The organism is Corallococcus sp. AB045 (assembly GCF_003668895.1).
Taxonomy (GTDB): domain Bacteria; phylum Myxococcota; class Myxococcia; order Myxococcales; family Myxococcaceae; genus Corallococcus; species Corallococcus coralloides.
In genome coordinates, this window is the sequence record NZ_RAWN01000074.1 from 1 (window position 1) to 41,483 (window position 41,483).

Below are 41,483 nucleotides of genomic sequence, written 5' to 3' on the forward strand. Positions count from 1 at the left end.
GCCAGCAGCTCCGCGTCCGTCACCTTCGGCGCCGTCACCCCGGTGATGGCGCCGAAGGTGACGGACGCGGAGCTGCTGGCCGTCTGGGAGAAGTGGAAGGCGGCCCGCTCCCGCAACGACCTGGCCGCGGCGGGAGCCGCCCAGAAGGAGCTGCTCACGCTGCGCGAGGAGGTGCTCGCCTCCGACCTGGAACCCCTGAGCATGGGCTTCGTGCGCGAGGCCGGGGTCCGCCGTCGCGCCGGGGACCTGAAGGGCGCGCTCGCGCTCCTGGACGTGGCCGTGGCCCTGTCGCCCGGGCTGCCCGCCGCGCGCTTCGCCCGGGCGGAGACGTACGTGGTGGAGGATCCGCTGAACGTGCCGCGCGGGCTGGGCGAGTGGAAGACCGCCCTCGTGACGCTGCTCGGAGACGCCCGCTACCGCCGGCCCGCGCTCACGGACCTGGGCGTGCTGGTGCTCGCGGCGTGGGCGGCCACGGCGGTGGCGGTGGTCGCGGTGCTCTTCCTTCGGCGGATCCGCTACGCGCTTCACGACTTCCACCACCTGTTCCCCCGGGCGGTGACGCACTGGCAGTCCGGGCTCCTGGGCGTGATGCTCCTGGCGCTGCCCGCGGTGCTGGGCGCGGGCCTGGTGCCGGTGCTGCTCCTGCTCTTCGCCTCGGTCGCGCTGTACGTGGGCCGCGCCGAGCGCTGGGTGGCCGCCGTGCTGCTGATGGGCCTGGGCGTGATGCCGCTCGCCGCGGGGACGCTGACGCGCTTCACCGTGTTCGCCGGCACGCCCGCGGAGGACGTCTATCTCCTGGAGCGCGGGGGCCTGTCCGCGGAGGGCGCGGCGGCCCGCGTGCGCGCTCGCGCGGAGGCACGCACCGCCCGCTTCCAGGAGCTGGGTGCGCTCGCCTGGTACGAAGCGCGCCGGGGCCTGCTGGAAGAGGCGCGGGCGGACTTCAAGGCCGCCTCCGCCCTCAAGTCAGGCGACGCGCGGATGCTCACGCGCTTCGGCAACGCGCTGATGGGTCTGGGCGACGTGGACGGCGCGGTGCTCCTCTACACGCAGGCGTCCAAGGCGGATCCGTCCATGGCGGCGCCGCACTACAACCTGGGGCAGGTGTACCGGCGCCGGGCCCGGCTCCTGCCGGATGATCAGCTGGGCAAGGAGCTGGACCGCTCCACCTCCGCCATCGCCCAGGCGCAGGCCCTGGACAACTCGCTCCTGCGCCGGGATCCGCCGCCGGAGGACCGCCCCCTGCTCAACCTCCTGCTGCTGGCGCCAACGGTGCCGGAGCGCGACTGGATGGGCCTGGCGGACGGCACCCAGGAGGGCGCCCGCGTGGAGGACCAGGTGGGCCGGTGGCTGTCACCCATCCTGCCGGCGGGCCCGGTGGGCTGGGGGCTGACCGCGGCGCTCGCGGCGCTCGTCGCCGTCTTCGGGGAAGCCTCCTGGCGCATGAAGGCCTCGCGCGGCTGTGAGCGGTGCGGAAACGCCGTCTGCCTCCGCTGCGACAAGGACCTGTCCGTGGGCGGCGCGATGTGCGGCCAGTGCGTCCACGTCTACGCGCGCAAGAGCCAGGTGCCCAAGGAGTTCCGCTCGCGCAAGCAGGGCGAGGTGGACCGCCACCATGCCTGGACCAAGCGCGTGACGTACGCGCTGGGCAGCCTGGTGTCCGGCGCGGGCCACGTGGGCACGGGCCTGCCGGTGCGGGGCGCCCTCTATGCCTTCCTGTTCAGCTTCGCCGTGGCCGCGCTGGTGCTCCACCGGGGCCTCGTCCGCACGCCTTACGGCGACGCGCCGCTGTACCTCAAGCTCGTGCCCGCGGGCACGGTCCTCTTCTTCGTCTACCTGCTGACCCTGCGCGGCCTGCGCCGCCATCAGCGGGGGGAGGCCTGAGCCATGGCCCTCAAGGGCACCCTCAAGGACTTCGGCATCGGTGACATCCTGCAGCTGATTGGCCAGCAGCAGAAGACGGGCACGCTCCACCTGCGCAACAAGGACCAGGAGGTGCGCGTCGGCTTCCAGGACGGCCACATCATCAAGGCCGAAAGCCTCACCCGGAAGCGCAAGGAGCTCATCGGCGCCATGCTGGTGCGCGCCGAGATCATCACGGAGACGCAACTGGAGGCCGCGCTGGAGGTCCAGAAGCGCACCCTCAAGCGGCTGGGCGACGTGCTGGTGCAGAGCCACGCCCTCACCGCGGAGCGCTTCCAGCAGATGGCGCAGCTCCAGGTGACGGAGACGCTCTACCGCCTCTTCACCTGGAAGGCGGGCACCTACGAATTCATCCAGGAGCCCGTGGAGCCCGGCCCCGAAGGCATCACCCCGCTGCGCGCGGAGACGGTGCTGATGGAGGGCTTCCGGATGGTGGACGAGTGGCCCGTCATCCGGAAGCGCATCCACCGCGACGACATGACCTTCGAGCGCGTCAAGGCGCTCCCGCCGCCCCGCGCCCACGCAGACGAGGGCGGAGAGCTGGGCGTCATCGGTCCGTCGGAGCGCCACGTCTACGAGGAGATCGCCGTGGGGCGCGACCTGCGCCGCATGGTGGACCTCTGCGGCCTGGGCGAGTTCGAGACCTGCAAGGCGCTCTACAACCTGGTCAAGGGCGACTACGTGCGCGCCATCGACCCGGAGGGCCGCGCGCCCGTGCCGGAGGACACCCGCTTCCTCGCCCGGGTGGCTGGCCCCCTGGGCCGCATCGCGGTGACCATGGCGGTCATCGCGGGCCTGGCCTTCATCGCGTCCCGCTGGGTCGGGGGCAGCGGGCACGAGCCCGGCGCCTCCCGGTTGGGGGATCCCGCGGCCCAGCGTCAGATTGCCCACGCGCAGCGCGTCCGCATCGAGGCCGCGCTGGAGGTGTTCCAGTTGGAGAAGGGAACCCTCCCCGAACGGTTGGATGCTTTGGTGGATGCCGGATTGTTGGGTCCGGAGGAACTGCGCTACCCGTGGCGGGAGGAGTACTATTACCGCCGCACGGCCGCCCGGCAGTTCATCCTCCTACCGCCCGTGCGCTAGCCCGCGGGCAGGCTCGCCGTCGAGAGATGGCGGGCGAGGGGGGAGGGGCGGCGTTAAATTGAGGGCGAGCGATCACTGAACGAGGAATGACGCGCATTGCGAAATCCCGCCACGCTGGAAGTGCCCGCAGCTCGCGCTGAAACCACCCCCACCTCCGCCAAGGTGGACGTCCGTGACAACGAGACGACCCAGGCCCTTTGCGGAAACCAGAACGAAAACCTCAAGCTGATGGAGCGGCGCCTGGGGGTCCGGGTGGGGCAGCGCGGTACGGAGCTGCTTCTCTCGGGGCCCGCGGACGCGGTCGCCTTCGCCGTGCGTCTGGTGGAGAACCTGGAGGAGATGATCCGCGCCGGGCGCACCGTCTACCGGGAGGACGTGGAGCAGGCCATCAAGGTCCTGGGCCGCGGCTCGGAGTCGCTGCAGGAGGTCATGCTCGGCACCGTCCTCAAGAGCTCCGGCAACCGGCAGATCGCCCCCAAGAGCATCGCGCAGAAGCGCTACGTGGACGCCATCCGCGCCCACGACATCGTCTTCGGCGTGGGCCCCGCCGGCACCGGCAAGACGTACCTCGCCATGGCCATGGCGGTCGCTTTCCTCCAGGAGCGCAAGGTCAAGCGCATCATCCTGGCGCGCCCCGCCGTGGAGGCCGGTGAGAAGCTCGGCTTCCTCCCCGGCGACCTGGCGGAGAAGGTGAACCCGTACCTGCGCCCGCTCTACGACGCGCTGCACGACATGATGGCCGTGGAGCGCGCCCAGCACCTGGTGGAGCAGGGCGTCGTGGAGGTCGCGCCGCTCGCGTTCATGCGCGGCCGCACCCTCAACGACGCCTTCGTCATCCTCGACGAGGCGCAGAACACCACCGTGGAGCAGATGAAGATGTTCCTCACCCGCCTGGGCTACAACAGCAAGGCGGTCATCACTGGCGACGTGACCCAGGTGGACCTGCCCACGGGCAAGCTGTCCGGCCTGAACCACGCGCGCTCCGTGCTGCGGAACATCGAAGGCATCCACTTCTCGGAGTTCTCCGACGTGGACGTCGTGCGCCACCCCCTGGTGCAGGAGGTCATCCGCGCCTACGAGCGCTCCGAGGCCGCCCAGAAGGAGGCCCAGGCCGCCGCCCCTCCGGCGGAAGGCTCGGAGTCCTGAAGTCGTGACGCCGCACCCACCACCCCCGCTCCCAGCCTTGCGCCGGGACGGGGGTGGAGTCGTTGGGTGGCCTACACTGCTGCCTGTTGGCTTACCCGCAAATTTCGCAGAGCGAACTGGCGTCCAGGCGGCGGCTGTCCCACCCTCACGAATTTTCCCCGTCGCTGCTTCCTTCTAGGGAGCCTGACGTCTTCGCAGGGTAGGAGTTCCCCCATGGCCGATCCCGAATCACCAACCCCCGGGCCCAGTCCGCTGGACGCGCTCGCGGTCCGCCTGGGGCTCGGGCGGCGTGGGGAGTGGGGCCGGCGCGTCGTGCAGGCCCTCTTGCTGCTCGTCGTCTCCGTGGGAGCGGGCTTCGTCATCTCCCCGGGGCTCTACAGCCAGCAGATTCCGGCGCTCACCGAGGAGAACCTGGGCAAGCCCTTCCGGGCCAACTCGCCCGCCGGCTTCAAGGCCGCGCGCGACTACGACATCGTCCACCAGTCGATGACGGAGCAGCGCCGCCGCGAGGCCCGGAGCGCCGTGCGCCCGGTGTACGACCTCAACCCGGCGGTGGTGGGCAACCTGCGCACGTCCGTGCGCGCGGCCTTTGCCTCCGCGCGCGAGCACCTGGAGGAGGAGAAGGACGCCCGCGCCGAGGAGACTCCGCAGGAGGAGGGCCAGGCCAGGCGCCGCCGCCCCGCGCCGCTCACCCCGGAGGCCCTGGAGCGCCAGCGCCGCGACCGCGAGGAGATGCAGGCCCGGTTCCAGGAGCAGCTCATCGGCCAGCGGGACGCGGGGCTGGAGTCGGAGGACTTCCAGGCGCTCGTCGCCAACGGCTTCTCGGAGGAGGCGGAGACCGCCACCCTGGTGCTGCTCGACCGGGCCTACCGCGCGGACGGCAGCCAGGTGTACGTGGCCGGCTCGCGGGATGAGCTGGTGCGTGAGGCGCCCCAGGGCCTCACCGTGCGCGACGTGCAGCACAAGAACGAGGAGACGCTGCCCGCGGGCGCCGCCCAGGTGGTGGACATGCGGGAGGCGCACCAGGAGCAGGACCGGTTCGCCTCCGTGCCCGGCAACGTGATGCCGGAGGCCCCGGCGGTGCAGCGCCGCGCGGTGCTGAGAATCGCCAAGCGGCTCGTGCGCCCCAGCCTGACCATCAACATCGCGGAGACGGACCTTCGCCGCCGGCTCGCGGGCGACGCGGTGAAGGACGCCGTCATCGCCATCAAGAAGGGCCAGCGCGTCATCGGCGACGGCGAGCTCGTCAACGAAACGCACCTCGTCATGCTGCGTGGGATGCGCGCGCAGACGGACCGCCTGGACCTGCTCCAGTTGCAGGTGGGTGGCACGGGCCTGGTGGCCCTGCTGGTGGTGGCCTTCTACGGCTTCTGCCGCGCGGCCTTCCGCCGCTTCCGCCCCACGCGCAAGGACGGCGTGCTGCTGGGCCTGTTGCTGGTGGGCCTCTTGGGCCTGCTCCAGGTCTGGGTGTCCATCGCGGACGCGGTGCAGGACCGCTACACGGCGCTGCCCATCGAAGCGTTCTATTACGCCTTCCCGGTGGCGGCGGGCGCCATGCTGGTGCGCTTCATCCTCACGCAGGAGCTGGCGCTGTTCTTCGCCATGGTCATCGCGTGCCTCGCGGGCGTGATGCTGGGCAACTCGCTGGCGTTCGGCATCTACACGCTGGTGGGCTCGCTGGTGGCGGCGGACCGCATCGTCAAGGCGAAGGACCGCGTGGGCATCTTCCGCGCGGGCCTCGTCACCGGCGTGGCCAACCTCATCGCGGTGCTCTTCCTGTTCCTCGTGGAGGGCAAGGGCCTGGCCGGGGACACGCTCATCACCGCGGTGTGCGCGTTCTTCGGCACCGCGCTCGCCGTGCCGGTCATGGTGATGGCGCTGACGCCGCTCATCGAGGCCACGTTCGGCTACGCGTCGGACATCAAGCTTTTGGAGCTGGCGAACCTGAACCACCCGGCGCTCAAGGAGCTCATCGTCCAGGCGCCCGGCACGTACCACCACTCCATCATCATCGGCACGCTGGTGGAGAACGCGGCGGAGACGATTGGCGCGAACCCCCTGCTGGCTCGCTCGTGCGCGTACTACCACGACATCGGAAAGGGCCGGAACCCGCTCTACTTCGGGGAGAACCAGAAGGGGGAGAACCGGCATGACGGGCTGGCGCCCGCGATGAGCGCGGTCATCATCAAGCGCCACGTGACGGAGGGCCTGGAGATGGCCCGGCAGTACCGCCTGCCCAAGCTGGTGGCGGACGCGATTCCCCAGCACCACGGCACGCGCACGGTGGGCTTCTTCTTCCACAAGGCCCTGAAGGAGCAGGAGGGCAAGGAAGGCGCGCCCCCCATCGACGAGAGCATCTACCGCTACCCGGGCCCCAAGCCGCAGTTCCGCGAGGCGGCGCTGGTGATGATCGCCGACGCGGTGGAAGCCTCCACGCGCTCCATGCCGGACCCCACCAGCGCGAAGCTCCAGGCGCAGGTGCAGAAGATCATCAACATCATCTTCTCCGAGGGCCAGCTCGACGAGTGCGACCTGACGCTCAAGGACCTGAACCTCATCGCCCAGTCCTTCCTGCACACGCTGGAGGGCATCTACCACACGCGCCCCGTCTACCCGGCGGGCGCCATGGGTGGGGGCAAGGGCGGAGGCGCGCCGCTGATGATGGCGCCCGCGCCCGCCAAGACGGAAGCGAAGGACACGAAGGTGCGAACGGCGGGCATGTCATGAGCCGCAAGGTGGAGGGCGTGAAGCTGCGCAAGGGCAAGGTGATTCCGCGCGACGACGGCAAGCGCATCGAGGAGTTCGTCGGCGTGGCCAGCACGCAGACGGAGTCCGCGTCCGTGGCGCGCATGCGGGCGCCGCCGGGCTGGAGCGAACCTGCGCAGATGCCGGAGTTCGATGAGGTGGTGCTCGTCCTCACGGGTGAGCTCACCCTGGTGGTGGACGGCAAGCGCGAGCGCATTGGCGCGGGCGAGGTGGGCCTGGTGCCGCGCGGCAAGCGCGTGGTGTACCGCAACGATTCGCAGGGCGCGTGTGACTACTGGTCCATCTGCGCCCCGGCGTTCCGCGTGGAGCTGGCGCACATCGAGAAGCCGGCGCCCAAGGCGAAGGCCGCGGACAACCACGTGACGGTGCAGGTGGCGCACGGCCAGGGAGCGGACTACGAGCGCCTGCTCACCACCTGGTCCCGCGACTACCTGAAGCGCCTGGGCCTCACCGACTGCGAGCTGTCGCTGTCGCTCGTGGGGGACCGGGCCATCCGCCGGCTCAACCGCACGTGGAGGCAGAAGGACAAGGCCACGGACGTGCTGTCCTTCCCCGCGGGCGACCTGCCCAAGGGCACCCCGGGCCCCCGCCCGCTGGGCGACGTGGTCATCTCCCTGGACACCGCGAAGCGGCAGGCGAAGGAGTACGGCCGCACGCTGGAGTCGGAGATGGGCCGCTACCTCGCGCATGGCCTCCTGCACCTGTTGGGGCACGACCATGAGAAGCCTCGCGACGCGAAGCGCATGGCGGCCCTGGAGGAGCAGCTCCTGGGTGAGCGAGGCATGGTGGCGGACTCGCTGACCATCGACTCGCGCGCCCGCCGCGCGAAGCTCATCTGAAATCCCCGCCGGGGGGCTTGCGGCCCCCCGTGCCTCGTGTTGGATGGAACGATGCCCCGCCTGTCGTCGCTCATCGTCGCAAGCCTGTTGGGTCTCCTGCTGTCCGCGTCCCCCGCGCGCGCCGCGTCGGTGCCGCCGTGGGGCACGGGCGAGAGCCGGGGCGAGGACCTGTCCATCTGGCTGGTGACCTTCAGCCCCGGCGACGACGTCTTCTCGTGGTGGGGCCACGGCTCGCTGGTGGTGGAGGACCGCGCCCGCAACATGCAGCGGCTCTACAACTACGGGATGTACTCGTTCGACGACCAGACGGTGGTGCGCTTCGCCAAGGGCCGCCTGGAGTTCTGGGTCGGTGAGTCGAGCGTCAACGGCACCTTCCGCTTCTACAAGTCGCTGGGGCGCGACGTGCGTGTGCAGGAGCTCAACCTCACGCCGCAGCAGCGCGTGACGGTGGCGAAGAAGCTGGCGGACAACGTGCTGCCGGAGAACCGCGACTATCTCTACGAGCACTACAGCGACAACTGCGTCACGCGGCTGCGCGACATGATCGATGTGGCCGTGGGCGGCCGGCTGTCCGAAGCGGAGAAGGCCCCGGCCCGCATGACCCTGCGCGAGCACACGCGGCGCTACACGGCGGTGAGCCCGCCCGTGAGCTTCCTGCTCGACTTCATGATGAATGACTCCATCGACAAGCCCATCACCCGCCGCGAGGAGGCCTTCCTCCCGGACGAGCTGGAGCAGCAGGTGGCGGAGCTGAAGGTGCCGGGCCCGGACGGGCAGCCGGTGTCGCTGGTGGAGAAGCAGTGGGACTACTACGCGTCACCCTCGCGCCCCCGGCCTCCCGCGCAGCCCCCGAACTTCGGTCCGTGGATTCTCGCGCTGGGTGTGCTCCTGGGCGGCGCCGCGCTGGGCCTGGCCGCGTGGGAGAAGAAGGGCAGCCGCGCGGCGCGCATCCTCCTGGGCCTGGAGAACGTGGTGGTGGGGCTGGTGCTGGGCATCCCCGGACTGGCGCTCGTCATCATGTGGGTGGGCACGAACCACGTCGTCACGCACCACAACGAGAACCTCTTCCTCGCGAACCCGCTGACGCTCCTGGCCGTGCCGTACGGCCTGCGCCTCACCTGGAACAGCGCGAAGGCGCGCGCGCGGCTCAAGTGGGTGTGGAGCCTGCTCGTGGCCACGGGCGCGCTGGGGCTGGTGCTCAAGGTGCTGCCCTGGTTCGACCAGGACAACTGGCGCGCCATCGCGCTCATCCTGCCCATCTCCCTGGGCATGGCCGGCGCGTTCTGGCTGGACCGGCTCCGGGCGCTCGTGCCAGGAACGGCGCGCACGCCGCCCCGTCAGGATGCGCAGGTGTCCTCGCTCAAGGCCTCCTGAAACACCCCGGCTTTCCCAACTGTTTCGCAACGAAGGAGACGACGAACACCATGGCGAACGATTCGATGGAGAAGATCCACGCCCTGAAGGAGCGCCTCAACGCGCTCCGGGGGCATCTTTGACCTCGACCGCAAGCGGTCCCGCATTGCGCTGATCGAGCGTGACTCCACGCAGCCCGACTTCTGGAACGACAACACCAAGGCCCAGGGCCTGCTGAAGGAGAAGTCCACGCTGGAGGCCAGCGTGGGCGCCTTCGACAAGACGCTGCGCGGGCTGGACGACGCGCAGACGCTGCTGGAGCTGGCGGCGGAGATGAACGACGAGGCGAGCGCGCAGGAGGCGGAAGGCACGCTCGCGTCGCTGGAGGGCGAGGTCGCGAAGCTGGAGCTGGCGCGGATGCTCTCCGGCCCGCAGGACCGCAGCAACTGCTTCATGGACATCAACCCGGGCGCGGGCGGCACGGACTCCATGGACTGGGCCGCCATGCTCCTGCGCATGTACACGCGCTACGGTGAGACGAAGGGCTGGAAGGTCGAGATCAGCGACGCGTTGCCGGGCGAAGAGGCGGGCTTCAAGAACGTCTCGCTGCGCATCGAGGGCGAGAACGCCTACGGCTACCTCAAGGCGGAAGTGGGCGTGCACCGGCTCGTGCGCATCAGCCCCTTCGACGCCAACGCGCGCCGGCAGACGGCCTTTGCCTCCGTGGACGTGTACCCGGAGGTCGACGACAGCATCCAGATTGACCTGCCGGAGAAGGACTACGAGTTGAAGTTCATCCGCGGCAGTGGCGCGGGTGGCCAGAAGGTCAACAAGACGTCGTCCACGGCGCAGCTGCGGCACCTGCCCACGGGCATCATGATCACCTGCCAGACGGAGCGCTCGCAGTCGGCCAACAAGGACATGGCCTTCCAGATCTTGCGCGGCCGCCTGTACGAGCTGGAGATGAAGAAGCGCGACGCCGAGCGCGACGCGGCGGAGGCGGCCAAGAAGGACATCTCCTTCGGCTCGCAGATCCGCAGCTACGTGCTGGCGCCGTACCGCATGGTCAAGGACCTGCGCACCGGCGTGGAGACGGGCAACGTGGACAAGGTCCTGGACGGCGACCTGGACGAGTTCGTCACCGCGCAGCTCCTGGGCGTGAAGAACCCCAACCGCAACGCCGCCGCGGACTAAGGGCTCGCAAGCCCCGTCCGGCTGCATCCCACCCCTCCCGGGCCTTGAGTCCGGGAGGGGTTTTCCATGTCCGGGAACTTTTTTCCGGGGCCGGTGTCAGGGGGCGGGGCAGGGCGGTGCGGTAGGATGGAGTAGGCCCTACACGGGGAGGCGCGGGTGGCACCGGGCGGAGTGCTCGACGTCGGACAGCAGGCCCTGGCCCCCAAGGCCCTGGCCGACCCGCGCCGCGAGGAACAGGCGCTGCTCGTCCGGCTGCGGCGCGGCGACCCGGAGGCCTTCGAGTCGCTGGTGCACCAGCACCAGGACCGCCTCTACGACTTCTGCTTCCGCATGGTGGGCGACCGCGAGGAGGCCCACGACCTGGTGCAGGAGATCTTCGTCAGCGTGCACCAGCACGTCCGGCGCTTCCGCGAGGACGCGCGCCTGTCCACGTGGCTGTTCCGCATCTCCAAGAACCACTGCCTCAACCGGCTGAAGTACCTCCAGCGCCGGGGGCGGGGCCGCTCGGACGTCTTCGACGAGGCGAGCGCCGCCGCCATCGCGGAGGGCGGGGGAGCCCCGCCGCAGCCGGACGCCGCCCTGGACGCGGCGCGTGAGCGGGCCCGGGTGCAGCGGGCCATTTCCCAACTGGACCCCGATGCGCGCATGCTGGTGGCGCTGCGAGACATCGAGGGCCTGAGCTACGACGAGATTGTCGACATCACCGAGCTGCCCGAGGGAACCGTGAAGAGCCGGCTCCACCGGGCACGCGAGAAGCTGGCGGACCTGCTGGGGCGCTTCGAACCATGAGCGGCGGCGGGTGGAGGTCAACGGACGTGGAACCGCGATTGGATCACCGGGAGGCGAGGGCGCTGTTCCTGGCGCTCGCCGATGAACAGCTGGCCGCCCCCCAGGAGCAGGCGGTCCGCAGCCACCTGGACGGCTGCGAGGAGTGCCGCCAGGGGTGGGACCGGTACGCCCGCACGGTGGAGCGCGTGCGCACGGTGGAGCGGGAGAAGGCCCCCCCCGCGCTCGCGTCGCTCGTGGCCGCCCGCGTGCGCCGCCAGCGCCGTTTCGGCCTGCGCGGCCTGCACCTGGCGCATGCCCAGCACCGCTTCCCAGTGGAGATCCTCATCCCGCTGCTGCTGGCCGCGGCGGTGGGCGCATTTCTCTTGATGTCTTCCTGACGGTCATTTCCGGGGCCGTCACCCCCTGGGATGCGTTGCGTACCGGGGGAGGCTTGGCTACGGTGCCGCGCCTTTCATACGAGCGCGTCATGGCCGACACCGAGAACAAGACCCCCCCAGGTGAGAAGAGCGGCGAAGCGGTGGACTCCAGCTCCAAGGAGCAGGAGATCTACCAGCAGCGGTTGGACAAGGCCGCGAAGTGGCGCGAGGCCGGCTTCAACCCCTACGGCAACGGCTACGCGCCCAAGGACGTGGCGCAGCGGCTCCACGACGACCACGGCCAGAAGACCGCCGAGGACCTGGACAAGGAAGCCCCCCAGGCGGACGTCGCCGGCCGCATCGTGGCCATGCGCTCGTTCGGCAAGGCCGCGTTCATCAAGCTGCGCGACCGCTCCGGCGAAATCCAGGTGCACGTGAAGAAGGACGCGCTGGGGGACCTCTACGAGGTCTTCAAGCAGTGCGACCTGGGTGACTTCGTCGCGGCGCAGGGCACCGTCTTCAAGAGCAAGACGGGCGAGCTGTCCATCGCGGCCACGAAGTTCATCCCGCTCACCAAGTCCCTGCGCCCCATGCCGGAGAAGTGGCACGGCCTCACGGACGTGGAGGTCCGCTACCGCCAGCGCTACCTGGATCTCGTCTCCAATCCGGACGTGAAGCAGGTCTTCCTGAAGCGCAGCAAGCTGGTGAAGTTCATCCGGAACTTCCTCGACGGGCGCGACTTCGTCGAGGTCGAGACCCCGATGATGCACCCGCTGGTGACGGGCGCGGCGGCGCGGCCGTTCGTCACGCACCACAACACGTACGACGTCGACCTCTACATGCGCATCGCGCCCGAGCTCTACCTGAAGCGGCTCGTGGTGGGCGGCATGGAGCGCGTCTACGAAATCAACCGCAACTTCCGCAACGAGGGCATCAGCACCCGGCACAACCCGGAGTTCACGATGCTGGAGTTCTATCAGGCGTACGCCACGTACGAGGACCTGATGGACCTCACGGAGGAGATGCTCGCGGAGGCCTCCCGCCACGTCACCGGCGACTCCAAGGTGAAGTACGGCGAGCACACCATCGACTTCGGCAAGGGCTGGAAGCGCATCCCCATGCCGGAGGCCGTCCGGGAAGCCGTCCCCAGCCTGTCCGACAAGGACATGGTGGACGCGGACCGCCTGCGTCACGAGCTGCTCAAGACGGTCCACTCGGAGGCGGAGCGCCGCGCCGTGGACGCCATGAACCACGGTGAGCTGGTGGGCGCCCTCTTCGAGGCCCACGTCGAGCACACGCTCATCCATCCCACCTTCATCACCCAGTATCCCACCGCCGTCTCGCCGCTCGCCCGCCGCAACGACCAGAACCCGGAAATCACGGATCGGTTCGAGCTCTTCGTCGCGGGCCGGGAAATCGCCAACGCCTTCTCCGAGCTGAACGACCCCCTGGACCAGAAGGGCCGCTTCCAGGCCCAGCTGGACGCGAAGCAGCGGGGCCAGCAGGAGACCATGGACTACGACGAGGACTACATCCGCGCCCTGGAACACGGCATGCCGCCCACGGCCGGTGAAGGCATCGGGATTGATCGCGTCGCCATGTTGTTCACGGACGCCGCCAGCATTCGCGACGTGATTCTCTTCCCCCTCCTCAAGCCGCTGGCGAAGTAGCCACGAGGCCTCGTGCACCCCGCCGAACGGCAGACCGACTATCGCTGGCCCCTCCTGTGGGCCGGCGCCCTCGTGGCACTCGTGGGAGCCATCCTCCTGGGGGTGGCCATCTCCGAGTCCGAGGCGTGGGCCGAGGTGGCCGGCGCCCTGGGCCTCTCCTTCGTGGGGTGGGGCGGGCTCGTCCAGTCCTTCGACGCCGGGGCGCTCGCCCTGGGCGCCCAGAAGGCCTCGGCCGTGGCCGGCCCCAAGGCGCTGGTGGCCGGGACGCTCGTCTGGCTGGCCGGCTGGGGCCTCATCGCCGCCGGCATCCGCCGCGCGCCGGCCTCCGGTGAGGGGCCGAGCCCCGCCGCGGGTGCGCCCCTGTACCCGCGCCTGGCGCGCTACCGGGACTTCTATTGGAGCACGCTGGGCGCCTACGGCGGCGGCATCCTCCTGGCGGAGCTGGTGCTCCTGCTCCTCCAGACCGTCCTCTCCAGCGGCGTGCCGTCGGACCTGGGCGGCGCGGCGCGCGAGGCGGGCGGGGGGCTTTCGCTGCCACCCACCATCGCCTTCGCCATCGCGTTCATCGTGAGCATGGGCGTGGCGTTCGCGTCCGGCTTCGTGGGCGCGTCCCGGGCGCAGCGGCTGTCGTTCCCGGAAGCCACCATCGGCGTGTTCTACCTGGGCCTGCCGGTGCCCATCCTCCTGTCGCTGATGGAGCGCGTGCCGTCCCTGCAACTGGCGCTGGGCTACCGGCTGCGGGAGGTGACGTACGTCGCGGGGCTCATCGGCCGGCCGGAGCTGGCGTACTGGCTCGTCTTCGCCGCGCTGGTGCTGGCGCTCGTGCTGGGCATCAACACGGGCTTCATCGCGGCGGGCAGCGGCCGGGTGGACCTGCGGCTGGGCTTCGAGCTCTTCGTCGCGCGCCGGCACGTGGCGGTGTTCCGCCCGTCGCTGCTGTTGGGCGCGCTCGCGGTGCTGATGTTCGGCATCATCCCGCCGCTCATCGTCTACTTCATCATCCGCGGGGCGGAGGCCGCCGTGGAGCGCACGCGCGTGAAGTCCCTGGGCCTGGCGGATCCGCTCGCCGCCGCGTCCGCGCAGCACCGGATGAAGCTGCACGAGCAGTCGCCCACCATGATGATGACCGCCCTGTCGGTGGGCGGCGTGGGCGTGGGCGTGATGGCGCTCATCATCGTGCTCAGCGTGATGAGCGGCTTCGAGGCCGACCTCCAGCAGAAGATTCTGGGCACCAACGCGCACGCGGTGGTGTCGCGCTACGCAGGCGATTTGCCGGACTACGACAAGGTGATGCAGCAGGTGAAGCGCGTGCCCGGCGTGGTGGGCCAGACGCCCTTCATCATCAACCAGGTGATGATCGCCTCGGAGGGCAACGTCGACGGCGTCATCATCAAGGGCATCGACCCGAACACGGTCGGCTCGGTGACGGACCTGCCGCAGAACATCCTGCCCGGCGGCGACCTGGGCCACCTGGAGCAGCCCGGGAAGATCCTCCCCAGCAGCGCGGTGGAGGACGCGGATGGCGGGAAGGACGCCGAGGAGGAGGACCCCATCATCGGCAAGCCCTCCAAGCCCGCGAAGCCCACGGTGCTGCCGGGCATCATCATCGGCCGGGAGCTGGCGGCGTCGCTGCGCGTGGTGGTGGGGGACCGGGTGAATGTCGTGTCGCCCCTGGGCACGGAGCTGGGGCCGTCCGGGCCCATCCCCAAGAGCCGCGCGTTCCGGGTGGCGGGCGTCTTCTACTCGGGCATGTACGAGTACGACTCCAAGTTCGTCTACATCCTGCTCAAGGAAGCGCAGGACTTCTTCGCGGTGAAGGGCGCCACGGGCATCGAATTGAAGGTGGCGGACATCGACGACGCGCGCCGCATCGCCAACCAGGTGGTGCGCGTGCTGGGCGGCTACCCCTACCGCGCGCGTGACTGGGGCGAGATGAACAAGAACCTCTTCTCCGCGCTGCGCCTGGAGAAGCTGGTGATGGGCATCATCCTGTCCATCATCATCATCGTCGCCGCGGGCCTCATCGTCGCCACGGTCATCATGCTGGTGCTGGAGAAGCGGAAGGAGATATCCGTCCTCAAGGCGCTGGGTGTCCCGGACGGCGGCATCGTGAAGATATTCCTCGCCGAAGGGCTCCAGATTGGCGTGGCCGGCGGCGTGCTGGGCCTGTTCTCCGGCCTCGCGTGGTGCCTCTTCATCGAGAAGGTCGGCATCAAGCTGGATCCGGAGGTCTATTACATCCCCGCGCTGCCGGTGCGCATCGAACCGGTGCAGACGGCGCTGGCGGTGATCATCGCGGTGCTCGTCACCTACCTGGCGTCCATCTACCCGGCCCTCAAGGCGAGCAGCGTGGAACCGGTAGAAGGTCTGAAGGCGGAGTAGCCATGGCGCTGTTGTCCATCCGCAACGTCTTCAAGAGCTACTTCCTGCACGGCAAGCGCATTGACGTGCTGCGCGACGTGTCGTTGGACATCAACGCCGGCGAGCTCGTCTCCATGATTGGCGCGTCCGGCGCGGGAAAGAGCACCTTCCTGCACGTGCTGGGCACGTTGGACGCCCCCGCCGCCGGTGAAGTTCTCTTCGACGGTAAGTCCGTCTTCTCCATGAACGACGCGGAGATCGCCGAGTTCCGCAACCGCACCATCGGCTTCGTCTTCCAGAGCCACTACCTGTTGCCGGAGTTCACCGCGCTGGAGAACGTGGCCATGCCCGCGCTCATCCAGCGCAGGGACCGCGGCCCCTCGTACGCCTACGCCCGTGAGCTCCTGGAGCGCGTGGGCCTGGGCAGCCGCGTGGACCACCGCCCCGGCGAGCTGTCCGGCGGCGAGGCCCAGCGCGTGGCCCTGGCGCGCGCGCTGGTGCTCAAGCCCGCCGTGCTGCTCGCGGACGAACCCACGGGCAACCTGGATCCCACGACAGGCGAGGGCATCCACCAGCTCCTCCGGGACGTCAACCGGGACCTGGGCATCACCGCCGTCGTCGTCACGCACAACGAGACGCTTGCTCGCTCCATGCCCCGCCGTCTGAGACTGGCCGGCGGGCAGGTGTCGGAGGCCTGATGGCCGCTCGCTTTTGGATTGAGGGGCCCTCCCCCCATCCCGTACATTGCCCCGCCTTTTCCTGGCCGGACTGCACTTGAGGCTCACCGTTCTGCGCAAGTCATTGCTCCCGCTGCTGGCGGTCGCCCTGTGGGCGTTCGGGCCCGTTTCTGCCTACGCCCAGGTGGACGTGGACGCGGGCTCGCCCGCCGTCGTCCCCCCGTCGACTCCCGCCGCCACGCCCGTGTCGCCTCCAGATGGAGGCTCGCCCTCGGGCGCGGACGCGCCGCTGGCCACCTCGCCGGACGACGAGGACACGAACGTCTCCTCGTCGGATCGCGTGGTGGAGATCCGCATCGAAGGCAACCGCCGCGTGGAGTCGGAGGCCGTCCGCCGCGCCCTGCGCACGAAGGTCGGTGACCCGCTCACCCGCTCCGCGGAGGACCTCCGCGCCATCTGGGCCCTGGGCTACTTCACGGACGTGCAGCTGCTCGCGCAGCGCATGGCCAACGGCATCGCGTACGTGGTGCGCGTGTCGGAGCGCCCCACCATCCGCGCCGTGCAGCTCCAGGGCAACGAGGAGCTCAACGCGGAGGACCTGAAGGAACAGCTGGAGCTCAAGGCCGGCGCCATCCTCGACATCGAGGCCGTGCGCGCCACGCAGAAGAAGATCCAGGAGAAGTACGTCGAGAAGGGCTACTTCCTGGCGGAGGTGACGTACCGGCTGGATCCGGTGGAGGGCGGCGCCGCGGTCAACGTCGTCTACGTCATCAACGAGCACTCGAAGGTGATGGTGAAGCAGATCATCCTTCAGGGCGCGGAGAAGGTGTCCCCGGAGGAGCTCAAGGCGACGATGATTACGAAGGAGGGCGGCTTCCTGTCCTTCTTCACCGGCGAGGGCACCTACCGCGAGGAGGCCTTCCAGCGCGACCTCGCCGTCATCCAGATCGCCTACTACGACCGCGGCTTCATCAACGTGCGCGTGGACAAGCCCACCGTGCAGCTGTCCGCGGACAAGCGCGACATCTACATCACCCTGCACATCACCGAGGGTGAGTCGTACGACATCGGGAAGATCGACTTCGCGGGCGACCTGGAGCGGCCGCCGGAAGAGCTGCTGAGGCTGATGAAGTCGCGCCCCAAGGAGCGCTTCAACCGCGGCCAGCTCTCCACGGACATCTCCGCCATCTCCGACGTGTACTTCGACAAGGGGTACGCGTACGCCAACATCAACCCCGTCACCTCCGTGAACGCGGAAGACCGGACGGTGGACCTCACCTTCGACATCCAGAAGGGCCCGCTCGTCAACATCGAGCGCATCGACGTCGTCGGCAACACGAAGACGCGCGACAAGGTCATCCGCCGCGAGCTGCGCGTCTACGAAGGCGAGCTCTACAACGGCACCGGCGTGAAGCGCAGCCGCGAGCGCGTCACCGCCCTGGGCTTCTTCGAGACCGTCGAAATCACCCAGCACCCGGGCAGCTCCGACAACGCCATCGTGTTGCAGGTGGAGGTGAAGGAGAAGGCCACCGGCACCTTCCAGGTGGGCTTGGGCTTCTCCAACGTGGAGAACTTCATCTTCACGGCCCAGGTGTCGCAGAACAACTTCCTCGGCTGGGGCCAGAGCGTGTCCGCGTCCGCCCAGATTTCGGGCCTGCGCTCCCTCGTCCAGCTGTCGTTCTACGACCCGTACTTCCTGGACACGAACTACCTCTTGTCCGCGGAGTTCTTCCGCGTGCAGGCGGACTACGAAGGCTTCATCCGCAACTCCACGGGCGGCACCGTCTCCCTGGGCCGCCAGCTGGTGGACGACGTGCTCGCCACCGTCGGTTACTCGCGTGAGTACGTGGACGTGCAGGCGGGGCAGGGCATTGGCGCGGTGCTGCTCGCCAACCAGTTCCAGTCCGGCGTCACCAGCGCGCTGCGCCTGTCCGTGTCCTTCGACCGGCGCGACAACCGCCTCTTCCCGTCGCGCGGCTTCATCCACTACGGCTCGGTGGAGACGGCGCCCTCGTTCCTGGGCGGCACGTTCCTCTTCAACCGCTACACGGCCTACTCGCGCCTGTACTTCCCCCTGCCGCTGGGCCTGGTCTTCAAGACGAACGCCACGCTGGGCTACGTGCAGCAGCTGGACTCCAGCAAGCCGCTGCCCATCAGCGAGCTCTACTACGTGGGCGGCATCAACACGATCCGCGGCTACTACCTGCGCAGCATCAGCCCCACGCTGCTGGTGCCGCGCGCGGACAACCCGGACGCCAACGTCACCGAGTTCCGGGTGGGCGGCAACAAGCAGCTCATCTTCAACTTCGAGCTGGAGTTCCCCATCTTCGAGAAGGCCGGCCTGCGCGGCGTGCTCTTCTACGACGCCGGCAATGCCTTCGGCTCAAACGAGAGGTTCTTCGAGGACCGGCAGGACAAGCTCCCGCTGGGCCTCTTCCACTCGGCGGGCTTCGGCTTCCGCTGGTTCTCGCCCATCGGACCCCTGCGCTTCGAGTGGGGAATCCCGCTGACCAAGCGGCCGTCGGACGACCCCATCCTGTTCGAGTTCACGATCGGTAACTTCTTCTGATAGGCATTGACCCCAAGGCCTTCCCGGTACGTCCTCCTCCGCCCCACCCGGGCGGAAGTGAACAGGCCGGGATGGCGGACGTCGGAGCCTGCAGCACCCTTTCCGAGGAGCCTTGACCCATGTCGCTTCGAAGCACCCTGGCGGCCGCCGCCGCTGTCCTGTCGCTCGCCCTCCCGGTTGCCGCTTCGGCCGCCGAGCTCAAGGTGGCCTACGTCGACCTGCAGCGCGTGCTGCTGGAGGTGGATGACGGCAAGGCCGCCAAGGCCCGTCTCCAGAAGTGGCTGGAGGACCGCCAGAAGGAGATCGACAAGGAGCAGGAGGCGCTCCGCAAGGAGAAGGAGACCCTGGACAAGCAGGCCAGCGCCATGAGCGAGGCCACGCGCACCCAGAAGGCCACCGAGCTCCAGAAGAAGGTGATGGAGCTGGCGCAGAAGTACGAGCGCAGCCGCGCCGAGGCCGCCAACAAGGAGCGCCAGGAGATGGAGCCCATCGTCAACCGCATCGACCAGGTCATCGCGTCCATCGCGGAGCGGGACGGCCTGGGCATGGTGCTGGACAAGCGCGACTCCGGCATCGTCTTCGCGCTGTCCCAGTACGACATCTCCAACGAGGTCGTGCGCAGCTACAACAACAGCGCCTCCAAGAAGCCCGCGCCGGTGGCCAAGGACGCCCCGGTCAAGAAGTAGGCGTTGGACACCCCCGTGCCATCCGCACCCAACGCGCACCGGCTGGGGGACATCGCCACCCACGTCCGGGGTGAGCTCCTCGGCGACCCCGGACTGCTCGTCCATGGCCTGAACGGCCTGGAGGAGGCAGTCCCGGGGGAGGTGTCGTTCTACGGCAACCCCCGCTACCGCAAGCAGTTCGAGGCCACCCGCGCCTCGGCGGTGCTGGTGGGGACGGATGCGCCCGCTCGCGACGGCGTGGCCCTGGTGCGGGTGCCCAACCCGCACCTGGCCTACGCGAAGCTCCTCGCCCTGTTCCACCCGGCCACGCGGCCCGCCGCGGGCATCCACCCGGCCGCCCACGTGCACCCGGAGGCCACGGTGCACCCGGAGGCCACCGTGAAGGCCGGGGCGGTGGTGGAGAAGGGCGCCCACGTCGGCGCCCGCACGGTGCTACACCCTGGCGCCTACGTCGGTGAAGGCGCGCGTGTCGGCGACGACTGCGTGCTCTACCCGCACGCCACGGTGCGTGAGGGGTGCGTGGTGGGCTCGCGCGTCATCCTCCACGCCTCGTCGGTGGTGGGCGCGGACGGCTTCGGCTTCGCCTTCGACGCGGAGGGCGAGGACGGCCCGCGCCACTTCAAGATTCCCCAGGTGGGCATCGTCCGCATCGAGGACGACGTGGAAGTCGGGGCCTGCACCTGCATCGACCGCGCGACGGTGGGTGAAACGGTGGTGGGCCGCGGGACGAAGCTCGACAACCTGGTGCAGATCGCCCACAACGTGCGCGTGGGCCCGCTGTCGCTCATCTGCGCGCAGGCGGGTGTTTCGGGTTCGGCGGAGGTGGGCACCGGCGTGGTGCTCGCGGGGCAGGTGGGCGTGGTGGGCCACATCCGCGTGGGAGACCTGGCCAAGGTCGGCGCGCAGTCCGGCGTCGCCCATGACGTTCCAGACGGGCAGGTCGTCAGTGGCAGCCCCGCCATCCCCCACAAGGACTGGCTGCGCGCCAGCGCCGCGTCGGGGCAGCTGGCGGATCTGCTCAAGGAAGTGCGCGCCCTTCGCAAGAGGGTGGAGCTGTTGGAGAAGGAGAAGGGCGGATGATGGACATTGGCGAGATCCAGGCGCTGCTGCCGCACCGCTACCCGTTCCTCCTGGTGGACCGGGTGGTGGAAATCGTGCCGGGCCAGAAGCTCACGGCCTACAAGAACGTCACCATCAACGAGCCCTTCTTCAACGGCCACTTCCCGGGGCACCCGGTGATGCCGGGCGTGCTCATCCTGGAGGCGCTCGCCCAGGCGACGGCCATCCTTGCGTATAAGACGGAAGCCATGGACCCGACGCGGCTCGTCACGTACTTGATGGGCGTGGACAACGCGCGCTTCCGCAAGCCGGTGGTGCCCGGAGACCGGCTCCAACTGGACATTGAAGTCATCCGCCACAAGGGCGCCATCTGGAAGACGAAGGGTGTGGCGTCGGTGGATGGCGCCAAGGTGGCGGAAGGGGAGTTCCTCGCCACCGTGGTGGACAAGAACAAGGCAGCCAAGGGCGACGAGAGCGCGGCGCCGTAGGGCGCGTCATTCGCGCTGCTGAGGAGAGAAGGACATGGCGCAGGTTCATCCCACCGCGGTCGTCCATCCGGGAGCCCGGCTCCACGACACCGTGGAGGTGGGGCCGTTCTCGGTCATCGGGCCCCAGGTCGTCATTGGCGCGGGCACCCGCATCGGGCCGCACGTCGTCATCGAGGGCCGCACCACCCTGGGAGAGCGCAACCACCTCTTCCAGTTCTGTTCCGTGGGCGCGGCGCCCCAGGACCTGAAGTACGCGGGCGAGGACACGGAGCTCGTCATTGGCGACGAGAATCAAATCCGTGAGTTCGTCACGGTGAACCTGGGCACGGTGGCCGGCGGCGGCGCCACGCGCCTCGGCCACCGCAACCTGCTGCTCGCCAACAGCCACATCGCGCACGACTGCGTCGTGGGCAATGAGGTCCTCCTGGCCAACGGGGCCGCGCTCGCGGGCCACGTGGTGGTGGAGGACTCGGTGAAGATTTCGGGCCTCGTGGCGGTGCACCAGTTCACCCGGCTGGGGCGCTACGCGTTCATCTCCGGCGGCTCCATGGTCACCATGGACGTGCCCCCGTACTGCACCGTGCAGGGGGACCGGGCCACGCTGGTGGGCCTCAACACCGTGGGCCTGGAGCGCGGCGGCTTCACCGAGGAGCAGATTGGCCGCGTGAAGGAGGCCTACCGCATCCTCTTCCGCTCCAAGCTGGGGCTCCAGGATGCGCTCGCGCAGCTGCGCGGGGAGCTCTCCGGACACCCGGAAGTGGAGCACCTGGTGCGGTTCGTGGAGACGAGCAAGCGCGGCGTCACGCGCTAGGCCCTTTCACGAGGGAACGGAGGGGAGTGGGTGGAGCGCATCGGGCTCATCGCCGGTAACGGCCAGCTTCCCTTCCTCTTCGCGCGGGCCGCCCGTGCGCGCGGCCTGGAGGTGGTGGTGGCCGCGCACCGGGGAGAGACGGACCCGGCGCTGGAGCAGGAGGTCGGCCACTTCGCCTGGGTGCGCGTGGGGCAGGTGGGCCGCATCCAGAAGGTCTTCCGCCAGGCGGGTGTCTCCCGGGCGGCCATGGCGGGCGGCATCGGCCGCGTGCGAGCGCTCACGGAGGCCCGGCCGGACCTGGGCGCGGTGCGCATCATCTCCCGCCTGCGCAGCTTCCGGGACGACGCGCTCCTGCGCGCGGTGGCCGCGGACTTCGAGTCACAGGGCATCACCATCATCGCGCCCACGGACTTCCTGGGCGAGGTGCTGTGCCCCGAAGGGCACCTGGCCGGCCCCGCGCTGAAGCCCGCGCAGGAGAAGGACGTGGCCCTCGGCAGGGAGGTGGCGGTGCTCCTGGGGCAGGCGGACGTGGGCCAGACGGTGGTGGTGCGGGACGGCCACGTGCTGGCGCTGGAGGCCGTGGAGGGCACCGACGAGACCATCCGCCGGGGCGCGAAGCTGGGCGGCCCGGGCGCGGTGGTGGTGAAGCGCTGCAAGCCGGAGCAGGACCTGCGCTTCGACTTGCCCGCCGTGGGGCCCCGCACGCTGGAGGTCATGGAGGAAGTAGGCGCCCGGGTGCTGGCGCTGGAGGTAGGGCGCACGGTGCTGTTGGACGCACCCGCCCTCTTCGCGGGGGCCACCGCGCGAGGCATCACCCTGGTGGGCGTGCGGTAGGCTCGCCGGGAATCCGTTCCCCCGGGCTGGAGTTGCCTCCCCACCTCCTCCCGCGACGCCGAGGTTGACGCCGCATGTCCGTCCGACTCGTACCTCTCGTGGCCCTGCTGGGTCTGCCGCTCACTGCCTCCGCGGAGGCCATCCGGGTATCGCTGGAGGGCAAGGCGGCGCTGGGTGAAGGCGTGCCCGCGCTGCTCATCCACATCGAGGAGCCCATCGACGGCTTCGAGGTGAAGCTCAAGCGCAGCGACGGCAAGACGGTGGAGCTCAAGGGGGGCGGCAAGCCGGGTCTCACCCGCCGCGTCGCCCTGGAGCAGCCGGAAGGGAAGTTCCACTACGAGGGCGAGCTCACCGTGCGGTTCCCGGGCGGGGCGGAGCCGGGAAGCATGCCTCTCTCGTTCGACACGGAGCTCAACGGCCCGCTGAAGATGGAGGTGCGCCCGGAGGACGTGGACGTGTCCGGCCGCAAGCTGCGCTTCACGTTGTCGCGCCCGGCCGCGAAGACGGAAGTCACGGTGAAGATGGACACCGGCAAGACGGCCTTCGCGGGCGACGTGGACTTCAAGGGCGCGCCCGCGGGCACGCCGTTGGAAGTGAAGTGGCTGCCGGCGGAGGGCAAGGTGATGCACATCCGCCTGAGGGCCTACGACACCTCCGACTTCTACACGGGCGTGGACCTCTACCCGTGGCAGGTGGACATCCCGCATGAGGAGGTGACCTTCGCCTCCGGCCGCTCGGACGTTCCGCCGGCGGAGAAGGGCAAGCTGGACGCCAGCTACAAGAGCATCACGGAGGCGTTGAATAAGTATGGCCGCTGGGCGTCGCTGCGCCTGTACGTGCTCGGGCACACCGACACGGTGGGCAGCACGAGCGACAACCGCGAGCTTTCGCTCAAGCGGGCGAAGAGCATCGCGTCCTACTTCCGCCAACGGGGCCTGAAGGTACCAGTGTTCTACGAGGGCTTTGGTGAGCAGTCCCCGGCGGTGCCCACGCCGGACGAGACGGCGGAGGCTGCCAACCGCCGCGCCGAATACATCATCGCGGTGGAGGACCCGTCCCTGACGAACGCGCCCTTCGCCCCTCGCTGGCGCAAGCCTTGAGGTGTCACATGGTGGAACTTCCTCGCATCCGTTGGGCGCTCGCCGTCGCGGGCCTGGGCTTGCTGGGGACGGTGGGCTGCGCGCACTCGGTCCCCCTCGAGCAGCGCGTGCAGGCCGAGGACGAGAAGTGCACGCTCCTCCAGGCGCTGATGCGCCAGCCCGCGCCCGCGAAGGCCATCCAGAAGTTCGTCGCCGAGGGCAAGGAGGAGAGGGCCCCCGTGGTCGTCTACGTGCGCCACCCGGAGGAGGCCTCGCTGGAGCGCTTCTTCACCGGCGACACCCAGTGCGCGAACGAATCGTTCAAGGTCGTGCAGGAGAACGTGGTGGACGCCGTGGTGGTGTACCTGCAGGAGGTCCAGGGCGGCTACGCGTACGACGCGCAGCGCTCCAGCCCGGACCGCCTCACCATGGACGGCCGTCCCCAGGGCACCGTGCGCAAGGACGGCACCGTGTGGGTGGCGGGCGCGGACGCTATTTGAGCAGGTCCTTCGCCCCGTCCGCGATGAACTGCACCGCGATGGCGGCCAGGATGAGCCCTGACACGCGCTCCAGGATGGCGACGCCGGACTGACGCAGCACCCGCTGCACCAGGCTGGACGCGTTGAGGATGAAGTAGGTCGCGGTGAAGGTCAGCACCACCGCCGCGACCACCGGCAGCGCGGACACGAAGGACGTCCCGGAGCGCGCCATCAGCACCATGGCGGTGGCGATGGCGCCCGGCCCCGCGAGCAGCGGAATGGCCAGCGGGACGATGGCCACGTCCTCCTTCACCACGCCCTCTTCTTCTTCCGTGGGGCTGGTGCGCGTGGAGGAGGGGCGGGCGCGCAACATGTCCAGGGAGGTAATCAGGAGCAGGATGCCGCCCGCCACGCGGAAGGCGCCCAGCGACACGGCGAACACCTGGAAGATGACGCGGCCGAAGACGGCGAAGAACAGCATCATCCCGCACGCCACCAGACAGGCGCGCAGGGCGGTGCTGCGGATCTGCTGCTTGGTGTCCCCCGCCGTCATCGCCAGGAACAGCGGCACGACGCCAATCGGGTCCACCACGAAGAAGATGGCGGACAGCGACACGAGGAAGGTGGACACCATACCGGACGTCGACATGGTGCTTTAGACCGTGAAGCGCAGCTTCCAGACCATGCCCAGCGCTTCGACGAAGATCTTCTTGTTCATCTTCGAGTGCCCCACGCGCCGGTCCTCGAACACGATGGGGACCTCGCGCACGGTGAAGCCCTTGCGCAGGGTGCGGTAGGTCAGCTCAATCTGGAAGGCGTACCCGGTGCTGCGCACCTCATCCAGGTTGATGCTCTCCAGCACGCGGCGGTTGAAGCACTTGAAGCCGCCGGTGAGGTCGCGCACGTCCACGCCCAGGATGCTGCGCGCGTAGAGCGAACCGCCTCGGCTGATGATCTTCCGGCCCACGCCCCAGTTCACCGTGCCGCCGCCATCCACGTAGCGCGAGCCCAGCACCAGGTCCGCGCCGCCTTCCGCAGCGTCCAGGAAGGTGGGCAGGTAGCGCGGGTCGTGGCTGAAGTCCGCGTCCATCTCCAGGATGTACGTGTAGCCCTCGGCCAGGGCCCACCGGAAGGCGGCCAGGTACGCGCGGCCCAGGCCCTCCTTCTTCTCGCGGTGGAGCACGCGCACGCGCGGGTTCTTCGCGGCCAGCTCGTCCGCGAGCTGCCCCGTCCCGTCGGGCGAGTTGTCGTCGACGACGAGGATGTCCACACGGGGGTCCGCCGCCAGCACCGCCTGGGTGATGGGGCCGATGTTGTCCCGCTCGTTGTAGGTGGGGATGCAGACCAGCGCACGGTTCATGACCCGGCGGACATACCCCAAACCCGGCGCTGGAACAGCAGAACCGACGCCAACCCGGTCGGTTCTCCGGCTCAGGCGACAGGGCGCGGGGGCAGCAGCTCCAGCACCGTCTGGGCCGCGCGGTGGGCGGCCCCCACCTCGCCCAGGCGCCCGCGCACCTCGGCCAGGCCCTGGACCATGGCGTCGCGGGGCTCGCCCGGCAGCCACACGCGCCGCACCTCGGAGGCGATGTTCTCCGGCGTCATCTCCCCCTGGAGCAGCTCCGGCACCACGCGCCGGCCCGCCAGCAGGTTGATGAGCGACACGAAGGCCACCTTCAGCATCAGCCGGCCCACCCAGTACGTCACCAGCGACACGCGGTACACGACGACGAGCGGCCGCTCCATCAGCCCCGCCTCCAGCACCGCCGTGCCGGAGGCCACCACCGCGGCGTCGCTCGCGCCCACGACCTCCGGGGCGCGCCCGTCCACCAGCACCGGCGTCACGCCGCTGCCCTCGAAGCGGGAGAGGATCTCCTCCTTCGCGATGGTGGGCGCCACCGGCACCACCACCTGGAGCCCCGGCCGCTCGGAGACGAGCTGCTTTGCGGCCCCGACGAGGGTGGGCAGGATGCGGCGGATCTCACTCATCCGGCTGCCGGGCAGCAGCGCGAGCGTGGGAGCGTCCTCGGGCAGGCCCAGGCGCTGGCGGAACTCGCGGGCGCTGGCGGACTTGGGCATCTGCTCCAGGACAGGACTGCCCACGTAGCGTGCGGGCACCCCGGCCTCCCGGTAGAAGTCCTCCTCGAAGGGAAGGATGCAGAGCATCCGGTCCACCAGCCGCTGGATGGTGCGCACGCGGCCCCGGCGCCAGGCCCAGATCATCGGGGACACGTAGTAGGCCACCGGGATGCCTAGGGCCTTGAGCTTCTTGGCCAGGCGCAGGTTGAAGTCCGGGATGTCCACCAGGATGGCGCAGTCGGGGCGGCGCTCCTCGGCGGCCTGGGCCAGGTCCTTCATGATCCGCAGGATGCGGGGGATGCGGGGGAGCACCTCGGTGATGCCCATGACGGACACTTCCCGGGCGTCGTGGATGAGCTCCACCCCCCGAGCGGCCAGCCGGGCGCCTCCCATGCCGAAGAAGGTGAGGTCGGGGCGCAGGGCCTGGAGGGCGGCGACGAGCTCCGAGGCGTGGGTGTCGCCGGAGGCCTCGCCGGCCACGACGAGGATGCGGGGGGAGGATGGCTGCGTCATGGGAGGCAAGACCCTCATCGTAGCTGATGCGCGGAGGGAGGGAGGTTGTAGACTGCGGCCCCCTTGAAGACGCTTCTGCTCGCTGAGAGCCACCCCCCGACCCTGGAGCACCTGACGGGCTTGCTCTCGCAGGCCGGGTACACCGTTCGGGCGGTGAATGACGCCGTGATGGCGTTGGAGCACTTCTCGGCGGACAACCCGGACGTGGTGGTGCTGGGCGTGGACCTGCCGCGCGTGGAGGGGCAGCACGTCGTGCACCTCATCCGAGGGCACAGCCAGGGCGGGCGCGTGCCCATCGTGGCCATCGACAAGGGGCACCTGGGCCGCGCGAAGGGCGTGAGCTCGGTGCTGGACCTGAAGGTCAACGCGTACATCCCGGATCCGCTCAAGCCGGGGGAGCTGGTGCCCCGCCTGGAGGCGCTGGTGAAGGCCGCCCAGGCCATCCCGCTCACGGGCCTGGCCGCCACGCTGTCGAGGCCCGCGGTGGCGGCGGGGGACCTGAAGTCCTTCCCGCTGCCGGCGCTGCAGCACTCGCTCTACCGGCTGCGCCGTGACGGCGTGCTGGTGGTGGCCCTCAAGGGGCTGTCGCGCCGGGTGTACTTCCTGCGCGGCGGGCCGGTGAACTTCGACTCCTCCGCGAAGGAGGACGCGCTGCCGCGTTTCCTGCGCGAGCGGCGGGTCCTCACGGAGGCGCAGGAGCAGCCAGTGGTGGAGTCACTCGCCTCCGGGCTGCGCATCGGCGCGGCGCTGGCGGACGTGGGCGTGGAGGCGGTGGGCGAGGACCTGCTGGCGCTCCTGCGCGACTTCACCAGGGACCGGCTCGGACGCGTGCTGGCCATGCGCGAGGGCCGTTACGCGTTCTACGCGGGCGACGAGTTCTCCTCCGAAGTGGCCTCCGTGGATCAGCCCGCGCTGGCCCCGCTGCTGGAGGCCGCGCGCCGGCGGATGCCCCTGCGGGTGGTGGCGAACGCGCTCAAGGCGCACCTGAACGAGTACCCGGTGCGCTCGGCGGACTTCGGCCGGGACCTCCAGTCGATGGCGCTGGACACGGAGGACCTGAAGCTGGCGATGCAGGTGAATGGCCGCATCGTGCTCAAGGACCTGCTCGCGCACGGACGCGCGGAGCTGCGGGCGGCGTACACGCTGCTGTGGTTCCTCAAGCTGACGGGCGGGGTGACGTTCTCCGCGACGCCGGTGGCGACGGGGACGGACGTGTTGAGCGCGGCGGTGGTGCCGGACGTCATCGCGCCGCGCAAGCGCAAGAGCCTGCCCGCGGAGACGGCGGCGGCGCTCCGCGAGGAAGCGGTGCGCATCATCACGCGCAGCTACTTCGGCGGGCTGGGCCTGGACCTCGCGGCGGACAAGGAGGCGGTGGAGCGCGCGTATCACGAGACGGCGATGCGCTTTCATCCGGACACCTACGCGGAGTTCGACCTCTCCGACCTGCGCGACCTGTTGGAGCAGGTGCAGGAGAAGCTGTCCGCGGCGTACCGCGTGCTGAGCGTGGACGAGAAGCGCCGCGCCTATCTCCAGTACTTCCTCAGCCGGCAGGAAGTGGTGGGCCGCGCGACCGCCATCAACGTGGACGCGGAGCTCGCGCTGCGCCGGGGCGAGTCCGCGATGAAGCGGGGCGACTACAAGGCGGCCATCCAGGGCTTCGAGGAAGCGGTGTCACTCAACGGCGGCGAGCCCGAGTACTACTCGTACCTCGCCTGGGCGAAGTACCGGGGCTCGCCCGGGCCGCTGATGCAGCGGGCGCTCGCGGCGCGCAAGGTGCTCAAGCAGGCGCTGACGTTGGATCCGTACCTGGAGCGGGCGCAGATCATCGCGGCCATCATCGAAATCGACCTGGACGACGCGCCGCTCGCGCGCAAGAAGCTGATGAAGGTGCTGGAGCTGAATCCGTATTCGGTGCTCGCGAGGGCGGCGTTGCAGAAGGTGGTGAAGTAGTCATGCATCACGCGCTCTGGCGGCTGCTCCGGTACGCGAAGCCGCACGCGGGAACCCTCGTCCTGGCCTTCGTGTGCATGGCGGTGTTGGGTCTCGCGACGGGCGCGTACGCGTACCTGCTGGGCCCGGCGCTGCGCTTCCTGTTGTCGGGAGGCGAAGAGGGCTTCGCGAGCGCGCACCGGGTGCCGTGGCTCGCGAACCTGCCGCGAGAGGCCGCGCTCTGGGGCTTCCCGGTGTTCGTGCTGGCGGTGGGCGCGGTGAAGGGCGTTGGGTACCTGGGCCAGTTCTACTTCATGGGCCTGTTCGCGCAGCGCGTGGTGAAGGACCTGCGGCGCGACCTGTTCCTGCGGCTCACGGCGCTGTCGCCGTCGCAGCTGTCGAAGGAGCGGACGGGAGATCTGCTCAGCCGCTTCTCCTCGGACGTGATGGCGGTGGAGCTGGCCGCCATGTACACGGTGGGCTCGTACCTGCGAGACACCATCCAGGTGCTGGTGCTCGCGGGCGTGGCGCTGGCGATGAGCCCGATGCTCGGAGGGCTGATGCTGGCGGTGATTCCGCTGGCGGCGCTGCCCGCCTCGAAGCTCACGCGCAAGGTGCTGAAGGGAACGCGAGAAGGGCAGTCCCACCTGGGGCAGCTCGCGGGCCAGCTGCATGAAGGGCTGGGGGGGCTGCGCACCATCCAGGCCTTCAACGGTCAGCAGGCGGAGCTGGCGCGCTTCGAGTCCTACGCGAAGGCCCACGAGGAAGCGGTGGTGGGCGCGGCCTGGGCGCGCGGAGGCGTGCCGGGGGTGATGGAGGTGCTCGCCGCGGCGGCGCTCGCGGGAGCGTTGGGGTACGCGGCGGCGACGCGGGCGATGGAGCCGGAGGCGCTCCTGTCGCTGCTCACGGCGGTCATCCTCGTGTACCAGCCGGTAAAGGACCTGGGCCGGGTGACGCAGTTCGCGGTGCAGGCGGGAGCGGCGGGGGAGCGCCTCTTCGCGCTGCTCGACCTGAAGCACCCCGTGGAGGACGCCGCCGGTGCGGTGCCTACGCCCGCGCTGCATGAGTCGCTGCGCATGGAGGACGTGCGCTTCTTCTACGGCGAGCGTCGCGCGCTGGACGGGCTGACCCTGGACCTGAAGGTGGGCCAGGTGGCGGCGCTGGTGGGAGGCAGTGGAGGCGGCAAGAGCACGGTGACGTCGCTGCTGCTGCGCTTCGAGCGTCCCCAGCAGGGGCGCATCCTGCTGGATGGCGTGGACGCGGACACGTACACGGCGGCGAGCGTCCGGAGTCAGTTCGCGCTGGTGACGCAGGAGCCATTGCTCTTCCACGGCACCGTGCTGGAGAACCTGCGGCACGCGAGGCCCGAAGCGACGAAGGAGGAAGTGGAGGCCGCGGCGAGGGTGGCGAACGCGGACACCTTCATCCAGGGCCTGCCGCAGGGCTACGACACGCGCATCGGCGAGCGAGGCGTGACCTTGAGCGGAGGGCAGCGCCAGCGCCTGTGCATCGCGAGGGCGGTCCTGTCCAAGGCCCCGGTGCTGGTGCTGGACGAAGCGACCAGCAGCCTGGATCCGGAGAACGAGCGCGAGGTGCAGGCCGCGCTGGCGAAGGTGCTCCCCGGCCGGACGGCGCTGGTCATCGCGCACCGGCTGTCCACGGTGACGAACGCGGACGTCATCCACGTGGTGGAGGCGGGCCGGATCGTGGAGAGCGGGAGCCACGCGGACCTGGTCCAGAAGGAAGGCCGTTACGCCGCCATGTGGCGCCTGCAGACGTCAGGCCCCATCGAGCGGGGAGCGGCGTGAGCAAGGCCGGCACGGCCAGGCGTCCCCTCTCCCTGGCGATCCGCGCCGTGTTCGGTTTGCTGTTCCTGCTCATGGGCGTCGCGGGCTTCTTCGCCTTCGCGGCGGGCTTCGCGGACTACCCCGTCGTCGAGCCCGCCCCGAACGCGAAGCCGTGGATCCGAGGCGCGTACCACGTGCACACCACGCGCTCGGACGGGAACGGGACGCCCGCGAAGGTCGCCCGGGCGGCGAAGGCCGCGGGCCTCGACTTCGTGGTGCTCACCGACCACAACGACTTCAAGCCGCCCGCCGCGACCTGGGTGGACGGCGTGCTGCTCATCCCCGGGGTGGAAATTTCGACCAACGCGGGCCACCTGACCGCGTTCGGCATGCAACGGCCCATCGAAGGCGTGACGCCCTGGGGGCCCCCGGAACAGGCGGTGGCCGCGGTGGAGGCCGCTGGAGGCACGGCGGTCCTCGCGCATCCGGTCCAGACGAAGAACCCCTGGAAGGACGAAGCAACGGCGCACCAGGTCCCAGGCTTCGAGCTGTACTCAGCGGACACCTTCTTCCGGCAGGCGCTGCGAAGCCCGGTGAGCCGGCTCCTGCCGGCGGTGGGCGCCTCCCTGGTGAACCCGGTGCACGGAGTGATGCTGCTCGCGGTCCCGGAGCCACGCCCGACGGAGCGCTTCCTGGAGCTGGCGCGAGAGCGCAAGCGCATCGCCCTGTGTGGCCATGACGCGCACGGGGTGCCCGCGTACGAGGACATCTTCAACGCGCTCGACATGGAGCTCCCGCCGGACGTGCTCAAGGGCCCCCTGTCCCAGAACGCGCGCGAAGCCGCGACCCAGGTCACGCAGGCCCTGGCGAGCGGCCAGGCCCTCTGCGTCTTCCGAGCGCTCGGAGCGCCGGAGGGCTTCACCCTGGAAGGCTTCGACGCGAACACGAGAGAAGCCCCCGTGGGCACGGTGCTGACGGTCCGCCTCCCGGAACACACCCCAGGCACGCTGGAGGTCCGGGTGTGGGGTGACGGCCGCCTGCAACCCGACGGGCAGCACATTGAGCTGACCGGTCCCGGCGCCGTCCAGGTGGAGGTCTGGGCCCACGCGCCCGGACGTTTCTTCGGCCACGAGTGGCGGCCCTGGCTGGTCCCCAGCCCGGTGCGAGTGGTGCCGAGACCGCCGGGCATCTGATAGAGCGCGGGACGTCGCCCATGCGCCTGCTCTACGTCGTCGCCACCTACGTCCTCTTCGCGCTGCTGTTCCCGGTGCTCTGCGTGTACCGGAAGACGCGTCACGGGCTGAAGCAGCGGCTGGGCTTCTACGGGCCAGGCGACCTGCCAAAGGGAGAGGGCCCGCTGCTGTGGTTGCACGGAGCCAGCGCGGGAGACCTGCTGGCCCTGGCCCCCATGTTCGGCCCCCTGCGCCAGCGCTTCCCCGGCTGCCGCATCGTGCTCTCGACGATGACGGACAGCGGCCACGCGATGGCAAGAGACCGCCTGGCGAAGCAGATCGACGGAGTCGTGTATGTGCCCTACGACCTCTGGGGCGCGACACGAAGGGCGGTGCGAGCCCTCCAGCCGGACCTCCTCGTCCTCGAGTACACGGAGGTCTGGCCCAACCTGATCCGCGCCGCGAAGCAGTCTGGAGCGAGCGTGGTGATGACCAACGGGCGCTTCTCCCCCGCGAACGTGGGGAGGTATCGGACGCTCTTCGGCCTCATCGAGAACCCGCTGAAGGACATGGACCTGCTGCTGATGCGGCAGGACGAGGAGTCCGAAAGAGCAAAGGCCCTGGGCGCACCGGCCGAGCGGGTCCTCACCACCGGGAACACCAAGTTCGACGCCCTCGCGGCGGGGCCAGCCCCCGAGGACGAAGCCCTGCGAACCGCCCTCGGCCTGGCTCCAGCGGATCCGGTGTGGCTCGCGGGAAGCACGCACGAGGGCGAGGAAGAAATCCTGTTGCAGGTGTATCAGCGTCTACGGGAACGCTGGCCCACGCTGAGCCTGGTCATCGCGCCGCGCTACCTGAACCGGGCGGAGCGGATCCAGACCCTCGCAAGGGAGCGGAACCTGACCGTGGGCCTGCGCTCGCAGGGCAACCCGGAGCGAGCGCCGGTGGTGGTGATGGACTCGATGGGAGAGCTGTCGCGAGCCTACCGCCTGGCGACGGTGGTGTTCGTGGGAGGCTCGTTCACGAAGCGGGGCGGCCAGAACATCCTGGAGCCAGCGGGGCAGGGCAGGCCGGTGTTGTTCGGCCCGCACATGGACAACTTCCGCGACAGCGTCGCGGTGCTGCAAGGCAACGGAGGCATTCAAGTGGCGGATGGAGAAGCCCTGCACGCCGCGCTGGAGGACCTCCTCGCCCATCCCGAACGTCGGCAGCAACTGGGAGCCCAGGCCGAAGCCACGGTGCGTCGAATCTCCGGAGCCAGTGAGCGCAACGCGGAGGCCATGGCCGCGCTAAGGAGGGCTCCTCGATGACCCTTATCGTCCATCCACACTTCCACAAGCGCTACACGGGAGTGACGCGGCACGTGGAGTCCGTCGTACCAGCGCTGGCCCAGGGCGACGAGACACGGGTCATCGGCTCTGGCCTGACGGAAGCCCTGCCGCGCATCACCTGGGGAGAGCTGATCCGCCGCTCGCACCAGGAGCCCATCGTCTGGCACGCGCACCGGAACAACGAGCTGCTGGCGGGGATGCTCCTGAAGGCGTTGGGAGGAAGGGTCCAACTCGTCTTCACGAGGCACACGTCGGTAGCCCCCACGCGCTTCACCCGCTGGCTCGCCAGGGGCGCGGACGCGCTCGTATCGCTCACGAAGCAGATCTCCGACGTCATCGCGCTCCCGTCCACGGTGATTTCGCACGGCATCGACCTCCAGCGCTTCCACCCACCGGAAGACCGCGACGCTGCCTGGGCCCGGCTCCAGCAGGGGGGCCGCTACGGCATCGGCGTCATCGGACGCATCCGCAAGGAGAAGGGGCAGGGCGACTTCATCGAAGCGCTGAGGCCCCTGTTGCCGCAGAGGCCGGACTGGCAGGCGGTGCTGGTGGGGCTCGCGAAGGGGCCGGACCTGGCATGGGTGAACGGGCTGCGCCAGGGCATCGAGGACCGGGTGCTGCTCGCGGGGGAGCAGTCCACCATCGAGCCCTGGTACCAGGGCCTGAGCATCCTGGTGCATCCCTCCTACGCGGAGGGCTACTCGCTGGTGCATGTGGAGGCGATGGCCTCCGGGTGCTGCGTGGTGGCCTCGAAGCTGCCGTACCTGGACACGCTCATCGAGCACGGCCGCACGGGCTTCTTCTTCGAACCCGGAGACGTGAAGGGCCTGCGCGACCTGTTGGACGAACTGACCCGCGAACCGGAGCGGGCCCGTCTGGTCGGCCGCAACGCGCAAGAGGAAGCGCGCAGCCGCTGCGGCGTCGAGCACGAAGCCCGGGCGCTCCGTGACCTCTACCATTCGCTGGTGAAGCGCTGATGCGCATCCTGCACCTGTTCGCGAGCCCCTTCTGGAGCGGCCCGGCGGAGAACATCGCGCTGCTGGCCCAGGCGCAGCGGGCGCTGGGCCACGAAGTCACGGTGGCAGTGGACCGCAAACGCCGGGACATCGCCGCCGAGGAGCCCGCCGTTCCCCGCTTCCATCAACTGGGCCTCCTGGACGAAGGAGGCCTGGTGTTGTCCGTGAAGTCCCCACCCTGGGAGCTCTGGAGCGACCTGCGAGCCCTCCGCCGCAGGACGGTGGACGTGGTCCACGCCCACTTCACCCATGACCATCTCGTGGCGCGCTGGGGAACGCCGAAAGGCGCTGTGCGGATCCGCTCCATCCACGCGCCTCGTTCACTGCGTTCCTCGCTGCCCGAAGCCGCCGCGTACACGGTGCCCGCGAGCCACCTGATGGAGAAGCTCGAAGGTCGGCATCGCCCCGTCCAGGTCCTGCCCGCGTTGGTGGACCCGATGTTCGAGCGCCCCCAGGACCGCAAGACCCTCCGCCGGACCCTGGGCCTCGATGACACGCACCTGGTGGGGATGATCTCCACGTTCCAGCAGAGCCGCCGTCACGCGCTGGGAGTCGAAGCCTTCGCCACGCTCCGCCAGCAACGTCCCGAATCTCGCCTCGTGCTCGTAGGTGATGGGGCGCTGCTCGAAGCGACCCGGAAGCAGGTATCGGAGCGAGGCCTCAACGAACAGGTGACGTTCGCGGGCTACCAGCAGGGAGCGGACTTCGCGAAGTGGCTGCAGGCCCTGGATGAAGTCTGGATCCTCGGCCTGGGGAACGACTGGAGCGCGAGAGCCGCGGCGCAAGCCAGGGCCTGCGGAGTCCGAGTAGTCGCGATGAACGAGGGAGCGCTCCCGGAGCTGGCGGACGCGAAGGTGGAAGCGCCCACGGTGGAAGCCGTCGTCACCGCCGCGCTGTCCGGAGCAACGGCGGGGACCCGGCACCCGACGAACGAGCACATCGCCCGGGACATCCTGGCCCTCTATCAGAAGGCAGCGGAGCCACGGCGATGACGGGCGGACCCACGGCCCTGGAGCGGATCTTCTATCCGCCGGCACCGGAGCCCTGGGCCCGTCGTGCCCTCTTGTCGCCGCTCACGCTGCTGTCCTGGACCTACAGCGGAGCGGTTCGTCTCCGCGGTGCCCTCTACGACTCGGGACTGAAGCGGGCCGAACAAGTCGAAGGTCTGCGGGTCATCTCCATCGGCAACCTCAACGTCGGAGGCACGGGCAAGACACCGGCGGTACTCCATCTCGCGGAGTTGCTGATCCGCGAAGGGCGCAAGGTCGGAATCCTGACCCGAGGCTACGGACGCGAGTCCCACGAGCCACTCACCTTCACGGGAGCGGAGCCCCTGCCCGCGGTGACGGACGCAGGCGACGAACCCCTGCTGCTCGCACGCAGATGTCCGAGGGCCCGGCTCTTCGTGGGAGCGGACCGCGTCGCGGCTGCATTCCGGGCCAGGGACGACTTCGGCCTGGACACGGTCCTGCTGGACGATGGCTTCCAGCACCGCCGCCTGCACCGTGACGAAGACCTGGTGGTCGTGGACGAAGCCGTGGGCCTGGGCAACGGCCAGCTGCTCCCAAGAGGCCCGCTGCGCGAGCCCCCATCGGCCCTGCGCCGCGCCACGCTCCTCTGGCTGAGAGCTGCTTCCGGAGACGCCGCCCCCAACCCATGGCTCGAAGGCGTGACCGCGCCACGGGTCCGAACACGCTATGGGCCCACGGGCTGGTGGGACCCTTCGGGGACCGAGCACGCGACGAAAGCGCTCGAAGGAAAGCCGGTCCTCGCCCTGGCGGGGCTGGCCCGGCCCGGAGGCTTCCTGAAGACCGTCACCACACTCGGAGCGGAGGTCCGGGACGCGGCCCTCTTCCCGGATCACCATCGCTTCACGGCGGACGAGCTTCACCGGGTTGAAGCCCGGGCCCGCCAGCACGGAGCGCTCGTGGTGACGACGGAGAAGGACGCGGTGCGCCTGCCCGTCGGCTTCGAGGCCTGGGTGGTGCGCCTGGGAGTGGAGGTCCTGGAGGGCGAAGCGCATCTCAAGCGGGCGCTCGGGCTGCAGGGAGAGACGCGCGACTTGTGAGGGCTGGACCGCTGTGGGACAACGCGCGCCCATGCCCGCGGCCCCGTCTTCACGTCCGGCAGCTTCGTCCTCGCGCCTGCCACTCGCCTTCGCGCGCCGTCGGGTGTTGCTGGTGGGAGACCTGGTCGCCGACCACTACCTCTACGGACAGACGGACCGGGTGAGCCGCGAGGCCCCCGTGCTCATCGTCCGGTACGAGTCGTCGGAGGTGAATCTCGGCGGCGGAGCCAACGTGGCGGCCAACATCCGCGCGCTGTCGGGGCAGGTGACGGCGGTGGGCGCCCTGGGCGTGGACTCGATGGGCAGCGAGCTGCGCAAGCTCTTCGAAGCCGCGGACATCCGGCTGCACGCGGTCAGCAGCCGGAGCATCCAGACGGAGACGAAGACGCGCATCCTCGCGGGAGGCATCAGCACCACGAGGCAGCAGATGCTCCGCGTCGACAGGGGCCAGCGAGGCCCCCTCCCGCCCCGGATGCGCAAGGCCATCGCCAGGCAGGTGGAGGCCGCGGCGAAGGACGCGGACGCGGTGGTGGTCTCGGACTACGGCGCGGGCGTCGTCAGCGACGAGGTCCGGGCTGTGTTGCGAAAGCTCGCCGCGGACGGCCTCCCGGTCTGCGTGGACAGCCGCTACGCGCTCATGGCCTTCGCCGGCCTCACGGTGTGCAAGCCCAACGAGCCGGAGTTGGAAGCGCTCACGGGCCGTCCGGTGCGCACGAAGGAGGACCTCCTGGAGGCCGGTCACGAAGCGGTCCGCAAGCTGGGCTGCCAGGCCCTGCTGGTGACGCGAGGCCGGCATGGCATGGCCGTCTTCGACGCGAAGGGCGGCGTGGACCTCATCCCCGTGCACGGAGCGAAGTCGGCGGTGGACGTGACGGGAGCGGGCGACACGGTCATCGCGAGCTTCGCCTTGGCACTCGCGGCCGGAGCCTCGTTCGGTGAAGCCGCGAGGCTCGCGAACGTCGCGGGCTCGCTGGTGGTGCAGAAGCCCGGCACGGCGACGGTCTCCCGCGAAGAACTCCTCGAAGCGCTGCGGAGCCCTCGATGAACACCCTGGACAAGCTTCGTCCCCTGGCCGCCATCGTGGAGGAACGGGAACGCTGGCGCGAGCAGGGCCGCACGGTGGCCCTGGCCAACGGCGTCTTCGACCTGCTGCACGTCGGTCACGTCCGCTACCTGGAAGGGGCGAAGGCCCTGGCGGACGTGCTGGTGGTGGCGGTGAACTCGGACGCCTCCACCCGGGCCTACAAGGGGCCGGGCCGTCCGCACATCCCGGAAGCGGAGCGCGCGGAGCTGGTCGCGGCGCTGGCCTGCACGGACCGCGTCGTCGTCTTCGACGAGCCGAACGTGCGGACCCTCATCCGCGCCCTCAAGCCCGACGTGCACGTGAAGGGGACGGACTACACGCCGGACTCCATTCCGGAAGGTGACGAGGTCCGGGCCTACGGAGGGAGGACGGCGGTGGCGGGAGACCCGAAGGACCACAGCACCACGGAGCTGGCCCGCAGGCTCGGCCGCGAAGGCGCGAAGTAGCCCATGGTCCTGGACCCGGCGCTGAGGTCCATCCTGGGGTGTCCCCACTGCAAGAGCCCGCTCGAAGAGCACCAGGGCCCCCCGCCCGAAGTCCGCTGCGGCAAGTGCCTCCGAGCCTGGCCCGTGGAGGAAGGCGTCCCCCAGATGGTGTCCGAGCAGGAGCGACCGCTCACCCCGTGAGCGAGGCCCGCTCCGCGACGAAGGACCGGACCTCCGTGGCCACGCGCTGCTCCAATCCCACGCCGGAAGCCCCATCCACGACGGGCGTCAGGTCCACCATCCGGTGGGGCGCCACCGCATGGCCCCAGCGCTCCATGTCGATGCGCAGGAAGAACGCGAGCGTGGGCGCGCCCACGGCGACCGACAGGTGCATGGGCCCGGTGTTGTTGCAGATGGTGAGGCCCGCGGTCCGCATCAGAGCACCCAGCTCATCGATGCTCGTCGCCGGAGCAAGCTCCGCCCCCGGAGCGCCGGAGAGCACGGTCCGAGCCAGGGCCTCCTCTCCGGGCCCCCACGTCACGACAGGCGAATAGCCGAGTGAAATGAGCTCCCGTGCCGCCGCCGCGAAGGCCTCGGCCGGGATGCGGCGCTCGCCCAGCCGGCCTCCCGGGTTGATGACCGCGCGCCGCGAACCCGTCCCGGAGAACGTCGCCAGATAGCCGCGGAACGCCTCGCCGAGCACCGGCTCCCGGAACGAAAGCCCCTCGGCGACAGCGCCCTTCGTCAGGGGCGTCAGCAGGTGGGTGCGCTGAATGGCCTCGTGCCGCGTATCGGACCGGGCAGGCACGGACACCGACTGCAGCAGCGACACCGGCCAGATGCCGGGTCCAATGACGACCGCCTTGGGGCCCACCATCCGCGCAATCAGCGCGCTCGTCACGGACGGAGCACTCCAGTTGGCGCAGTCCACCACGGTGTCATAGCCCGCGCGGCGAAGTGCACGGATGCCAGGCGCCAGCGGCCCCAGCCAAAGCAGGCGCCGGTCGAACGCCAGGACCGCATCCGCGTCAGGGTGTCCCTGGAGGACGCGAGCCACCTTGGCGTGCACCAGCACATGCACTTCCGGAGGCGGATGGAGATGCGCCTTGAGGGTCCGCATCAGGGGCGTGGTGAGAAGGGCCTCGCCCACGCGGTTGTCGGGCCGGACGAGCAGGACCTTTCGCGGGTGGGGGAGGGGCGCTCCGGGAGAACGGCGACGTCCGGGGCGCCAGAACAGGAGGGAAGCCAGGAGCGTCAGTGCCAGCTTCGCCCACGTTTCAAGCCGCTTGTGCCACGCCATCGGCGGCGGACCCTACCAGAATTGGAACGGACACAAGACGCTGGCTTGACCTTGGGACCGAAAGCCCCTAGCACCCGGCCCGATGCTCAAGAGCATGACTGGATTTGGTTCGGGCCGCGCCCGCGTGGGGGACGAAGAGGTCTCCGTGGAAGCACGCTCGCTCAACCACAAGTTCTGTGAAGTGAAGGTCCGGCTGCCGCGCGAGCTGTCCGCGCTCGAGCCTGCCCTCGTGAAGCAGGTGAAGGACCGCCTCGCGCGAGGCTCGGTGGAGATCCTGGTGCGCCGGCAGGCCGCCACCGTTTCGGGCAACGTCCCCACGGTGGATGTCGCCCTGGCCCGCGAATACGCGCGAGCCTTCCGCGAGGTCGCCGAGGCCATGGGCCAGTCGGTGGACGTCGCCTGGTCGCAGGTGGCCAACCAGCCGGGCGTCATCCGCCTGGAGGAGAAGGGCGTGGACGTGGAGTCCGCCACCCAGGCCACGCAGACCGCGCTCCAGCAGGCGCTCGCGGCCCTGGAGACGATGCGGAACACCGAAGGCGAGTCCATCCACACGGACCTGGACGCCCGGATGAAGCTCATCGAGGGCTGGAGCCAGGAAGTCGCCCGGCTCGCGCCTCGCGCGGTCAGTGACTACCAGCAGCGGCTCACCGACCGTGTCGCGGAGCTCGCGCGCGGCGTCGCGGTGGATCCGCAGCGCCTGGCGCAGGAAGTGGCCCTGTTCGCCGAGCGCACGGACATCGCGGAAGAGGTGACCCGGCTCGCGACCCACCTCGAGCAGTTCCGGCTCCTGATGGCGAGCCCCGAGCCGGTGGGCCGGCGCATGGACTTCCTCGTGCAGGAGATGCACCGCGAGGTGAACACGACAGGCTCCAAGAGCCAGCACGCGGAGATCTCCGCGCGCGTGGTCTCGATGAAGGCCGAGGTCGAGCGCATCCGCGAACAGGTGCAGAACGTCGAATGAACGAACCCACTGGACTCCAGCCTGGCCTGCTCCTCGTCCTCTCCGCGCCGTCCGGAGCTGGAAAGACCACCCTCGCGCACCGGCTGCTGAAGGAGATGCCGGACGGCATCTTCTCCACCAGCGTCACCACCCGGCGCGCCCGGGGCAAGGAGCAGGAGGGCGTGGACTACCACTTCGTGGGAGTCGCCGCCTTCCAGGAGAAGATCGAGAAGGGCGAGTTCGTGGAGTGGGCCGAGGTCCACGGCCACTTCTACGGCAGCCCCCAGTCCGTGGTGGACGAAGCCCGCACCCGCCGTGGCACCGCCATCTTCGACATCGACGTCCAGGGCGGGCAGGCCATCAAGCGCAAGCACCCTGACGCGGTCCTCATCTTCGTGCTGCCCCCCTCCATGGAGGAGTTGGAGCGGCGGCTCCGGGATCGCCAGACGGACTCGGATGAGACCATCCGTCGCCGGATGCTGGCCGCTCGCTCGGAGATCGAGCGGGGGATCGCGTCCTACGACTACATCGTGGTGAACGACGACATCGAGCGCGCCTATCAGGAGCTCCGCTCGGTGGTGGTCGCGGAGAAGTGCCGGCGGGGAAGGGTGGACCTCTCCAAGCTCAAGTTCGGGAGCTGAAATCCGTCGGGGGAATGGGTGGGACCGCCCCACGGGTTCCCCCTCCACCACGTCGCACCGCGCTGGCAGCCTGCATCAAATATCTTGCGCTGCCCGATCGCCTGATGGATAAGCCGCCCACCTCGCGGCGACACGCAGGCGTCACTCCGGTGGCACCTGAGCGACGCAGAGACGGGGAGAGGCGCAGTCGGCCTCATCGGTGACGGGAAGTTGACATTCTCCGAACCGATTCTTAGATGGTGCCGCAGCAGGGCAGCCGATCAGCGGGCGTTGAAGGTGTCGGAGCGGGTTGCCGCCTCACGGGAGGCGGAGCAGGTCGGGAAGTAGAAGCAGCAGTCGAGCGGTTGACACAAAACGCGGCGGTGGTACAAGCCGCGCCCCTCGCTTCGAAGCCCGCGCACTGGCGCGGAAGGCACTTCGTAGAGAGAGCAGCACCGACAAGGAAATAGGGCAGTCAACGAGCGGGTTGACAGCGAGCGCGGCGAAGAGATAGAAGCCGCGCCCCACCGAAGAAGCAGCGGTCCGGAAGGCAACACAACGGACGCAAAGCGGTGAGGAAAGCTGACAGCAAGCGGTTGACAGGGAACGCGGCGCTGAAGTAGAAGCCGCTCCCCTTCGAAAAGAAGCGGCGGAAGTCACTGGACGGCGCCGACGAGATTCGAAGCAGCCCGCAGGACGCAAAAGCGAAGTTGACGCTGACTGCGAACTGAAATAGAAGCTGCAGCCCCGCCGGTTGAAACGAAACCGGCAACAAAGTAGACGGTAGCAAAAGTCGCGAAGCAAAACAAGCGGCTCGGTCTTTGAAAACCAAATAGCAAGCCCAAGTAGTAATGGATTGCGGAAACCCGCAGTCAATTTTTTGAGGGCGCTTCATCTCAAGAGCAGCGCTGAAAAGCGCAGCGAGAGGGAAGCGCCGACGAATCAGCGAGCCGAGACTCCTTAGCCGGGTCTCGGGGAACGCCGGTTCAAGCAAACCAAGAATACAATTGGAGAGTTTGATCCTGGCTCAGAACGAACGCTGGCGGCGTGCCTAACACAT

At 69.6% G+C, this 41,483-nt stretch carries 35 protein-coding genes; 31 read left to right on the forward strand and 4 right to left on the reverse strand.

The window, feature by feature from the left end; translation table 11 throughout:
* From D7Y21_RS19145 to D7Y21_RS19240, 20 genes are all read left to right on the forward strand, one after another.
* The coding region (locus D7Y21_RS19145) for a tetratricopeptide repeat protein (protein WP_147469326.1) at positions 1-1,881 on the forward strand (1,881 nt) is incomplete at its 5' end.
* Positions 1,882-1,884: 3 nt separating this feature from the next.
* The gene (locus D7Y21_RS19150; RefSeq protein ID WP_121714877.1) at positions 1,885-3,003 is read left to right on the forward strand and encodes a DUF4388 domain-containing protein; all 1,119 of its coding nucleotides are present in this window, start codon (positions 1,885-1,887) and stop codon (positions 3,001-3,003) included.
* A gap of 96 nt (positions 3,004-3,099) precedes the next feature.
* Complete coding sequence (locus tag D7Y21_RS19155; protein ID WP_121714879.1) at positions 3,100-4,149, forward strand: PhoH family protein; 1,050 nt, start codon at positions 3,100-3,102, stop codon at positions 4,147-4,149.
* A gap of 213 nt (positions 4,150-4,362) precedes the next feature.
* The gene (locus D7Y21_RS19160) at positions 4,363-6,876 is read left to right on the forward strand and encodes an HD family phosphohydrolase (RefSeq protein WP_120567704.1); all 2,514 of its coding nucleotides are present in this window, start codon (positions 4,363-4,365) and stop codon (positions 6,874-6,876) included.
* Positions 6,873-7,754: an rRNA maturation RNase YbeY gene (gene ybeY / locus D7Y21_RS19165; protein WP_199735446.1), complete on the forward strand. Its 882-nt coding sequence runs from the start codon at positions 6,873-6,875 to the stop codon at positions 7,752-7,754. Before D7Y21_RS19160 ends, ybeY begins: the two co-directional genes overlap by 4 nt.
* 51 nt (positions 7,755-7,805) lie before the next feature.
* Entirely contained in the window at positions 7,806-9,128 is a 1,323-nt protein-coding gene (locus tag D7Y21_RS19170; RefSeq protein ID WP_121714882.1) for a DUF4105 domain-containing protein, read from the forward strand.
* A 50-nt stretch (positions 9,129-9,178) separates the two neighbouring features.
* A protein-coding gene (gene prfB, locus D7Y21_RS19175; protein ID WP_233587644.1) for a peptide chain release factor 2 occupies positions 9,179-10,301 on the forward strand; the annotation gives its coding sequence in 2 pieces (ribosomal slippage) (positions 9,179-9,247 and positions 9,249-10,301; 1,122 coding nt in all).
* Between the two features lie 156 nt (positions 10,302-10,457).
* The gene (locus D7Y21_RS19180; protein ID WP_120567702.1) at positions 10,458-11,090 is read left to right on the forward strand and encodes an RNA polymerase sigma factor; all 633 of its coding nucleotides are present in this window, start codon (positions 10,458-10,460) and stop codon (positions 11,088-11,090) included.
* Positions 11,087-11,467, forward strand: coding sequence for an anti-sigma factor (locus D7Y21_RS19185; protein WP_120567701.1), 381 nt, complete (start codon positions 11,087-11,089; stop codon positions 11,465-11,467). Before D7Y21_RS19180 ends, D7Y21_RS19185 begins: the two co-directional genes overlap by 4 nt.
* 89 nt (positions 11,468-11,556) lie before the next feature.
* Entirely contained in the window at positions 11,557-13,116 is a 1,560-nt protein-coding gene (lysS, locus tag D7Y21_RS19190) for a lysine--tRNA ligase (protein ID WP_121714884.1), read from the forward strand.
* Positions 13,117-13,128: 12 nt separating this feature from the next.
* Positions 13,129-15,498 (forward strand): ABC transporter permease, encoded by a 2,370-nt coding sequence (locus tag D7Y21_RS19195; protein ID WP_121714886.1) that lies wholly within the window; start codon positions 13,129-13,131, stop codon positions 15,496-15,498.
* A gap of 2 nt (positions 15,499-15,500) precedes the next feature.
* On the forward strand, positions 15,501-16,175 hold the full coding sequence (locus tag D7Y21_RS19200; RefSeq protein ID WP_120567698.1) for an ABC transporter ATP-binding protein: 675 nt from the start codon (positions 15,501-15,503) through the stop codon (positions 16,173-16,175).
* 76 nt (positions 16,176-16,251) lie between these two features.
* Positions 16,252-18,723, forward strand: coding sequence for an outer membrane protein assembly factor BamA (gene bamA / locus D7Y21_RS19205; protein ID WP_233592039.1), 2,472 nt, complete (start codon positions 16,252-16,254; stop codon positions 18,721-18,723).
* Between the two features lie 119 nt (positions 18,724-18,842).
* Positions 18,843-19,409: an OmpH family outer membrane protein gene (locus D7Y21_RS19210; RefSeq protein WP_120567696.1), complete on the forward strand. Its 567-nt coding sequence runs from the start codon at positions 18,843-18,845 to the stop codon at positions 19,407-19,409.
* Between the two features lie 15 nt (positions 19,410-19,424).
* A complete protein-coding gene (gene lpxD, locus D7Y21_RS19215) occupies positions 19,425-20,489 on the forward strand; it encodes a UDP-3-O-(3-hydroxymyristoyl)glucosamine N-acyltransferase (RefSeq protein WP_120567760.1) in 1,065 nt (354 codons plus the stop codon).
* The gene (fabZ, locus tag D7Y21_RS19220; RefSeq protein WP_014395495.1) at positions 20,486-20,956 is read left to right on the forward strand and encodes a 3-hydroxyacyl-ACP dehydratase FabZ; all 471 of its coding nucleotides are present in this window, start codon (positions 20,486-20,488) and stop codon (positions 20,954-20,956) included. Before lpxD ends, fabZ begins: the two co-directional genes overlap by 4 nt.
* A 34-nt stretch (positions 20,957-20,990) precedes the next feature.
* Positions 20,991-21,767 carry an acyl-ACP--UDP-N-acetylglucosamine O-acyltransferase gene (lpxA, locus tag D7Y21_RS19225; RefSeq protein ID WP_121714888.1) on the forward strand — a complete coding sequence of 259 codons (777 nt, stop codon included), beginning with the start codon at positions 20,991-20,993 and terminating at the stop codon, positions 21,765-21,767.
* 30 nt (positions 21,768-21,797) lie between these two features.
* The gene (locus D7Y21_RS19230; RefSeq protein ID WP_121714891.1) at positions 21,798-22,601 is read left to right on the forward strand and encodes an LpxI family protein; all 804 of its coding nucleotides are present in this window, start codon (positions 21,798-21,800) and stop codon (positions 22,599-22,601) included.
* 74 nt (positions 22,602-22,675) lie between these two features.
* Positions 22,676-23,701, forward strand: a complete 1,026-nt coding sequence (locus D7Y21_RS19235; RefSeq protein ID WP_121714893.1) for an OmpA family protein — start codon at positions 22,676-22,678, stop codon at positions 23,699-23,701.
* A gap of 8 nt (positions 23,702-23,709) precedes the next feature.
* The gene (locus D7Y21_RS19240) at positions 23,710-24,180 is read left to right on the forward strand and encodes a hypothetical protein (RefSeq protein WP_121714895.1); all 471 of its coding nucleotides are present in this window, start codon (positions 23,710-23,712) and stop codon (positions 24,178-24,180) included.
* On the opposite strand, the gene D7Y21_RS19245 is transcribed toward D7Y21_RS19240, so the two are convergent.
* From D7Y21_RS19245 to lpxB, 3 genes are all read right to left on the reverse strand, one after another.
* Complete coding sequence (locus tag D7Y21_RS19245) at positions 24,173-24,808, reverse strand: MarC family protein (RefSeq protein WP_120567691.1); 636 nt, start codon at positions 24,806-24,808, stop codon at positions 24,173-24,175. The genes D7Y21_RS19240 and D7Y21_RS19245 overlap by 8 nt on opposite strands.
* A 6-nt stretch (positions 24,809-24,814) precedes the next feature.
* A complete protein-coding gene (locus tag D7Y21_RS19250) occupies positions 24,815-25,519 on the reverse strand; it encodes a polyprenol monophosphomannose synthase (protein ID WP_120567690.1) in 705 nt (234 codons plus the stop codon).
* 71 nt (positions 25,520-25,590) lie between these two features.
* On the reverse strand, positions 25,591-26,751 hold the full coding sequence (gene lpxB, locus D7Y21_RS19255; RefSeq protein ID WP_120567689.1) for a lipid-A-disaccharide synthase: 1,161 nt from the start codon (positions 26,749-26,751) through the stop codon (positions 25,591-25,593).
* A gap of 63 nt (positions 26,752-26,814) precedes the next feature.
* Between lpxB and D7Y21_RS19260 the strand changes: the two genes are divergently transcribed.
* From D7Y21_RS19260 to D7Y21_RS19300, 9 genes are read left to right on the forward strand one after another with little or no spacing between them, the layout of a single operon-like run.
* Positions 26,815-28,701, forward strand: coding sequence for a DUF4388 domain-containing protein (locus D7Y21_RS19260; protein WP_120567688.1), 1,887 nt, complete (start codon positions 26,815-26,817; stop codon positions 28,699-28,701).
* 2 nt (positions 28,702-28,703) lie between these two features.
* Positions 28,704-30,488 (forward strand): ABC transporter ATP-binding protein, encoded by a 1,785-nt coding sequence (locus tag D7Y21_RS19265; protein ID WP_121714897.1) that lies wholly within the window; start codon positions 28,704-28,706, stop codon positions 30,486-30,488.
* Complete coding sequence (locus tag D7Y21_RS19270) at positions 30,485-31,660, forward strand: PHP domain-containing protein (RefSeq protein ID WP_121714899.1); 1,176 nt, start codon at positions 30,485-30,487, stop codon at positions 31,658-31,660. The genes D7Y21_RS19265 and D7Y21_RS19270 overlap by 4 nt, the downstream gene beginning before the upstream one ends.
* Positions 31,661-31,680: 20 nt before the next feature.
* Positions 31,681-32,949, forward strand: a complete 1,269-nt coding sequence (locus tag D7Y21_RS19275) for a 3-deoxy-D-manno-octulosonic acid transferase (RefSeq protein WP_121714902.1) — start codon at positions 31,681-31,683, stop codon at positions 32,947-32,949.
* Positions 32,946-33,947 carry a glycosyltransferase family 4 protein gene (locus D7Y21_RS19280; protein ID WP_121714904.1) on the forward strand — a complete coding sequence of 334 codons (1,002 nt, stop codon included), beginning with the start codon at positions 32,946-32,948 and terminating at the stop codon, positions 33,945-33,947. Before D7Y21_RS19275 ends, D7Y21_RS19280 begins: the two co-directional genes overlap by 4 nt.
* A complete protein-coding gene (locus tag D7Y21_RS19285) occupies positions 33,947-34,978 on the forward strand; it encodes a glycosyltransferase (RefSeq protein ID WP_121714905.1) in 1,032 nt (343 codons plus the stop codon). Before D7Y21_RS19280 ends, D7Y21_RS19285 begins: the two co-directional genes overlap by 1 nt.
* Positions 34,975-36,054 (forward strand): tetraacyldisaccharide 4'-kinase, encoded by a 1,080-nt coding sequence (gene lpxK, locus D7Y21_RS19290; protein WP_121714907.1) that lies wholly within the window; start codon positions 34,975-34,977, stop codon positions 36,052-36,054. Before D7Y21_RS19285 ends, lpxK begins: the two co-directional genes overlap by 4 nt.
* 31 nt (positions 36,055-36,085) lie before the next feature.
* Positions 36,086-37,099 carry a bifunctional heptose 7-phosphate kinase/heptose 1-phosphate adenyltransferase gene (locus D7Y21_RS19295; RefSeq protein ID WP_120567681.1) on the forward strand — a complete coding sequence of 338 codons (1,014 nt, stop codon included), beginning with the start codon at positions 36,086-36,088 and terminating at the stop codon, positions 37,097-37,099.
* Complete coding sequence (locus D7Y21_RS19300) at positions 37,096-37,584, forward strand: adenylyltransferase/cytidyltransferase family protein (protein WP_121714909.1); 489 nt, start codon at positions 37,096-37,098, stop codon at positions 37,582-37,584. The genes D7Y21_RS19295 and D7Y21_RS19300 overlap by 4 nt, the downstream gene beginning before the upstream one ends.
* Positions 37,585-37,753: 169 nt before the next feature.
* On the opposite strand, the gene D7Y21_RS19305 is transcribed toward D7Y21_RS19300, so the two are convergent.
* On the reverse strand, positions 37,754-38,863 hold the full coding sequence (locus D7Y21_RS19305; protein WP_121714911.1) for a glycosyltransferase family 9 protein: 1,110 nt from the start codon (positions 38,861-38,863) through the stop codon (positions 37,754-37,756).
* 82 nt (positions 38,864-38,945) lie between these two features.
* Between D7Y21_RS19305 and D7Y21_RS19310 the strand changes: the two genes are divergently transcribed.
* Together D7Y21_RS19310 and gmk are read left to right on the forward strand one after the other, a co-directional pair.
* On the forward strand, positions 38,946-39,824 hold the full coding sequence (locus D7Y21_RS19310; protein WP_121714913.1) for a YicC/YloC family endoribonuclease: 879 nt from the start codon (positions 38,946-38,948) through the stop codon (positions 39,822-39,824).
* Positions 39,821-40,444 carry a guanylate kinase gene (gene gmk / locus D7Y21_RS19315; RefSeq protein WP_120567677.1) on the forward strand — a complete coding sequence of 208 codons (624 nt, stop codon included), beginning with the start codon at positions 39,821-39,823 and terminating at the stop codon, positions 40,442-40,444. The genes D7Y21_RS19310 and gmk overlap by 4 nt, the downstream gene beginning before the upstream one ends.
* Positions 40,445-41,483: the final 1,039 nt, after the last annotated feature.

What these genes read in the sequence shown, in the direction of transcription:
- D7Y21_RS19265 (WP_121714897.1), top strand. Translation starts at nt 28,704, where the DNA reads ATGCATCACGCGCTCTGGCGGCTGCTCCGGTACGCGAAGCCGCACGCG.
- D7Y21_RS19285 (WP_121714905.1), top strand. Translation starts at nt 33,947, where the DNA reads ATGCGCATCCTGCACCTGTTCGCGAGCCCCTTCTGGAGCGGCCCGGCG.
- D7Y21_RS19160 (WP_120567704.1), top strand. Translation starts at nt 4,363, where the DNA reads ATGGCCGATCCCGAATCACCAACCCCCGGGCCCAGTCCGCTGGACGCG.
- lpxB (WP_120567689.1), bottom strand. Translation starts at nt 26,751, where the DNA reads ATGACGCAGCCATCCTCCCCCCGCATCCTCGTCGTGGCCGGCGAGGCC.
- lpxA (WP_121714888.1), top strand. Translation starts at nt 20,991, where the DNA reads ATGGCGCAGGTTCATCCCACCGCGGTCGTCCATCCGGGAGCCCGGCTC.
- D7Y21_RS19150 (WP_121714877.1), top strand. Translation starts at nt 1,885, where the DNA reads ATGGCCCTCAAGGGCACCCTCAAGGACTTCGGCATCGGTGACATCCTG.
- D7Y21_RS19235 (WP_121714893.1), top strand. Translation starts at nt 22,676, where the DNA reads ATGTCCGTCCGACTCGTACCTCTCGTGGCCCTGCTGGGTCTGCCGCTC.
- D7Y21_RS19245 (WP_120567691.1), bottom strand. Translation starts at nt 24,808, where the DNA reads ATGTCGACGTCCGGTATGGTGTCCACCTTCCTCGTGTCGCTGTCCGCC.
- D7Y21_RS19305 (WP_121714911.1), bottom strand. Translation starts at nt 38,863, where the DNA reads ATGGCGTGGCACAAGCGGCTTGAAACGTGGGCGAAGCTGGCACTGACG.
- D7Y21_RS19275 (WP_121714902.1), top strand. Translation starts at nt 31,681, where the DNA reads ATGCGCCTGCTCTACGTCGTCGCCACCTACGTCCTCTTCGCGCTGCTG.
- D7Y21_RS19295 (WP_120567681.1), top strand. Translation starts at nt 36,086, where the DNA reads ATGCCCGCGGCCCCGTCTTCACGTCCGGCAGCTTCGTCCTCGCGCCTG.
- D7Y21_RS19210 (WP_120567696.1), top strand. Translation starts at nt 18,843, where the DNA reads ATGTCGCTTCGAAGCACCCTGGCGGCCGCCGCCGCTGTCCTGTCGCTC.
- D7Y21_RS19250 (WP_120567690.1), bottom strand. Translation starts at nt 25,519, where the DNA reads ATGAACCGTGCGCTGGTCTGCATCCCCACCTACAACGAGCGGGACAAC.
- D7Y21_RS19200 (WP_120567698.1), top strand. Translation starts at nt 15,501, where the DNA reads ATGGCGCTGTTGTCCATCCGCAACGTCTTCAAGAGCTACTTCCTGCAC.
- D7Y21_RS19310 (WP_121714913.1), top strand. Translation starts at nt 38,946, where the DNA reads ATGCTCAAGAGCATGACTGGATTTGGTTCGGGCCGCGCCCGCGTGGGG.
- D7Y21_RS19240 (WP_121714895.1), top strand. Translation starts at nt 23,710, where the DNA reads ATGGTGGAACTTCCTCGCATCCGTTGGGCGCTCGCCGTCGCGGGCCTG.
- D7Y21_RS19170 (WP_121714882.1), top strand. Translation starts at nt 7,806, where the DNA reads ATGCCCCGCCTGTCGTCGCTCATCGTCGCAAGCCTGTTGGGTCTCCTG.
- fabZ (WP_014395495.1), top strand. Translation starts at nt 20,486, where the DNA reads ATGATGGACATTGGCGAGATCCAGGCGCTGCTGCCGCACCGCTACCCG.
- D7Y21_RS19185 (WP_120567701.1), top strand. Translation starts at nt 11,087, where the DNA reads ATGAGCGGCGGCGGGTGGAGGTCAACGGACGTGGAACCGCGATTGGAT.
- gmk (WP_120567677.1), top strand. Translation starts at nt 39,821, where the DNA reads ATGAACGAACCCACTGGACTCCAGCCTGGCCTGCTCCTCGTCCTCTCC.
- lysS (WP_121714884.1), top strand. Translation starts at nt 11,557, where the DNA reads ATGGCCGACACCGAGAACAAGACCCCCCCAGGTGAGAAGAGCGGCGAA.
- D7Y21_RS19300 (WP_121714909.1), top strand. Translation starts at nt 37,096, where the DNA reads ATGAACACCCTGGACAAGCTTCGTCCCCTGGCCGCCATCGTGGAGGAA.
- D7Y21_RS19280 (WP_121714904.1), top strand. Translation starts at nt 32,946, where the DNA reads ATGACCCTTATCGTCCATCCACACTTCCACAAGCGCTACACGGGAGTG.
- ybeY (WP_199735446.1), top strand. Translation starts at nt 6,873, where the DNA reads ATGAGCCGCAAGGTGGAGGGCGTGAAGCTGCGCAAGGGCAAGGTGATT.
- lpxK (WP_121714907.1), top strand. Translation starts at nt 34,975, where the DNA reads ATGACGGGCGGACCCACGGCCCTGGAGCGGATCTTCTATCCGCCGGCA.